The sequence below is a fragment of the Carboxylicivirga mesophila genome (assembly GCF_018271975.1).
GTDB lineage: Bacteria > Bacteroidota > Bacteroidia > Bacteroidales > Marinilabiliaceae > Carboxylicivirga > Carboxylicivirga mesophila.
Genome location: NZ_JAGUCN010000007.1, coordinates 115,344 through 173,014, shown reverse-complemented (window position 1 = coordinate 173,014; position 57,671 = coordinate 115,344). Strand labels below are relative to the sequence as shown.

Sequence of the window (57,671 nt, the reverse complement as noted above, 5' to 3'; positions counted from 1 at the left end):
ATATCGGTCCAGTTTGGATAATTAGCGGCATCTTTACCATATTGCGTTAAATCACTGCGGTAATTATCCACTACAAATTTGACTTCGGCAAATGACCAGTACTCAGTGGCACATTCCAATTGCGAATATGCTGCTGCAACAGCACCTTCAGCATCTTCCTGATTACGGTAAAAGTCATCTGTTGTTAAATCATCCGGTGACTCCTGCAACAGCTTGTCTGCATCACAAGCAACCAGCGTGTTAACAAGCAGTAAAGCCAGCGCTATATATTTTATGTAATTTAATTTTTTCATTGTGAAAATTTTAAATGTTAGAAGCTTAATTGAACACCTGTTGTTATCATTCGGGTTTGCGGATAAACAGAACGGTCGGTACCCGTATTAAATACATCGCGAGATATCTCAGGATCCAAGCCAGAGTAGTTGGTGATGGTGAATAAATTCTGACCACCAACAAAAACGCGAAGCTTGTCAATTGACACTTTATCCAAAAGCGATTTTGGCAGCGTATAACCAATCTGCAGGTTCTTTAGTTTAAGATACCCGCCATCTTCCAGATAACGATCTGAAGCCACTTTAGCATTACCATTAGGATCGCCTAATACGGCACGAGGCACTGATGTATTGGTATTTTCAGGTGTCCAGGCATCCAAGGTAGATGACAAGTAATTAGAACCACCCGACATGTTGGACAAATTGTAACCAATGCCGTTATAAATCTTATTACCAGCTACACCATAAAGTAGCATTGAGAAATCAAAGTTTTTATAGTAAGCACTGAATGATAATGAATATTCCACTTTTGGCAAACCTGTGCCCATATATACTTTATCATCTTCGCCAATGCTACCATCATTGTTAGTATCCACAAAACGAATATCCCCAGGAGCTGCGGCAGCCTGAAGCGGTTTGCCATCGGCATTCACATGTGCATCCACTTCACTTTGATCCTGGAAGATACCATCGGTCTTGTAAAGATAGAAGGCACCAACAGGTGAACCAATGCGTGTTTGGTTAGGGAAGTGTGAATCCCCCAGGAATAGCCCGTATCCATATATTGACTGATCCGGATTATCCAGGGCCGTCACTTCATTCTTCAGTGTGGACAGTGTTCCAGTGATATCATAGGTAAACGGACGCTTCTGACTATGATAAGACAACTCCAGCTCCAAACCCTGGTTACGCATAGCTGCAGTATTCATAATACGTGCTTCTGATCCAGCTGATGATGCTAGCTGGTAGTTCATCAACAGGTCTTTGGTATCATTAATGTAATAGTTGATGGTACCGGTAATGCGATTATTGATAAAACCATAGTCCAATCCCATGTTTAATGATTCAGCCACCTCCCATTTAAGGGCATTATCCGGGATTTGCTTAGCAGCACTACCCGGCCATGGACTTTGACCATTACCACGCACATAGCCTAAACTGTAATCATTAGCTGTAGTTATTAAAGCCTGCCACATGTATGGATTCAGGTTACCTTCGCTACCCAATTGTCCCCATGAGGCACGTAACTTCAGGTTACTGATAAAACCATTATCCTTCAGGAAGCCTTCTTCGGTTAAACGCCAGCCAATAGCTGCTGATGGGAATGTACCATATTGGTTTTGAGTACCAAATTTTGATGAGCCATCACGACGAACCGATAGCTGAACTAAATATTTACTTGCAAACGAATAGTTTATTCGACCAAATAATGATATACGTGTGTAATTCCAATTACTGCCTGAAGCACTGAATTCACCACCAATACCAGCATCGATTGTATTATAGCTATTGTCAACAAAACCAGCAGGATTGGTCACTGTTACCAGACTACCATCTTCCACACTGTGTTCATTGAGATAACCCAAAGCAGTGGCACCTGTCCAGGCATAGTTCTCCTCCTGATAGGCATACCCCAAAACGGCATCAAAACTGTGCTCATTAATTTGCTTGTTAAAAATCAATAAGTTTTCGAGCAATGATTCGGTGTATTTAGCTCTTGATTCGTCCACTGAAGTAAATAAAACCTCGTCTTGCACACGATCCTGGTGAGGTGTTACATGGAAGGTCTTATACTCTGAGGATGTTTTATACCCTGCATTAACTTTGTATTTCAACCATTTCAACAGGTTTAATGTACCCGAAACGTTGGCTGTTACATATTCTTCTTCGTAACCTCCCTGACGGTAATTTTGTCGGGCAATTGGGTTACGGTGATCTGGCATGCCGGCATATGACATTCCATAGCCCCATTCCGATTCCTCGTCGTAAACAGGAATGAGAGGTGAGATTTTATAGGTCTCGGTCATGCTGTAAAAAGGCGTATGCGTTTTCTTACCCGAGTAGGCAAGGTTAGCATCGACATCTAAAATACCTTTTGTCAAGCCAATGCGCGCCCGCCAGTTATTTCTTCTAAAGTCAGAACCTATCAGCGTACCTTTTTCATCTGAAATTCCACCTGAAAGACTGTATGTGATGTTTTCACCACCGCCACTTAAACGTACGTCATGGTTTTGAAGCAATCCTGTTCTAAACACCTGGTCTTGCCAATCTGTATCAGCCTTTGGTACAAAGCCATTTGATACATACTCAGGCAGCGCATCGCCGGCATTCTCATACATCATTTTGTGTACAGTGATGTATTCTTCTGCGTTTAGCAAATCGAAGTTATTGATGGAGTTAACCACACTTACATTGGATGTAATATCCACCTTTACTTCACCTTTTTTTCCTTTCTTGGTGGTTACTAAAATGACCCCGTTAGCCGCTCGTGAACCATAGATAGCAGCTGCTGCGCCATCTTTTAGCACTTCCATCGACTCAATATCATTGGGGTTAATATCATTCAGATTACCACCAATAAAGCCATCAACCACAATTAATGGTGTATTTCCGCCTAGCGTACCTACTCCTCTAATCTTGATGCTAACGCCCGAACCACCTGGGGAACCGTCGCCCTTGGTAATATTTACACCTGCTATACGTCCTTGCAAACCTTCGGCAGGGTTGGCAGCAGCCACTTTATTCAATTCCTCACTTTTTACTTTTGCTACAGCTCCGGTAAGGTCACTTTTCTTCTGCACACCATAACCAACTGCTACCACTTCATCTAAACCAATCGATTCTTCTACAAGCGTGATGTTGATTTGATTACGGCCACTTACTGCAATCGTTTGCGTTTGGAAACCAATAAATGAGAATACAATACTTTGATTATCCTCTTCAATTTCCAGCTCGTATTCACCATCAATATTGGTGATGGTTCCCTGTGTTGTACCTTCTATAAATACATTTACGCCGGGCAAGGGTTCGCCATCAACGCCAATAACACGTCCTTTTACAGTGCGTTGCACATCTTGCTCTATTGCCACCTCAGGGTGCTTTTCAAGAATGATGATAACCTGATCATTGATCTTATATGTCAGTCCTGTACCTTCGAGGGCTTTATCTAACACCTCAGAGAGTTGTCCGCCCTGCAGGCTATTGGTTATCTGCTTATCAAGGTTGACCTGCTCATCCTGGTAAAAAATTGTGAATGATGATTGTTTTTCGATTTGGTCAAATACATGCTTTAGGGTGTTTTGACCACGTTTCAGGTTAAGCTTTACATTCTGCGAATAGCTTGTTGCAGAGAGCTGAACCATTCCGAAAATCATAAAAACTATTGTTAGTTTCATAATCTTCCAAAGTTTTGGATTTAGACATGACACGACAGGTATCATGTCATTCAATTTTTTTTTCATACTTTTGAGTGATTTACTTTTAAACTTGTTTTAAATTTATCAGACCGGGGTGATGTTGCCGCATCATACCGGTCGTTTTGGTTTATGCTCCTATCTCATAGGCTACTGATTTATGAGTGTTATGTAAATTTTTCCTTCTTTGGTTTTATAATCAATTGGTGTTGTCATTTTTATTACATCCAACACTTGCCATATGCTTTCTTTATTTCTGAACTTGCCAGTAAAGGTGATGTCTATAAAATCTTCATCATCTATAATGATGTCAACATCATACCATCGTTCTAATCGACTGACTAACTCTTCAAAGCTTGTACTCTGAAAATAAAAGCCTTTCTGTGTCCAGGTGGTTTCGAGTTCTATATCAGCCGGAGTAACAACAAGCTCATCGTTTTCAAAAACTGCTTTCTCGCCTGGCTTTAAAACAATATGGCCATTAGCCGTCCCTCTTTTATTAAGCGCCACACTTCCTTCCACTAATGTTGTTTCAATTCGTTCCAAATCCGGATAGGCCATTACATTAAATTCAGTACCTAGTACCTTAACATCTATCTCGCCAGCTGACACAATAAAAGGATGGGCCGTGTTGTGTTTCACTTTAAAATACCCTTCACCTGTCAATTCGACCTTTCTTACATCGCTATTAAATTGGGAGGGATACACTAACTCTGAACCAGAGTTGAGTCTGACAGTGGTACCATCGGCCAATACCACTGTGCTTTGCGAACCATTTGGCACAACCACTTTGGCCATTGCTGGTTCAACAGGGGGCTTTTGAGGGATTTTAAATACGGTGTAGGTGGCCACGGCAACAAGCACCGCAACGGCAGCTATTTTAATCGTTTCGATTATCCACCGTGGCATTTTTTTATTTGCATCAACCTGCTTATTCAGTTGTCTCCAGGCACTAGCGGTATCGGGAGTAATGATGCCTGCAGCATCCCAGGTATCTTTTATTTGATAGTATTGCGCCTTATTCTCTGTCGAAGCCTTCAACCAATCATACAAAACTGCCAACTCTTGTTCTGTAGCTGTTTTATCAAGGCTTCGAATTATTATGGTCTCTATATCGTTTAATTGTTTCATCCGTCTGTCTTCTGTATCAATGACAGATGAATTTCAGAAACTACGTCAACTATTTCAAAAAAAATTGCGAAAAATTACACTGCCCTTTTTACTAGCTCCTTCAATTTACTAATACAGCGATAGATACGCGTTTCTATTGTACGAACAGGCACATCGAGTTTTTGGGCTATTTCTTTGTTTTTTAAACCCTGAAACCGACTCAAATCAATAACCTCATAGCATCCTTTGGGCAGTTCATTCAACATGCTGCGCAAGGATTCAAGTCGCTCATCCTGTAACAAACTCTTTTCATCTTTGTAGTAGTCCATTTCCATCTCCATCAAGTCTGTATAAATAGAGTCATGGTGCCTGGCTCGCAGCTTAAGCTGCTCAATGTGATTTAAGGATAAATTATAGACCACCTTATATAAATACGCTTTTAAGGAAATGTTGGCTAAAATATGGCGTCTTCCCTCCCAAAGCTTTACAAACGCTTCCTGCACAATATCAGATGCCACATCGGTGCGCTGAACAAATTTATAGGCATAGCGCACCATATCGGCATGATGTGTATTAAAGAAATGCTCGAATTCCTTTTTAGTTTGTATCTGCTTTGTTTCCTGCATGAAATTAATTCTTTGGCACCCCCTCCTCTTCCGGGAATCGTTCCTGGTACTCTTTCCAAAACAGCTTTACATCTGTTTTCATCTCTTTATGCAAAACTAATAAACCAAACAGGTTTGGAATAGTCATCAAAGCAATTGTTATCCCCGAAAGTGTCCAGATAATGGTTGTATCGACAAAAGAAGCTATAAAAAATCCAATAACATAAATAAAATGATACCAGATAACATACTTTGAGCCCCACAGGTAAGTGACTGCTCTATCGCCATAATATGACCAGGAGATAGCCGTTGAAAATGCGAATAACAGTAATCCTATAGAGACAATGTATTTGCCAAAATCGCCAAACCAGCTTTTTGTAAAGGCCACTGCTGTTAGAGGCGCACTATGAATTAATGACTTACCCTCAATGACAATTTTATTATTGCCTGAGTGCGAAAACTGAGATTTAATCCTTTCAAACAGCGTCAGCTTCTGATCTTTCACAACAACATCACCATTATCAACCTGCAGCTTTCCGTTGTAAAGTTTTCCACCTTGCTTAACAAGCACATCTTCTGCAAGCGAACGCGCATGAATAAAAATAACAGGAGAACCAACCTTACCATCCTTGATGGTTAGCTCGCCATCAAATAGTGGCAGGGGTGCTTCGCCATTGATGTGCGCTGCCAACTGCTGACGTCCCTCTTCTGTTTGATCACTAACGGCAATGGTATTAACCACTTGCAAATCGGCCAACTGAAAACGATTATCCTGTTTATCTTTCCAAACACCTGAAGACAATAAGACAAAACCTGTCAGCGTACAAATAATAATGGTATCGATAAAAGGCTCTAACAATGCCACAAGGCCTTCAGAAACGGGCTCATGGGCTTTGGCAGCGGCGTGGGCAATTGGCGCTGAACCCTGACCTGCTTCATTGGAAAATAAGCCGCGGTTAACTCCCCGATTAAACGCAAATGCAATGGTGGCACCCAAGAAACCTCCGGTAGCCGATGAGCCTGTAAAGATATCTCCCACTATGGCCTGCAATGAAGGCCAGACATTTTGATAATTAAAAATAATAACTGCCAATGCGCCTATGAAATAGATGAGTGCCATGGCCGGCACCAACCTTGATGTTACCTTGGCAATGCGCTTTATGCCACCAATAATTACAAACCCAAGCAGTATAGCCAATACCAAGCCGGTAATCATATGCGGAATACCAAATGTTGAAAATAAAGAATTGGAGATACTATTTATTTGAGGTAAGCTACCGGTACCAAATGATGAGAGAATGGTAGCCAATGCAAAAATGGCTGCAATCCAATAGCCTGTTTTTATGGTTTTACCGGAAGACGTTTTAATATTTAATCGCTTCTGCATAAAATACATCGGTCCTCCAGCAATAGATCCGTCCGCAGCTTTTTCACGGTATTTATGAGATAGGGTTACTTCAACAAACTTGGTGGTCATACCAAACATTGCCGTCACCAGCATCCAGAAGAGAGCTGCCGGGCCACCCAAGTGCACGGCGAACGCTACACCGGCTATATTACCAGTACCAACAGTTCCTGATAGTGCGGTTGTTAATGCCTGAAAATGAGATGTATCACCTTCATCATCATCCTTGTCAAATTTACCCTGAACAATGCGAATAGCGTATTTGAAATATCTTATTTGAGGAAATTTAAGGTAGATAGTAAAAAAGATACCGGTGCCAAGAAGCAGCAATACAAACCAAAGGTGGCTACCGATATACGAATCAATCAATAGCAATAAATCATTTAATGCCTGCATAGATTTTGTAATAAGAATTAATGTTTTTGTAGATTTTCATAGCAAATATTGGGTTTGAGTATGATAAAACCAAATTTTTTTGAAGAGTAGCAAGCAAAAACCTTTTCATATTAGTGACGTAAAAACCTTTAGCTCATTTGGTACTTGGGTAATCTAAAAAATCCGTTATTTTTGTTTATCTAACATAGAAATATGCAAAAACCTAACTCCGAACAATTTGTTAAGCTCTTTAGAGAAGATGCTGTATGGGGCGAACATGAAGTCATTAAGTTCAGGTGGATTCTCATTGGCGTCATCCTGGTCTTTATAGGCTATATTTACTATTCAGGTGATACAGACCGAGCTTTAACCTCATTACTTCTGGCCTCTATTTATATCTTATACAATGCCATACTAAATATACTATTACGCAAGTACGGAAGTGCTACATGGATACGTTTCTTATCTTCCACCATTGATGTGAGCATTTTATCCATTCATGTTTTTAATTATTCGTTTCTATTTAAACCCATTGCAGTTACAACAGCTGCTTCAACATTTTTGTACCCAGTTTTAATCCTCCTGTCCGTTTTAAGGTACGATAAACGCCTGGTTGTATTTACAACGGTTTATTCGGTGATTTGCTTCAATACCATATATCTGATACGATACCCATTTATCGAACCCGAATTGCTGGAAAAAGTGGCGTCAGCTAACTGGGCAGGGCAAATTTACAAGAGTGCTTATTTTTTGGTGATGGGATACTTCTTATACAGCATACCAAAGATGATCAACCGACTGAATGAAAAACATTTGATCACATTTAATCTACGAAAGAGTTCTGAACTAAACCTGGCACTTGAGAAACAAAAAAATGAGCTGGCTACTATTCAACTCCGAAAAGAGAAGCGCTTGAATAAGCAATTAGCCGACCAAAAAGCATTGATTGAGCAACAGAAGGAAGAATTACAGCAAGCTAACGCCACTAAAGACAAATTATTCAGTATAATTGGTCACGATTTAAAGTCGCCCTTTGCTGCTCAAACCTCTATTATTGAGCTGATACTTGCCGACTATAAGCATTATGAGAAGGAAGATATAAAGGAAATCTTAAAGACCATTCAGCACTCGGCTCATCAGGGTTTAGACTTACTGGGCAATTTACTGGATTGGTCCAAACAACAAAATAACCTGATTAAACAGCAGGTTGCTCCTGTTCGATTAGCTTCACTAGTGCAGGAAGCCCAGGCGCTGTTGGCCCATAATCTGGCACATAAACAGATTTCCTTAATAAACGACGTTGATCCAAAGACCACTGTCTGCGCTGATAGCAATATGATCAAAACAATACTGCGTAACATCATTTCCAATGCTATAAAGTACACCAATAATGAAGGTAGAATCAGCATATCTACTGATACTGATGAACGCAATGATTTCCTGAAGATAAGTGATACAGGAATTGGCATGACGGAAGAACAGATCAATCGCCTGTTCAACATTGAAAATAACATCTCAACACCTGGTACCAATAATGAACCTGGCACAGGGCTTGGTCTGCTGCTGTGCAAAGAATTGGCAGAAAGAAACAATGCACAAATATTGGTTGAAAGTCAGATAGGTAAAGGAAGTACTTTCACGATTGTTTTTCCAAAAGTAGACACGGTCAAACAACTTGAAAATAAGCAATAAAGAAAGGCTATCATCAAATGATAGCCTTTCTACTTTAATATTGTTTAGCTGATACTAAATATGTATCACTTCGTCATAAGCAGCAGCTGCCGCTTCCATCACTGCTTCCGACATGGTTGGGTGTGGATGCACCGCTTTAATGATTTCATGTCCGGTAGTTTCTAGTTTACGAGCTGTCACTAACTCGGCAATCATCTCAGTTACATTAGCACCAATCAGGTGTGCGCCCAGCAATTCACCATATTTAGCATCAAAAATAAGTTTTACAAAACCATCTTTGTGACCTGCAGCACTTGCCTTGCCCGATGCTGAGAATGGGAATTTACCCACTTTAAGCTCATACCCGGCTTCTTTGGCAGCTTTCTCTGTCATTCCTACCGATGCTACTTCAGGAGATGTATATGTACAACCAGGAATATTACCATAATCCAAAGGTTCTGGTGAATGACCTGCGATTTTCTCAACACAAATAATACCTTCAGCCGAGGCTACGTGAGCTAAAGCCTGCCCGGGAACAATATCACCAATGGCATATACACCTGCAACCGTAGTTTGGTAGAACTCATCTACTTTTACACGACCATTCTCTACTTGTACACCTACTTCTTCAAGTCCAAGATTTTCGAGGTTTGGTGAGATACCAACCGCAGACAATACGATATCTGCTTCATGGCTTTCTTCACCTTTCTTAGTTTTAATCACCACTTTCACCTTATCGGCCGAAGTATCCACCTGAGTAACTTCTGCACCAGTCATCACTTTAATGCCGGCCTTTTTGAACGAACGTCCTAACTGCTTAGACACTTCTTCGTCTTCAACAGGGACAATATTTGGCATGTATTCAACCAATGTTACTTTTGTACCAATTGCATTGTAGAAATAGGCAAACTCGCTACCAATAGCACCAGAACCAACTACAATCATTGAATCTGGCTGCTTATCCAGAGTAAGTGCTTTGCGGTATCCAATTACTTTTTCACCATCTTGCGGAAGATTTGGTAACTGACGGCTACGTGCGCCTGTAGCCAATAAAATATGCTCGGCTGTGTAAACTGACTTTTCGCCGGCATCGTTTGTTACTTCCACCTGCTTATTCCCCATTAATTTTCCGGTACCCTGAATCACTTCAATTTTATTCTTCTTGAATAAATACTGAATTCCTTTACTCATACCATCGGCCACACCACGACTACGCTTAACCATTGCTTCAAAATCAGCATTGGCCTCACCGCTGATGGTAACCCCATATTCTTCAGCATGCTTCAGGTACTCAAATACATTGGCACTTTTTAATAGGGATTTGGTAGGAATACATCCCCAGTTAAGACAAATTCCACCCAACTCTGAGCGCTCAACAACAGCTACTTTTAAACCTAATTGCGAAGCTCTGATGGCTGCAACGTATCCACCCGGACCACTACCTATAACTAATAAATCGTAATTCATTTTTATTTTGTTTTATTCTTATTTAGACAAATTTCAAATAGCAAATGTATAAAAAACCAATGTCTTCAAAATGACACATCAATTACTTAAACAAAATTAGAGTCAGAGAGTTTGAAATAAAACGACAAATATCAAGTATTATAACAAAAAAGGAGGCTTAGCAGCCTCCTTAGTTATTTATTCTTAATAAATTATATTAGTTCAATAGTTCGGCTACTTTAGCGCGTAATTCATCGCCTCTTAAGTTTTTAGCAATGATTTTACCTTCTTTATCCAGTAATACCGTGTGAGGAATACCTGATACGGCATATAATTTAGCAGCCTCATTACCCCAACCTTTCAGGTCAGAAACATGATTCCAGGTTAACTTATCATCTTCAATGGCTTTTAACCACGCATCTTCTTTCTGATCTAATGATACACCTAAGATGTCAAATCCTTTATCCTTAAATTCGGCATAAAGCTCCACCACATGAGGATTCTCACGACGACAAGGTCCACACCAGCTAGCCCAGAAGTCAACCAACAGATATTTGCCTTTGAACGATGATAAAGAAACAGGATTGCCTTCAGGATCGTTCATCGTAAAGTCTGGTGCCATTTTACCAACTGCAACGGCTTCCAGCTTATCAATTTTTTCACTCAATGAGATGTAATAAGTTGAGTTAGCCAAAGATGCATCCAGCATTGCCAAACCTTCTTTCATTTCTTCAATAGCACCATAACCATATACATTAGAAATAATAAATGCAGAAGCAGGTGACGCAGGATTAGCCTTAACCACATCAATCTGTGCAGTTTCAAATTTCTCCTGATTAGCCTGATACTCTTCATAAATTACACGTTGCTTAGCTGTATCACCAGCTTGTCCAGCTTCGCCATATGCTTTTTTCAGCTCATCACTTTTGGCATTAATTTCTTTTGACATGTCGCTAACTGACTTGTAGACATTAAATACAGCACCACCAGTTACTTCAGCATCTTTTATAGCATCTAGAGAGCCGTTAATGGTATAGTCTACATTTTCAGCAAAAAAGTTAACGGTATTACGTGTACCTGCTTCACCAACCATTACAAAAACGGGCTCGGCCAGCTCTGTTGAGTAGTTTACAAGACCGTCAGTAATAGTCAATGTATCTTTTACATTTACACCATCCTTGTCATACACACTGATGGTTACCACCTTATCGGCAGCGCCATCAATTTTACCCGTTAACTTAAAAGCAGGAGCTTGCGGCTGACACGATGCTAAAACAGCAATTACAGTAACCGCAACAAATAATAGATTTTTCATTTGATGAATGTTTATGCCCTTCAAATATTAAAAACAAAGGGCAGGGTTGTTTTTATAAGTTGAACAAATATAATTGTGAGATAGTACATATCAAAATATGCCAAATAAAAAGCCACCTCATATGAGGTGGCTAAGGCATACTTTTCTAGAGTATTTTAGTTCATTAATTCCGCCAATTTAGCTTCTAAAGCTTCACCTCTTAGGTTTTTGGCTATAATTTTTCCTTCCTTATCAAGCAGGAATGTGCTTGGAATGCTCTGAATACCATAAATCTCAGCAACACCCGATGCCTCATCGGCATGAACTTGTGTCCAGGTTAAACCATCTTCTTCGATGGCTTTTTTCCAGGCTTCCTGATCTCTATCTACAGATACACTTACTACATCAAATCCTTTGCTATTAAAGGCATTGTAAGCTTTTACCACGTTAGGGTTCTCCATGCGACAAGGCTTGCACCAGCTGGCCCAGAAATCTACTAAAACGTATTTACCTCTAAAATCGCTTAGAGATACCTCTTCACCCTTATCACTTTTTAATGTAAAATCAGGAGCAACAGCACCATCGGCAGTGGCTGCCTGAGCTTTTTCAAACTCCTCTAATGGTTCCAGCAGTTCTTTCACTTCTGCCAAATAAACATGACCAGCCATAGCTGGTTCAAATTTAGCAATTAACTCACGTAACTCTTCCAAGTCTAATGAAGGAGCCATCTGTGCAGCAATAAACAAGCCGCATGCATTATTGGTGTTTTGATCAACAAAGTTCTTAAAGTAAGCACGTTGATCTTCCAAAATTGACTCCATTTCTTCCTGTAAAATCTTTAGCTTATCCTGATCCTGATTCATGTAAGCCATCTGGTATTCTTGCTGCAGCTGCTGTGTGCGTTCATGTCCTGGTACGTCATCATTAAACTGCATAAACAAATCCGTCATTTCAGATCCTTTCACCTCAATGTCCGCTAATTTATCAACGTTACCAGTGATTGAAATTTTACTATTAGAAACAAAGAAAACTGCTGGCTGCTGCTTTCCATCGATAACAGCAAAATACAATTCAGGTGCTTCCACACTACCGGTGAAAGTAAACACCCCATTTACCATCTCAACTGTGTCCACGTCAACAGGTTGACCTTTTCTTAGTTTTTTAAGAATAACTCTTTCTGATGTAGCACCTTCGAGTGTTCCGGTTACTTCATACGATTTTGGCTGGCAACCAACCAGCAACGCAACACCAAAGATTGCTAACAAAACATTTTTCATATATATTCAATTTAATTTCGTGTCTTAAATCATCGCAATGTATAGCATTGCAAAGAAAGCATTTATTCATCAACCATTGAAATACACAGCCGATTCATGTTTATTTATTCGCTTATCAAACTCAACTAACGGGCTTATTTACGCTCAAAGTAGGTATCTAATAAATCTTTAGCAGCCATAAAGGAGCTTTTCTCATCATTAAGCACCTGTTCTTCATTGGTTAGTAATGCTTGTTTAATTAACGGATGATGGTAAAAATTATTTCTCAATTGCTCGTTTATACTTTCATACATCCAATATTTGGCCTGCGAGCGACGGTTAGAATTAAAATAGCCATTCTGCTTGGTAAGAGTAACATACTCCAAAACCATATCCCAGATCTTATCCACGTCTTTGTGGTATAACGACGAGCAGGTTTTAACTTCTGGCGTCCATCCTGACTTAGTTGGTGGAAACAAATGCAGAGCACTCCGGTATTCGGCTTGCGCTAATTTGGCTCGCTCAACATTTTGCCCATCAGCTTTATTAATGGTTATCGCATCGGCCATCTCCATAATCCCTCGCTTAATGCCTTGTAGCTCATCACCGGCACCTGCCAGCATAAGTAACAAGAAGAAATCCACCATTGAATGAACCGCTGTTTCCGACTGCCCTACTCCAACCGTTTCAATAAAAATAGTATCAAAACCGGCAGCTTCACATAAAATGATTGTTTCACGCGTCTTGCGAGCAACACCTCCCAGCGAACCTGCTGAAGGCGATGGGCGGATATAGGCATTTTCTTCACCCGACAATTTTTCCATGCGCGTTTTATCGCCCAGTATACTGCCCTTTGAACGCTCGCTGGACGGATCAATAGCCAAAACAGCTAACTTCCCGCCATTACGTATAATGTGCATTCCCATCGATTCGATAAACGTACTTTTCCCGGCACCTGGTACTCCGGTAATGCCCAGTCGAATGCTTTTACCGGCATACGGCAAACAACGCTCAATAATCTGCTGCGCTACCTGTTGATGTTCTGGCAATGAGCTCTCAACCATTGTTACAGCCCTGCTTAATATGGTAATATTACCTTCCAGAATACCTTTAACATACTCATCCACCGACAACTGCCGCTTACGCTTAATAATTCGTTTGCTGGCATTGGGATTAATTGATGGAGCATTTTCCACACCTTTATTCACTTTCAAACCTTTATAAGAGGGGTCGTTTTCTATATGATGATGGTCGTCCTTAGTTGTCATTCAAATAATTATATAATAAAGAAAAGGAGAGTTAAACACCGTTAACTCTCCATTCTTTGAGTTCAAATATTGTTTATTCCATTGTTACATTACCTGTAATCAATAAGGTAATTGAGGTATTTTTAGGATCATTTGATACAATGCGAACAGTTTTTGTTTGTCGTCCGTTTTTACCCCTTGAATTAAATTCAGCGGCAATCATAGTCGTTTCGCCAGGAGCAAGAATTGTTTTGACCGGTTTAATAGCCGTACAACCACATGAAGCTTTTACCTTTCTGATGATTAACTCACTTTTGCCTGTATTCTTGACTTCAAACTCATGTTTCACCACATCGCCTTGTTTAATTTCACCGAAATTCCAGTTTTTCTCAGCAAATGTAGCAACAGGTGCATTTTGCATCTTTTCAGCATCCCAGGCCGAAAAGTCTTCTTCAATAGAAGCACTAACCGTCAGTCGATTGCTATAATTACGCACATCATTAAAAATTATAAAAATATTATCAGTAACAAAGCCCCAATCATTTTTGGCTTTGGCATCATATGACGCTGTAATGACTGCTGCTTTACCCGGTTCCACTACCTCGGGGATACACTTGATTTTTATGTGCGGCGGCACATTCAGAAACCCTAATTTAACCGGTTTATCCGAGGTACTGATGATTTTGATGTTTTCCTCTTTTACCTGTTCAGGAGTCATCTTGGTGAAGGCCAGGTGCGATGTTTCCAAGCGGATTTCCTGCATGTTACGCGGGTATATATCCTCAACAGTCATTTCGCGAGGCAACACCTTACCATTGATACGCAATACTATTGTTGCATTCTGGGCATTAGATGTTACTGTTATAGTCTTATTAAAATTACCCGGACGATTACGCGGATCAAAAATAGCTTTTACAAATCCCTCACCTCCTGGTGGTATTGGTTGCCTGGTCCATTGCGGCGTTGTGCATCCACAAGAGGCTTTTACATTATGAATTACTAATGGCTGCCCGCCAGTGTTTTTAAATTTGAATTCATACGTTTTGGTACCGCCATCTTCTTTTACTTCTCCAAAGTCATGTATCACTTTATCAAAGGCGAGATTAGGTTTTGAGTGTTGTGCATTACCTGAGAACAAGCATGTGCTTATTAGCACTGTTAGTACGATTAACTTCTTCATCTTTAGTTTGAGTTTTTATTAGATTACAAAGTTGTATTTGATATACCTTCATTTGATACGCAAAAGCAAGAGCGGTGTTACAATCCGCTGCTTCACTCCCGCGAAAGTCACACAAATCTATAAATAATTATATTGTTTTGGTGAGAAATAGTACATTTTAACAAGCCTTTAATACTCTGCATTTTTTCTTTCGTTAACTATCAAACTTTTATCATCGCCCACTTTATACTCTACCTGAAAAGTACAGTGCTCTATACCAAAACTGGATTGAACATACTCCCTAACCTTATTTAACAGCAAATTTGACTGACTAACCGTTACATCTTCTGACAAATCCAGATGAGCTTCCAAATGTAATTCAGAATCATTCAGTTGCCACAGATGTACATGGTGCATATTCTCAATACCTTCCAGCCTACTAACCCCATCCGACATTTTTTCAATATTGATTGTTGGGGGCGTAAACTGCATTAAAACGCGCATGGTTTTTACCAGCAATTTCCAACTTGCAAGAATCAAATAAATCGCAATCACAATAGATAAAAGCGCATCTATCCAGGCTAATTGAAAGAAATACATCAGTATACCGCCAACAAGAACAGCTATAGACGAAAGCATATCAGAAAACAGATGCAAATAGGCTGACCGCATGTTCATGTTATTTTCTGAGTGCTTTTTAACTAAAAGTACGCTTAATCCATTAGCCACAATGCTAAATCCGGCCAACCATGCGACCAATACACCATTTACCGGTGTTTCTATCGGTGTAACAAGGCGCTCAATCGCTTCATATATTAAATAGCCAGAGATGATTAGAAGAGTAGCTGCATTGATAAAAGCCGCCATTATTTCAGCACGTTTATATCCATATGACTTTTCTGGCGAATAGTCACGTAGACTTAATTTGTTGGCGATGTAACTTATCACTAATGCCATTACATCTGAAAAGTTGTGCAATGCGTCTGTTAGTAATGATAAACTATGACTTATCAGTGCACCAATGAGCTGCACTACTGTAATGGCTACATTTAAAACAATTGTAATTACAAGGCTTTTACCCTTTGGATCATGATGATGATGCTCTCCCATTATTTATGGTTTTTAAATGGTTAGTTACAAAGTTAACAGATTCATTGGCATATTAGACTTCTTTACAATTGCTTATCAGACCTGCAAGCTATTTTAATACGTTTCAATACGCTTTTTTTAGCTTATGAAATAAATTCAATTATTTTTGTTTGGTTCAATTTCGAAACCATCAGTCAACACACAAAATCCTGAGTTCAACATGCGAATTGCTATACTTATCCTGTTTACCTTAATACTGACTGCATTACCAGGTTGCCGCATAGCCTCTGAAGACGTCATTCAGCCTTTCAACATAATTCCTCAACCAAACAGCATTACTTATGAAGAGGGTGAGTTTCAGATTAACGCTCAAACCCGATTAGTTTATAAAGGGCTTGATAAGAATATTACAAGTTCAATCAATAGGTTTAAAAAACAATTCGCATTAAGTTCAGGAATAGAACTCGAACTAAGCGACCAGACTCCAACTGACAATTATATTATATTTCAACTAAGTAAACAATCAAATGATAATGCCGAAGGTTATGAAATAAAAATTGAGCCAAATCATATTCATATTAATGCTTCATCCGGCAAAGGTTTATTTTATGCTATTCAGACAGTTAAACAGTTATTACCACCTTCGATAGAAAGCCAGTTGATTACTGATGGTGTGAACTGGACCATTCCTTGCCTGCAAATCATTGACTATCCCCAATTCGCCTATCGTGGATTAAATATAGATGTTGCGCGCCATTATTTCCCGGTAGAATTTATTAAAAAGCAACTGGATATTTTGGCATCGTATAAAATTAATACCTTTCACTGGCACCTGACTGATGATCAAGGGTGGCGTTTAGAAATTAAGAAATACCCAAGACTAACAGCTGTTGGCAGCCGAAGAGCTATGACGCTTATCGGCCATGGTGCCAACCCTCCTTTCCAATACGATAACAAACCGTATGGTGGTTATTATACACAAGATGATGTAAAGTCAATTGTTGAATATGCAAAAGAGCGACACATCACCGTTATACCAGAAATTGAATTACCAGGGCATTCTTTGGCGGCCTTAGCAGCCTATCCGCAATTAGGTTGTACTGGTGGGCCTTATGAGGTTGCCACCAGGTGGGGTGTTTTTGAGGATGTCATATGCCCGGGAAAAGAATCAAGCTATGCAATAATAGAAGATATTTTAACAGAAGTAGCAGACTTATTCCCCGGCCAATATATACATATAGGTGGTGATGAATGCAGCAAAATGAGATGGCGCAACTGCAAGCACTGCCAGACCCGAATGAAAGCTAACGAACTTAAAGATGAAAATGCTTTAGAAAACTATTTTATAAAACGTGTTCAAAGCATTGTAAAAACACTCGGTAAACAAATGGTTGGGTGGAATGAAATAATGACCGACCCAACACTGACTGACGCTACTATTGTGATGTGGCAAGATGATATTGATATTAAACAAGCCATTAAAAACAATAACTATTTTATAAGGTCATCGGCCAATTACTTGTACTTTGATCACTACCAGGCTTCTCCGCAGGACCATCCATTGGCAATAGGTGGTTATACGCCGTTATCTGATGTCTATCACTATCAGCCTTTACCTGCAGACATTGATACCAATGAACAGCAGAATTTCATTGGCATTCAAGCTAATTGCTGGACCGAATATATGCCAGATGAAGAAAAGTTTGAGTTTATGTTGTATCCCCGCCTGTGCGCATTTGCAGAAGTTGCCTGGAGTAAGCAGCAACAAAAGAACTGGCCTGAATTTCGCCGCAAACTAGAAACACATCTGGAACGTCTGTCACATCGCAATGTTAACTTCTTCTACGAAGTACCAAAGCCTATATCAAGTAACGAACAGCTTCATTTTACACATCCAACATCATTAAGGCTACAGGAAATATCTGATAATTACGCAATCCGCTACACCACCGATGGCTCAGAACCAAATACTAATTCGAAGGAATACACCGAGGCAATTCCAGTAAACACTTCAGGCACCATTAAAGCCATAACCATTGACAAACGCACTGGACAACAGAGCAAAACGGAAATTTTCAACCTTAACCAGCTTCAATATCAAAAACCCGCCAAGCTAAAAGTAAGCAATAAGGGTTTAAGTTGCGCCGTCTATAAAGGTCGGTTTAAAACAGTCAAAGAAATAAGAAATACCAATATTGATAAGCAGTTAATAGTTACTGATTCATTTATACCTGACTCGGTATACCGCGAAAGCTTCGGCCTGATATTAAAAGGCTATTTTGAATCGAGTGAGAAAGGTATTTATGAGTTTGAGCTTAATTCCGATGACGGTAGCGCCTTATATATTGGTAATGAACTGGTGGTCAACAACGACGGCATCCATGGCAGTAAAGCTGAGAAGGGAGCCATTGCCCTAAAAAAAGGACTCTACCCAATAACAATACTTTATTTTCAAACGACCGGATATAGCCAATGCCGTTTGAACGTAAAGTGGCCAGATAATACCACACAGTCACTTAAGCCTAAAGATTTTTATTACTAAAAAAAGAGAACAGGCCGAAATATCTATTACCATCAAGGCATTGTGCCTACTTGTGTTATCTTTGTAACGAAAGTTTAAAATATTAACACGTAATCTTTCATTACATAAAAACCAAGGTCAATGCAAGCTCGAATAAAAGCACTCACACAACAATTCCTCAATGAAATAATTGCCATTAGAAGGCATCTTCATGAGCACCCGGAGCTATCCTTTGAAGAACATCAAACCTCAGCTTATATACAGAACAAGCTAACAGAACTTGGAATCCCCTTTAAAGCCGGTTTCGTAAAAACGGGTATTATTGGATACCTAAAAGGCAAACATCCTGAAAAAAGAACCATTGCCTTAAGAGCCGACATGGATGCTTTACCAATCGCAGAAGCCAGTCAGCTAGAGTTTACATCAAGAAACGAGGGTATAATGCATGCCTGCGGACACGATGCGCATACAGCGGCCTTGTTGGGTGCAGCCATGGTCTTAAATGAACTTAAGGATGAATGGGAAGGTACCATATTACTCCTGTTTCAGCCAGCCGAAGAGGTATTTCCAGGTGGGGCCAAGTTGATGATGGAAGAAGGCTGTTTTGATGGATATGAGCCAGAAATTATATTGGGCCAACATGTGCTGCCTAACATGAAAACTGGTCATGCAGGCTTTAAAAGCGGCATGTACATGGCGTCGGGTGATGAAGTTTACATCACTATCAAAGGTAAAGGCGGACATTCAGCTATGCCACATGCCTTAACTGATAATGTGCTGATTGCTTCTCATATCATCGTATCTCTGCAGCAGGTAGTAAGCCGTATAGTGCCTGCACAAATACCCACGGTTCTTTCGTTTGGTAAAGTCATAGCCAATGGTGCTACCAATATTATCCCTGAAAAAGTAGAAATAGCAGGTACCCTGCGAACAATGAATGAGGAATGGAGAACCATTATTAAAGGGAAAATACGCGAAATAGCAACTGGCATTGCCCAATCTATGGGCGCAGAATGTGACATAGATATAAAGGATGGCTACCCGGTGGTACATAACAATGAGTTTATTACCGAACAGGCCATCTGCTTTTCTAAAGAATACCTTGGACAAGAGGCTACCGAAATAATGGACATACGAATGACTGCTGAAGATTTTGGCTATTATTCACAAAAGTACCCATGCTCTTTTTATCGCTTTGGCGTAGCTCAGAACAATGGTGAAACAGGCAGTTTGCACACACCACAGTTCAATTTAAACGAAGATTCATTAGAAACAGCAGCCGGCCTGATGGCCTACATGGCTTATCGTTTTATGAGTGATGATTAATTAGAAAAGGTCTAAACACGTAGAAAGAACTTAGCTAGCAATGCTTTGAATAATAAAAGACCTTAAAGCCTTATTTATATCGTTTAAAAATAAAGCACTTTGGATAGGAATTCTTTTTTTTAATTAAAAAAGCCAATAATTTTGTTTCTGTAATAATAACCAATAAAGAAAAAAAAATGGCTTACGTAATTAATGAAGACTGCATTGCTTGTGGTACTTGTGTTGACGAATGTCCAGTAGAAGCTATCTCGGAAGGAGATATCTATAAAATTGACGCTGAAGCTTGTACTGACTGTGGTACTTGTGCAGATGTTTGCCCAACTGAGGCTATTCACCCTGCATAAGCTATGCAGAAGCGAAAAAATAACTAAGCCCCATTTTAATGGGGCTTTTTTGTATCTGATATAATCGTTTTTAGCTCTATCCTAATCGCGAAATCCGGTGAAGGGTATCTGAATCCAATATTTTAATTACGCGGCCATTTACTGCCAATACCTTCTCATTAACAAATGAACTTAAAGTACGAATCGCATTGGAGGTAGTCATATTTGAGAAGTTAGCCAAATCCTCCCGCGAAAGGTAAACTGCCAGGGTTTGCTGATCTTCTTCAAAGCCATAAATATCTTTCAATACACAAAGGCTCTCAGCCAAACGCCCGCGAATATGCTTTTGTGTTAAAGTAACTGTTCTGTAACGGGCAAATCCTAACTCACTGGCAAAGGATTTAATAAACGCCATTGAAAGTGCCGGATTGGTCTTCATGAGATTATAAATAACCTTTTTAGGCACATGAAATATAGTGCTGGGCTCTATCACCTCAGAACTGGCAATATGCATTTCTTCTGCAAATAAGGCTCTGTAACCAATAAAATCAGGTGCTGTAGCCATCCTGATGATCTGATCACGACGGCTAACCCCCTCTTTAAATATCTTTACCTTCCCTTCGCCAAGACATAATAAACCGGTAGGCTTCTCGCCCTCCTGATATATAATGTCATTCTTTTTATAGTGAATGGTCGTATGATTATCGAGCAGGTATTCTTTCTCCTCGTCAGTTAGAATATTGTAAAGCTTCGGAATATCTTTAATAGTGGGCTCTACAGGGGTATTATTTTTTTTAGCAGGCATTACAAGGGTGTTATAAAACTATGTTATATAACATACAAATTTATAAAAAAAGCTGATTTAACTAGCTACAGGCTCAATTAAATCAGCACTTACAATATCTAATGTTTAGCTACTAGCGGTATTCGTCTGCCAATACCAAATGCTTTACTTGAAATGCGCAAGGTAGGCGGCGTTTGAAAACGCTTATACTCGTTCATATTCACCAGCCTAACTGCTTTCTTCACCGTAGCTTCCTCAAAACCATCATTTACAATTTCAGCCGGTGACTGATTTTTTTCAATGTAGCGGAAAAGAATGGCATCTAAGACATCGTAGTCCGGCAGCGAATCTGAATCTTTCTGATCAGGACGTAACTCTGCTGACGGTGGCTTAACAATTGTATTTTCCGGGATGATTTCTGTGTCTCTGTTAATGTACCTGGCCAGTTTAAAAACATCGGTTTTATATACATCACCAAGTACTGATAATCCACCATTCATATCGCCATACAGGGTGCCATACCCCACCGCCGCTTCACTTTTATTGGAAGTATTTAAAAGAATGTGTCCAAACTTATTGGAAAGAGCCATTAACAATGTGCCTCTGATACGCGCCTGAATATTCTCTTCTGTTACATCCGCCTCTTTACCCGCAAAAATCGGACTCATCAAGAAATTGTAGCTATTGAAAATCTCCTTAATAGGCACAATATCATATTGTATATCTAAGTTATTAGCTAAATCAACCGCATCTTTTATAGAATGGTCGGATGAATATTGAGAAGGCAACAACAACACACGTACATTTTCTTTACCAAGAGCCTCAGCTGCTATAGCTACTGTGACTGCAGAATCAATACCACCTGACAGACCTAAGGTCGCGCTTTTAAAGCCCATCTTTGCAAAATAATCGCGTACGCCTGCTACCAAAGCATCATAAATCAGCTGTATTGGCTTAGTCACTTTTGGGGATATTGCTGGCTTGTCTGACAAAGCATTCATGTCGATCTGAACAGTATCTTCTTCAAATGCTTTTGCCTGGTGCGTAATGTCACCACGGCCATTAACAACCATGCTGTTACCATCAAAAATCAGTTCGGTATTGGCTCCCACCTGGTTAACGTAAATAAACGGAATTTTATACTGACGTGCCTTATTACGCACAATATCACGGCGAATATCTACTTGTGTATATGAAAAAGGAGAGGCTGCAATATTAATGGCAAAATCAGGCTTCTGCTGAATGAGCTTATCCATTGGAGACAATGTATACAGCTTATCTCTGGCAAAGGCATTAGCCACCGGTTGATCATCCCAGATATCCTCACAAATAGTTAATGCGATTTTCTTCCCTTTAAACTTTATCAGGTCAAATACAATATTGGGCTGGAAATAACGATATTCATCAAATACATCATAGTTGGGCAACAGTGTTTTTCGAACAACTTGCTTCACCTGGCCATCTTCGAGGAAATACGCTGCATTAAACAGGTTCTTCCCCTGTGGCTCCGGATTAATTTCGGGCCCGCCAACTATGGCAGCAATACCCTTACACCCTTTAGCAATCTGCTCAATTGTATCGGTACAATTCTGGATAAACTCTTTTCGCTCGAGAAAATCATAAGGCGGATAACCACATACAGCTAATTCAGAGAAGACCACTAAATCGGCAACATCCTCTTTCGCCTGTTCAATACTTTTAATCATTTTATCCGCATTGAGCTCAAAATTGCCAATGTGATAATTTAACTGCGCTAATACAATCTTCATCGCTAATATCGTCCTCTAATAGTTTTGTCTTTAAAAACTTACGGAATTAAAAAATGATTCCAAACTGGAATGTAAAACGGTTTAAAGTAGCCTTGTCTTCAATTACATGATCTGTTACATCCATAAAACCTCCACTGTAAATGAGACCAAGCATTAAATAGGTGCTACCCCCCAATGAATATTCCATACCACCGCCAATCTGGTAGCCCATATCAAAAAAGTTAACTTCTTTACTGATTGAATTGCCATTGCCATCATTGGTTTTAATATTGTATTGCGTGTATAAACCAAACTGTCCATAGTAACGCGAACGATGAAACTCATTGGTTATCAACTTAAGCGATAATGGCACTTCGATATATTTCAAGCGGTATGTCGATGTATAATCCTCCACAAAAGGTTCAACCTCCGGTAATCCGGGATACTTTAGTTTACCACCTGTTGTGTTAATGGTTAAACCTGTTGAAAATGCATAATTAGTATCAAAGAAGCGATCCATCACTACTCCAAAATTATAACCGAATAGATTACCATTCCCGTCTACCGAGGCTTCGTCAGAATTTAACCACGAGATTTGTGGGCTTAGTACAAAAGCCAGTCGGGTGCGTTTGCTGTCTTGAGCTTTTAATCCGGCTGTTAAGAATAATGCCAATAAGATTAGTAAGGATGTATGCTTCATCATGTACACATTTAGGTTGAAAAATCAGTACAAACATAGTTAAAACATGGTTTTCATCCACTTTTTTTTAACGCTAACTGCATATTTTAGAAGCTTTCGTATTTTTACATGATAAATGATATTTAATGATGAAGAAATTCTTGTGTTATCTAAGCGTAATTACACTTTTAACTACCGGATGTAATTTGACTTCGAAAGGACCTGATGTGAGCCATATTGATGTTAACGTGGAACCTCAGCTCTTTTTTATTGACCTGTTTGAAATGAACGAGGATGAGTTACCTGAGGCCATTGATGCTATCTCAAAAAAGTACGGCAGTTACCTGGATGCTTATAGCCAGCAGATTATTAAAATTGGTAGCCCATCAAATCCTGAATATCCCGATTTTATTAAAAGCTTTCTTGACTACGAAGATAACAGGGATGTATATGAAGCCTGCAAAAAGCAATTTGGTAAAACCAACAAATTAAGCAGCGATCTTACCAAGGCTTTCAAGCATTACAAATATTACTTTCCGGATGCAACCATACCCCAGGTATATTTCCACACTTCCTATTTTAATCAATCCATTGCCATGGACTCCACCTGGATATCTGTGAGCGTTGAAAAGTACCTGGGGGCTGATTGTCAATTCTATGAATGGCTATCCATCCCGTTCTATTTAAGGCGAAAAATGGTGCCTGAGAAAATAGTACCAGATATTATGAAAGCAATGGCGCTTGGTAACTTCTCTTTACAAATGAAAAATGAGGATGTATTAAGCCGAATGATCGCGCAGGGAAAATTAAACTATTTTGTGAAGCAAATGATGCCTTCTATCCAGGATACTTTACTCTTTGATTATTCGAAGAAACAAATAAAATGGTGCTACAGGCATGAGGGTGATATATGGGCCAGTATGGTGGAACAAAAACACTTGTATAACACTGAGCGCATGGTAATACAAAAGTATGTGGGTGACAGTCCTTTTACCTACTATTTCGGTCAGGATTCGCCGGGTAAAGCCGCCGTATTCATTGCTTACCGGATTATTGATGCATACATGAAGAATCATCCGGAAACAAACCTGAATGATTTATTAAATAACACGGATGCACATCAGATATTGAGAGAATCCAGGTATCGTCCTTAAATAATTATCATGAAAGTAAGCATCATCCAGATGGCGCCACAATTAGGCCATTTAAGAGCTAATATTGAGACTATATCATCCCTTATCGAACAATCAGATAGCGATTTGTTTATATTGCCTGAATTAGCCAATTCGGGTTACAATTTTCAAAACCAGCAGGCAGCCTTTGACGCTTCTGAAAAACTTGAGAAAAGTGTTTTCATTGAGGCTGTGCACGGACTGGCGAAGATCAAAAATACCCATATCGTTACAGGTTTTTGCGAGCGCGACAGGCATAAGCTCTATAATTCATCGGTTTTAATAGCCCCCAAAGGTGTAATTGGTATCTATCGCAAGTTGCACTTGTTCCTGAATGAGAAAAATATTTTTAATGCCGGCAACCTGGGCTTACCTGTATTTGATACGGAGCTTGGTAAAATAGCCATGCTCGTGTGCTTCGACTGGATGTTTCCGGAAGTGTGGCGAAAACTGGCGTTGAAGGGTGCCCAGCTCATTGCTCATCCATCCAACCTGGTATTACCCTATTGTCAAGGTGTAGTACCGTCTTATGCTCTTGTTAACCGCTGTTATATAGCTACAGCCAATCGAATTGGAACAGAGGGGAACCTGACATTTTCGGGTCAATCAATACTGGCTACTCCCAATGGCGAAACGATTTTAAGAGGAACATCGGATAAAAGTCAAGTTTTAAGTGCAGAAATTGACTTAAGTTTGGCCAATAACAAGTATATCACCGAACTGAATGACGTATTTAAAGACAGACGTCCGGATGTTTATGGCAATTTGGAGGCAAATGATTGAAAAAAAGGAGCTTAGGCGAATCGTCAAACAACGAAAGGCAGAATTATCAGATAGCCAGCGAACGGCGCAAGGCAATATTATCCAACGAAAGCTGGAGGAAAGCAGTATCTTTCAGGCTGCCAGCTCCATCTTGTTATATTGGGCCATGAGCGATGAAGTACCTACTCAGCAAGTAGTTAATAAATGGTACACTCAGAAGAAAATCTACTTACCGGTTATCAATGGTGATGATTTAAAAATCGTCCGCTATGAAGGTGAGAAATCATTAGTAGCCGGCGACAAATATGGCATCCCTGAGCCCAGTGGTGAAGCCATTAGTGACGAGAAAGAAATTGAGTTAGTGATTGTGCCTGGTGTAGCTTTTGATGCTTCAAACAATCGTATGGGACGCGGAGCTGGTTACTATGACCGAATTCTTAAACGCATCCCCGGCGCCCGTAAAATTGGCCTTGCATTTGACTTTCAAATGGTAGAGAGTGTTCCGATAGAAACACACGATATTAAAATGGATGAAATAATAAACCCGCTGTAAAAAGCGGGTTTATTTAGTGTTATTTTGCAATACCAAATAGGTCGTAATCTTCTGAGTCGGTAATTTCTACATTATAAAACTCACCTTTCTGCAACTCTCTGTTTTCTTCTTTATGAAGCAATACTTCCTGGTCAACCTCAGGCGAATCGTATTCAGTTCTACCTATAAAATAATCACCTTCTTCCCGGTCTATAATCACCTTTAAGGTTTTACCAATCTTGGCCTGGTTTATTTCCTTAGCAATGCCATTTTGTATTTCCATAATACGATCAGCCCGCTCCTGCTTCACTTCATCCGGTACATCGTCTTTATATTTTTTGTGCGCATAGGTATCATCCTCATGCGAATAAGGAAATACTCCCAATCGCTCAAAACGGATATCTTTTACAAACTGTTCCATCTCGGCAAAATCTTTTTCTGTTTCACCCGGATGCCCTGTTATAAATGTTGTTCTGAGATGAATATCCGGCACCTGCTTACGCATCTCTTCTATCAGGCGATAGGTTTGATTTTTACGAACACCACGGCGCATAAGCTCCAGCATATTATCACTGATGTGCTGCAAAGCAATATCCAGGTAGTTACATACCTTAGGGTTATCATGCATCACCTTCAGCACATCAAGCGGGAAACCGGCCGGATAGGCATAATGTAAGCGAATCCATTCGATGCCATCAATTTTAGCCAGTTCATCAACCAGATTTGGTAATTTATAAGACTTGTAAAGGTCATAGCCATAGAAAGACAAATCCTGCGCAATCACCTGTAACTCTTTAACCCCTGAATCACGCAGACGCCTGGCTTCCTCCAACAAATCATCCATAGGACGGCTCACATGCTTGCCAGTAATGATAGGAATGGCACAATAGCTGCAGGTTCGGTTACAACCTTCTGATATTTTCAAATAGGCATAATGATCGGGGGTTGTTAACGATCGCTCATTCATCAAATCACGACGATACGTAGCACCAATCTCACTCACAATGTCTTTCCAATCAAATTTACCATAGAATTTATCCACTTCCGGCAACTCCTTTTTAAGCTGTCCGGGATAGCGTTCTGACAAACATCCCATGACATAAAGCTGCTTGATATCGCCCCGTTTCTTAGCTTCGGCAAATTCAAGTATAGTATCAATCGATTCTTCTTTGGCATCCGCAATAAAACCACAAGTATTAATGATGGCCACTTCTCCATCTGGTGTTTCTGCATCGTGCGCTACCTCAATTCCATTGGCTTTAAACTGGCGAATTAAAAACTCACTATCCACCAGGTTTTTTGAACAACCAAGAGTTACAACATCTACTTTCTTTCCTTTAGGCACTGTCATATCATCTTTTTAAGTACTTCAATATTTAATTATTGCTCAAAAAAAGCTGTCTCTTACAAACAGCTTTTAAGTGTATTCTACTATTATTTGAATAAAGAATCAACAAATTCATCGCGGTCAAACACCTGCAAATCCTCAATTCCTTCACCAATACCTATGTATTTAACCGGAATACTGAACTGATCAGATACGCCAATCACCACACCACCTTTAGCCGTTCCATCCAACTTAGTTATCGCCAATGCTGATACTTCGGTAGCTTTAGTAAATTGCTTAGCCTGTTCAAAGGCATTTTGTCCGGTAGAGCCGTCAAGCACCAATAACACTTCATTTGGCGCATCAGGCACTATTTTTTGCATCACACGCTTCACCTTGGTCAACTCACTCATCAGGTTCACTTTATTATGAAGGCGTCCGGCCGTATCAATAATCACCACATCTGCCCCTTGACGTTTAGCTGACTCAAGTGTATCAAATGCCACAGAAGCGGGATCTGAACCCATACTTTGCTTCACAATCGGCACATCTACTCTATCGGCCCAGACCACCAGCTGATCAATAGCAGCCGCACGGAATGTATCAGCAGCACCCAGCACCACTTTCTTACCTGCCTGCTTGAACTTATTAGCCAGTTTACCAATGGTTGTGGTTTTTCCCACGCCATTAACCCCAACCACCATAATCACATATGGATGCTCGCTTTTAGGTAATTCAAACTGACTAACATCACCACTTCGGTTCTCTGCCAAAAGTTGTGCAATTTCTTCTCGAAGTATATCATTCAGTTCTGAGGTACTCAGAAATTTATCTTTCGCTACGCGCCCTTCAATTCGTTCTATAATTTTTAAGGTCGTGTCAACGCCCACATCTGATGTAATCAATACTTCTTCCAGTTCATCAAGTACATCATCATCTACCCTGGTTTTACCAACTACGGCGCGTGTCAGCTTTTTAAGTACACTTTCTTTTGTTTTGGCCAGTCCTTTATCCAGACTTTCTTTCTTCGCTTTTGTAAAGCTCCCGAATAAACCCATGAATCTTAATTTTTAAGGGCTTAAAGATATAAAAAAGATGTAAGACGCAAGATAAAAGAATTAGGTATCAAGCTTGATTTTAAGCAGAATTTCATCATGCCTATCGCTTTCAACCTTCATCTCACATCTGAAAAATTGATTAATAAAAAAGCTCCCCTGAAAACAAGGAAGCTTTTTCTTATAGGTTGATCCTCAAAAATTACTTTTTGAAGTATTCTTTAGCCATTTCGTTAGGTACAATCTCTTCGCGGAAAGTATAAGCTCCCGTTTTTGGAGATTTCACCATTTTAATCACTTTGGTGTGACCTTTACCTTCACCTTTTTGCAATGATGCTACTGCTTTCTTTGCCATGGTTAATCAGTTTTATTTGATTTCGCGGTGTAAAGTAACACGCTTCAAAATCGGATTATACTTTTTCAACTCCATGCGGTCAGGAGTATTTTTTCTGTTCTTAACGGTAATATATCGGCTTGTTCCTGGTTGTCCGCTTTCTTTGTGCTCAGTGCACTCCAAAATCACCTGAACGCGATTACCTTTTGCTTTCTTTGCCATTTCTACTCCTTATTAATAGTTAGCAATAAATCCTTTTTCTTTCGCCTGCTTAAGGGCTGCTAACAAACCAACTTTGTTGATCATACGCAAACCAGCGGCAGATACTCTGATATTTACCCAACGATCTTCTTCAGGTAAATAGAATTTCTTCTTGAAAAGATTGATATCGAATCTTCTCTTGGTTCTTCTCTTCGAGTGAGAAACATTATTTCCCACCATAAATGATTTACCAGTTATTTGACATACTCTTGACATCGCTCAACAGTTTTTTCGGATACATTTTTCAAACAGAGCGCAAAATACGGCATTTTTATCGGATTTTACAAATACTTGCAATAATAATTCGAATGTTTTTTCATTTTTTCTCATATCTCAGCAAATATTCCCTTTCTTACAACAATTTTCACCGCATTTACACATCCGGAGACCTTCTTTTCAGTTGCTGCAAAAGCATAATCATGCCCGTTTCTGAAGCTCGCTGAATATTTCGCTCCCGAATTCGACCAAATTGATAACAGGCACTCACTACACCAAAATCACCCGCAATCGCTATCCAAACAGTTCCAACCGGCTTCTCATCAGTTCCTCCATCGGGCCCAGCAATACCTGATGTTGCAATAGCATAATCACTTTGCAATAACTCCTTCACACCTATGGCCATCTGTTCAACTACTTGCTGGCTTACTGCTCCATAATTTAACAGCGCCTGCTCCTCAACACCTAACACCTTTTGCTTGACCATATTTTCGTATGCCACTACACCTCCTTTGAAGTAGGCCGAACTGCCAGGTATTCTAGTTACCAGGTGAGCTATATTACCACCAGTGCAGCTCTCCGCAACAGCTAAGGTTCTTGAAGACTCTTTTAAACTAGCTCCTAGCAACACCTCAATGGGACTGTCTTCTTCTGCGTAAATATTTTCCCCAACAAGTTGATACAATTCACTGGTCAATCGCTCAAAATCCGTATTCGCCTGCTCATCATTGGCAGTTTTAGCGGTTAAACGCAGGCGTATCTTCCCAGGACTTGGCAAATAGGCCAAACTCATATAATTAGGAATAGTCGCCTCCCAAGCCTCCAATTGCTCAGCTAAAACAGCCTCCGGGATATTACAAACCTGAATGGTTTTGTGCATAATGTGTCCTGTTTTGAATCGCTGTTGAAGCCGTGGTATTATTTCCTTGGTCATGGCCAACTTCATCTCCGATGGAACACCTGGCATTGACACCACTATTTTATCATTCTCATCAAACCACATAACCGGAGCTGTACCAACCGGATTATTGATTACTTCGCAGCATTCGGGCACATACGCCTGACTTTCATTTAGTTTATTGATTCCCTTAACTCTTCCTTTCAGATAAGAGGCCATATTATCGTAGGCATGCTGATTAAATACCAGTTTTGAGTTAAAAAAAGCCGCTAGAGTATCCTTGGTAATATCGTCTTTAGTTGGTCCCAAACCGCCGGTAAGCATTACCACATCAACACGCTTAACTGCTTCACTCAACACTGTTGTTATTTCTTCGGCCGTGTCTTGTATCGAAGTAATCCGGACCACATCAAACCCCTCCTCGTTCAATTGCTGCCCCATCCAGGCCGAATTGGTGTCCACCACCTGCCCTATCAGCAGCTCATTACCAATGGTTATTATTTCTACTTGCATTTCTTTGTAGTTGATAAGTTTAAAAGTTGAGGAGTTCAAAGGTTGACCAATTATTTTTCATTTATTGCTCTTATACGCTGCAGTAAAGGCGGATGCGAATAGTGAAAAAACACGTACAAGCGGTGTGGCGTTAAATTACTTAAAGCATTCGACGAGATCGTTTTCAAACCATTAATCAAGGCCTTACCCAAGCCAAAGCTATTGGCAAATGCATCAGCAGCATATTCATTCTTGCGCGATAGCACACTCATAATTATGCCAGTTAAAAACGAAACAGGCGTATACAATATACCAAACACCAGTAAGCCCATGTGAAAGTTAGGCTCTGTAACGCCTAAGGCCTGCGAAAGCAATGGATTGCCAACCACCAAACCAAAAACAAAGAGTATAATACCCATTTGTAAAACACCAATGATAGTTCCCCATAATGTGTGTTTCAATTTATAATGCCCAACTTCATGTGCCAATACTGCCACTATCTCTTCTGTGCTCAAATCATTAATCAGTGTATCATATAATACGATGCGTTTACGACTACCCAGGCCACTAAAGAAGGCATTGGCTTTAGTGCTCCGTTTTGAACCATCCATCACAAAAATATTATCCAGTTTAAAACCTGCTTTATTGGAAAACGCCTCTATTGCTTCACGCAGTTCGCCAGCTTCCAGTGGAGTTTGTTTATTAAAAAGTGGTAGTATCACAGAAGTATAAAACATGGTCATAAACACCGTAAACCCGCTGATAACCATCCACGCATATAGCCAAAAAGAATCACCTGCAATGGTATACAACCATATAACAAGCGCCATTAATGGACCACCAATTGCCACCGACAATAACATTGACTTAATTAAATCAAGCACAAAGGTTATAGGTGTTGTTTTATTAAAACCAAAGCGCTCTTCAATAACAAAAGTGCCATAAATACTGAATGGCAAGCTGATGATTGACGAACCCAGGCCAATGATGGCAAAGAACAACAATGATTGCATGATAACACTATCACTAAGAGCCTCTACCCAACGATGAATAAGTGCAAAACCACCTAAAAATAGCATCGCCAACATAACAATAAAACTAAGCACATCACTTATCAGACCAAAGCTGTAATTAGCTTTTTTATAATTTTGCTGCTTAGCATACTGCTCCTCATTGTATATACCCTCCAACTCTTTAGGAATAACTGCACTCACGTGTTTATGATTCAAATAATCGAGCCATTGCTCAAAAATAAACTGGGCACTAACAATACCTATAATGATATAAAAGATCTGTTCTGAATTCATTAATAAAGATTTTGATGCACAAAAATAGAAAAAGCTCACGCAGATAGCGCAGAAAAAGACTGAAATAACTTGAACCAAATTACCTGCCTTAAGCGGCATAAAACGATGGTAAATACAAAAGCATCATGAATTTCTCCAAATAGCTACAGCACAATAAAAAGCCTCTGCAATAAGCATTTTCATTTTTGTATCACCGGCATATTTCTGATTCATTTCAAACTCAATGCCCAAATATTTTTCCTCCGCCCGATCTCTGAAGTAACGCACATGACCATCGGGCTTACCCCGAAACGGATAATTAAACCTCACACGGTAATCAGGCAGCAGGCGATTTAACTCAGTTTTCCAAAGCTGGGCAAATTGCTTTTCTTGTTTTCGCTCCGGGTTATATAAGATGCCAAAGTCGGTTTGACGCACTTCGCCATTTAAAACAGGTGTAAACGAGTGAACAGAGAGGTGTAAAACTGTCTTATTTTGTTGCCATAACATAGCTATCTGCTGCTCAAATGGCTTTCTAAAAGCATAATAATAGTTGTCGAGAATCGTTTCCCTTTCCCCTTTTGACAAGCCTTTGGTATATTCCGAAAAAAGTGTTCGCCGATGCAGCGAACGGTTTAGATCAACAAGCAAACGACTAACCGTAGCACACTGCTTATAAACCACATAATCGTTTTTAATCAAATGAAACAGCTCAAGTGCTCCAATATCATATCCACGATGCGAACTTAGGGACTTGCCGGCATTAACAAACAGCTTTTCATAGGCTGCAGGAATTGTGTTACCTCCATGTTCGCAACTTAGCACCACTACTTCGTCAATCCCATTCATTATTTTTTCAGCTGTTTTATTAATGCTTCTCTATTGGCAATTTTAATGCTTTTACCTTTTGCTTCAATAATACCCTCATTGTGTAATTCTCGCAAAGCTCTTCCTAATGACGGGCGAGTCACGCCAAACATATTGGCCAATTCCTCCTGACTTTTCGAAAGTATAATTTCGCCATCAACGGGGCCGGCTAACTGCAATAAATAATGTGCAATCTTCCCTCTAATCGTTTGAAATGACAGAAACCTAATTTTATCAGAAAGGAATTGGGTTTTGCTGGATATGATATTCATAAAATTATTCAGCACAGTTGAGTTAAGTTGCATCATCGAAACAACCGACTTTTTAGGTATATGAAGTATCTCAACTGACTGATTGGCCACAATATTCACCGGACAGGTGTTATTTGCACCAAATAGAAAAGCGATTGCAAGCGGCCGGGGCGGTTCTATATCCTCAATTTTAATGGCTTTGCCCGAATAGTCAATCATTTCACCTTTTACGCTACCTTTTAATACAATCATTAACGATCGACACTCCTCCCCACTTTGGGCAATCATATGGTCCTTCTCATATTTTTTCACCTGATAAGGTATTTGATTTAGCAATTGACTTATAACCTCATAATCAATACCTTTAAATAAAGGGCATTTAGTTAGTAGCTCCATAGTTTAAGTAATTTTGTACCAAATTATAAATTATTTTCGATTTTGTAACATTTGTTACAGCCTTGGTGGTGCGCACATACTACTTTTGCTGATGTAAAATGATAAAAGCACATACAATGATACGAGACGTAGTTAAAATAGATGAAGATAAATGCAATGGTTGCGGTGTATGTATTCCTTCATGTCACGAAGGCGCCTTACAGATTATTGACGGTAAAGCCCGATTAATCAGCGATCTGATGTGTGATGGATTAGGTGCTTGTTTGAATCATTGTCCACAAGATGCCATGACCATAGAAAAACGTGAAGCTGAGCCTTATGATGAAATTAAGGTAATGGAGATAATGGTTGACAAAGGCATTAATACTGTAGTAGCTCATTTAAAGCACTTAAAAGATCATAACGAAGTAACATTTTTAAAACAGGCTGTTAACTGGCTCAAAGAGAACGAAGCACAACTAAGCTTCAAAGTTGATGAAGTTATCCGCCAGGTTCATAAACCCAAAACATCAGTTATGCAACAAGGACATGCAAGTGGCGGTTGCCCGGGATCGGCAGCACGCGCTATTGAACGACCAACTGCAGCACCAAATGCTTCAGAAAATACAGGTGATGCACCTTCTGAACTTCGACAGTGGCCGGTGCAGATGCATTTAGTCAACCCAATGGCACCTTACTTCAGAGATTCTGATATGGTACTGGCAGCTGACTGCGTAGCTTTTGCGATGGGTAATTTCCACAGTAAGTTTTTAAAAGGTCGAAGTGTTGGCATTGCTTGTCCAAAACTTGACAGCAACCAGGATATTTATGTAGATAAGCTGGTACAAATGATTGACCAGGCCAAAATAAACACATTAACAGTTGCGATTATGCAGGTACCATGCTGTGGTGGTCTGCTGCAACAAGCCAAAATGGCAATCGAACAGGCTTCCAGAAAGATCCCGCTTAAACTGGCAGTGGTTTCAATAGAAGGTGAAATATTAAAAGAAGAGTGGGTGTAAATTGGGCAAAGGGAAACAAGCAGCGGGCTGCAAAAGCCCCTGCTTTCGAAAACAATATTTACTTCTATTAAAATATGGGTTAGGTGAGAAGTGAGAAGTGCCTCAACCGTCTAATAAGAGCTGAAAACTCAATAAGGCATTTCTCACTTTCTGTCAACAATTAAAATTAATAACACAATCAATAACTAAAATCAGATAATCATGAGTATGTTTTGTTACCAATGTCAGGAAGCAGCTAAAGGTACAGGCTGCGAAATCAAAGGAGTTTGTGGTAAAACTTCTGATGTTGCGAACCTTCAGGATCTATTATTATACACTACTAAGGGCATTGCCCTTTTGAGCCAGTTGGCCGACGAAAAAGGAATCGACAGTGCGAAAGCCAATAAATTCATCATCGATTCACTATTCATTACTATTACCAATGCGAATTTTGATCGCAATAAGATTGTATCTAAAATCAAAGAAGGATACACCATTCAGGATGAAATTAAAGCACAGATTGACACACCAGACACACTGCATGATTGTGCTACTTATAGATCCGATGACGAAAATGCCATGGAATCAAAAGCTTTATTAATTGGTATTTTATCCATCGAGAATGAGGATATCCGCTCATTAAAAGAATTACTAACCTATGGTTTAAAGGGAATGGCTGCCTATGGTGAACACGCCTGGAACCTGGGATATGAGAATGAGGAAATCTACACCTTTGCCAAAAAAGCTTTAGTGGCCACACTATCTGAAGATATCTCAGCTGATGGATTAGTTGGATTGGTATTGGAATGCGGAAAGTTTGGTGTGGATGTAATGGCTTTATTGGATAAGGCCAATACCGAATCATTTGGTAATCCTGAAATAACATCAGTAAACATTGGCGTTGGCGATAAGCCTGGTATCCTTATCAGCGGTCATGACTTAAAGGATTTAGAGGAATTGCTTGAACAAACGCAAGGCACAGGTGTAGATGTATATACGCATAGCGAAATGCTACCAGCTCACTACTATCCAAAATTCAAGAAATATGAGAATTTTGTTGGTAACTATGGTAGTGCCTGGTGGAAACAAACCGAAGAATTTGAAACATTCAACGGCCCTATCCTATTCACCACCAACTGCATTGCACCGCCTAAAGCTTCATACAAAGACCGTGTATATACGACTGGTGCTTCTGGCTTTGATGGTTGTACACACATTGCCGACAGAGTTAATGGTCAGGCAAAAGATTTCTCTGCCGTTATTGAACATGCCAAAAAATGTGCTGCACCAACCGAAATTGAGACCGGAGAAATAATTGGAGGATTTGCTCACAATCAGGTATTACAATTGGCCGATAAGGTAGTTGAAGCTGTAAAAGGAGGCGCTATTAAAAAGTTTGTGGTCATGGCAGGTTGTGATGGCCGCATGAAAGATCGCAACTATTATACTGATTTTGCCAGCGAATTGCCTCAAGACACTGTAATATTAACTGCCGGATGTGCTAAATACAGATATAACAAATTGCCTTTAGGTGATATTGGTGGTATTCCTCGCGTATTGGATGCCGGTCAGTGTAACGACTCATACAGCTTAGCTGTGACAGCCCTTAAACTTAAGGAGGTATTTGGCCTTGAGGACATCAATGATTTACCAATCGTTTACAACATTGCCTGGTACGAGCAGAAAGCCGTAATAGTCTTATTGGCACTCCTTCACCTGGGGGTTAAAAACATCAACCTTGGGCCAACTTTACCAGCCTTCTTATCTCCAAATGTGGCAAAAATATTAGTTGACACTTTCGGCATAGGAACAATCAGTACGCCTCAGGAGGATATTGAAAAATGGATTAATTAAAGCAACAATTGGACTTATCAAATAATAATTTACAAGAACCTGCATCTTTCACAAGCATGCAGGCTTTTGTATATTCTATCATCTTAACATAGAATTATTTAGAATAATTATTAATAGGCGTTTAGATACCCGTATGATTGATTACCATTTTTAAATACATTAATTTTTATTCACTAATCTAAATCTAAAAGTGTATGCCAAAAAAATTCTACGATTTTCTTAAACCTCCGGAACACTGGAAAGTGCCTGTAATACTGGCAGCAGGTGTTTTTGTTGGTTTGGGCTTCTATGTTTTTTATGTCTCACGGGCACACTCGTACCTTTCAGACGATCCCAAAACCTGTGTCAATTGCCATATTATGGCACCTCAGTTTGCCACATGGAGCCATAGCGCGCACAGAGAAGTCGCCACTTGTAATGATTGTCATGTACCACACGACAATGTGTTGAACACCTATTTTTTTAAAGCTAAAGATGGTATGCGTCATGCTTCTGTCTTCACTATGCGTGCCGAACCGCAAGTTATCTTTATTAAAGAAGAGGGGCAGCACGTCGTTCAGCAAAACTGTGTCAGATGCCATGAGCAACTCATTACCGATGACAAACTATTGGCCTATAAGCCAGATGTTCATCAAAACATTAGCGACCGCTTTTGTTGGGAATGTCATCGCGAAACACCTCACGGTAGGGTCAATAGCTTATCAAGCGTACCTCATGCCCGTGTACCGGTTCCGGAGAGTCCTCTCCCCGATTGGCTTAAAGAATTAAATGAGAAATAACCTAAATCAAAAACGAATATGAAACCTATACGTGAACAAATAAAAGACAAACCCTGGCTAGGCTGGGCAATATTCTTAGTAACCATAGTTGCAGTTTTCTTACTTGGATTACTGGCTTCTTCAGTTATGGAACGCAGAGCTGAAGCTGTTTTTGCATACACTCCTAAAGTTCAGCACGAGCCTACAGAACCTCGCAATGAGGTATGGGGCCAGAACTTCCCTAAGGAATACCAATCCTACATGAAAACGAAAGACACTACCTTTGCCAGCAAATACAATGGTGCTGCCATGATTGATATGCTGGAAGTAGATCCTCGACTGGTAGTTCTGTGGGCTGGTTACGGTTTCGCGAAAGATTATAATCAAGGCCGTGGCCACATGTATGCTGTTGAGGATATTCACAACACACTGCGTACAGGTGCTCCTTCTGACGAAAAGAAAAGCCCGATGCCAAACACATGCTGGACTTGTAAAAGTCCGGACGTACCTCGTTTAATGGCAGAAATGGGACCTGCCGAATTTTACAAAGGCACATGGGAGCAAAAAGGACCTGAGGTAATGAATGCTATTGGCTGTGCCGATTGTCATGACTCAAAAACCATGAATCTGAAAATAACCCGTCCGGCACTTGTTGAAGCCTTCGAAAGAATGGGTAAAGATATTAACGAAGCAAGCCATCAGGAAATGCGCTCATTGGTATGTGCCCAATGTCACGTTGAGTACTATTTTGATAAAAAAAGTCATCCTGGCTCACCATATCTAACATTCCCGTGGGATAAAGGTATGAGCGTTGAAGCAATGGAAGAATACTATGATGAAATAGAATTTTCTGACTGGACACATAAACTAAGCCGTGCACCAATGCTTAAAGCTCAGCACCCTGGCTATGAAGTATATTTAACTGGTGTTCATGCTAAACGCGGTGTATCATGTGCCGATTGCCATATGCCATATAAGAGTGAAGGTGGTGTGAAATTCACCGATCACCATATCCAAAGCCCTCTTAACAATGTAGCTAATTCATGTCAGGTTTGTCACCGTGAAGAAACAGCCAGCCTGGTGCAGGATGTTTATGAGCGTCAGGATCGTATTATCGAAAACCGTGATAAATTAGAAGAGCTGATTGTTCGCATGCACGTTGAAGCTAAAACAGCCTGGGACTTGGGAGCAACCGAAGAGCAGATGAAAGGTATCTTAACCGACATCCGCCATGCTCAGTGGCGCTGGGATTACGCTGCAGCAAGTCATGGTGGCTCATTCCACTCACCTGTTGAAACCGGAAGAGTTATCTCTACAGGTATTACTGTTGCTCAGGAAGGTCGCATTAAACTGGCGCGCCTGCTGGCCGACTTAGGACATAATGAAGAGGTGCCATATCCTGATATCGCAACAAAAGCCAAAGCACAGGAGTTTATTGGCCTACCAGTTGAAAAGCTTCAATCTGAAAAGAATGAATTCCTGAAAAATGTGTTGCCTCAATGGAAAGAAGAAGGCAAAAAACGTGAAGCAGGTTATACTGTTTCTATGAAATAAATGCTCAAGCTCTTTTCGAAGCAATAAAATGTTTCGAAAAGAGCTTTGTACATTCACCTAAATCAAATTTTATGAAACTGAAATACATATTTGCTCTTGCTGGCTTATTGCTGGCAGGAAGCACGCTATATGCGCAGGTTAAAATATCTGCAGAAGTAAGACCGCGAACAGAATATAACCATGGGGTTAAAACTCCAGCATTTGAAGGACAAGATGCTTCAGTAATTACTACACAAAGAACCCGTCTTAATTTAGATTTTAAAAATGATGATTTCGCAATAGGGGTTGTCATGCAAGATGTTCGTCAATGGGGAGCTGAAAGGCAACTCACTACAAATGGCAACAATGTTGTTTATCTGCATCAAGCATGGGCTGAATGGTTTATGAATAAGAAGCTATCTTTGAAAGCTGGTCGTCAACAACTGGTTTATGATGACCACCGCATTCTTGGTAGTGTAGGATGGGCTCAACAAGCTCGTTCGCATGATTTGGCTTTATTAAAATACCAAGGAAACATTAATATCCACCTGGGATTTGCATATCACAACCAAAACCTGAATAACAACATTTACACAGGTCCTGATGCTTATAAACGCATGCAATTTTTATGGTTAAATCGAAAAGGTGACTCTTATTCTGCCAGTATATTATTCCTTAATAACGGAAAAGCTCAAAATCTTGAATTTGCTAATAACGCAGTTACAAAACAAGATATTATTTGCAGTCGCACTTTAGGAACTCATATTAAAACTGAAATAAGCGGTATCAAGTTAGCTGGTAATCTGTACTATCAATTCGGAGAAGAAGTTCTTAAAAATAATTTCGGAACACCAGATGACAAAGTAGACCTTTCGGCATTTAACTTTTCGATTGACGCCATCATGGGATTAAATGAGAAAGCAAACATCGGTGCTGGTTACGAACTTCTTTCTGGAACTGATCAATCCGGTGCTGATAAATTAAACTCTTTCGCTCCATTATACGGCACAAACCATAAGTTCAATGGTTTTATGGATTATTTCTACGTAGGAAATCATGGAAACAATGTTGGACTGAACGATATTTACATCAAAGGTGATTTTAAACCGAGTAAAGTTAAATTCAATGGAGCCATTCACTTCTTTAGCGCTGATGGCAAACTTGATAACTTTGACCAAGGCTTAGGTACAGAAATTGATTTATGGTGCGGATATTCTCATAAAGGTCAGGTACAGTTAGATTTTGGTTACTCGCATATGTTTGCTAAAGATGCTCTATATGCCATCAAAGGTGTTGAAGAAAATAGCACAGGCAATAGTTGGGCATGGGTTCAATTAACCTTTAAGCCTACATTATTTGAAACAAAAAAAGACTAAATCACTAGTTTGATATAACAAGAGGCTCAATCATTATGACTGAGCCTCTTGTTATATCTAAGCGTGTTCTTTTATATCAGACAGAATTACGACTGGCATTAATATTTCCGAACAGCGAACGCATAACCATCCGCTCATAGAGCGCCAGATGCTCATCTTCTGGTTTATCCTGTAATTTCTGAATCTCTATAAGCGCATACTGCTGAATGGCCAGTAATGGCAGCACAACACTTTCACGCAATCGAATACTATTGCGGCTACGGGCATTGTCCTGCAGTAACTCAGCATCGCCAGACACCTTCAATACCATCTCTTTTGTTAACAAGTATTCATTGTAGATAATCTTCCAGAATTCACCGAATTTCTTATCCTGCTCCATGTACTTCGTCAATGCAAAGTTGGTCTTACTCATACTCTGCATACTATTTGATATTAAAGCTCTGAAGAAGATAGATGAATTATACAGCTCCTGACAAGCTTCGAGGTTTCCCGCATCTTCCTGCTCTTTCAGAGCAGTTCCCAACCCATAAAAGCCTGGCACATTCTGCTTCAACTGACTCCAGGCGCCCACAAAAGGAATAGCCCTTAAATCATCAAACTCCAGTTTATCACTACCTCCCCGTTTTGAGGGGCGACTACCAATATTCGCTAAACCATAATACTTTAAAGTACTTCTTTCTTCCAAAAACGGAATAAATAAGGGATGAGCCTTAAGCGCAGCATACTTTTCATAACCAACCACTGACATTTGTTCAATCAACTCGCGCTGACCAGCACTTAAATCAGAATCAGCACGGTTAAACAGGTTGTTTTCAAATCCTGCTGTTAACAAATGCCCAAGGTTGTGCGCAGCTGCCTCTTTAATGCCATAATGTGAGCTAATCGTTTGCCCTTGTATCGTGAGTTGTATTTGATGACTATCGATGGTTTTACCCAGTGCAGAATAAAACAGATGTGTATTACCACCACCTCGCGCCGGCGGTCCGCCGCGCCCGTCAAAAAACACTACTTCAACATCACTCTCTCGCGAAATCAAGGTAATATCTTCTTTAGCACGATAAATACCCCAGTTAGCCATCAGGTAGCCACCATCCTTTGTACCATCAGAAAAACCAAGCATCACCGTTTGTCTATTCTTGCGGTTGGCCAGATGTGTTTTATATTTTGGATGATTATAAAGCGTCTTCATTGACTGTCCAGCTCCTTTCAGATCGTCAACTGTTTCAAACAGAGGAACAATGTCAATTGATAAAGGCTCATCACCCCAGCTGCACAAGCGCGCCAATGCAAAAACTTTTGCAATATCGACCACTCCACGACAGTTACTTATAATGTATCGATGGGCAGCTCTCTCACCATTTTCTTTTTGAATACTTTTAATCGCCTTCATTGATTCGAGCGTGTCACGCACCAGTTCATCTTCAAAAACACTTGTATCAATGCGGCCTTTTGCCTTTAACAATAAATCTAATTGTTCAGCCTCCGTTCGCTCCCACAAATCTTCAGGGAACAGACCGGGATTCACACGCATTACTTCATTAAATGCTTTTCCTATCACCCGGCTATCCTGACGTACATCAATACTCGCAAAGAAAAAGCCAAACTGCTTAATTTTACGTCTAAAGGATTTTATCTTGTCAACAAACAGTCCCTGGTGCTCTTCTTCCAGCAACTTCTCAACTTTATCTAGTTGATTCAGCAGATGGTTTAAGTCTACATTTCTTTCACCTGATGCATTGGTGAGCTCTTCAACAAATAGTTCATCCAGCTCATGAATAATATCGTAAACACCAGGAAAACTCATACGCCGTTTGATCGCCTTCAATTCAGTGTGGTAACACGTAGATAAGGTAAAGCGCAGCTTTCGAGCTACTTTTAAAGTGGTATCAACTTTTACAAACGGATTACCGTCTCTATCGCCACCGGGCCAGAACCCCATGGTAATTAATTCTTTATTATGATCGATTTTACCAGGAAAAAACTCATCAATGCGATCGAGCAACTGACCCACGGCCGGATAGAAAATATTACCCAGATACCACGTTAATGCAATGGCTTCATCGTAGGCCGAAGGTTTTTGCTTACGATAAAACGGTGTTTTTCCAAGTTGTTGAAGCAGATCTCGCGCGTAACCAACTTCATCGTTGGTGATAGCCTCAGTTAAATCAGTTGATATTGCCAGCACTCGTCCCGGATAGAATTGAGTTGGGTGAGCAGTTAGTACAACCCTGATACCAAAGCTATCCAACAATTCATCCATCTGCTGCTCTAGCTTGCGATTCTCTACCTTTTGCTTAATGCGTCCCCATGAATCTGAATCATTCATACGGTGAATTTTGGTATAAGCAGCTTCCTCCAGTGCATCTATCAATACTATTTGACGCTCAACATATTGTATAATCTTAAATAAGAACGAGATACGTTCACGCTCCGTTAACTCAGGCTTATGTTCTTTGAAAAAATTATTGACAATAGTTGTTGGCGATTCGCCATTCTCCAACCCTTTTACGCACGCTTCGTTCAACAATGGTAATAAAAGCCCTGTTTGCTGAACAGCATGAAGTGGCAGAGTGAGAAACAAGCTGTTATACAACTGGTATTTCAATTCCACCAGTTCGCGATACGACTTCTCAATTTGGTTCATTCTTTTACTTATTTTGTGTATTGATATTATTTATAGGGCAATGATACTTCAACTGTAAGTAAACTTACCTTATAAATAACAAATGCAAAGATAAGATGTTTGTAAGAGTAATACTATTATATTTTACGACTTTTTTATAAGTTCATCGTAATACTTTGAATTACATCACTAAATCAGTCCATTTGCTATTTTAAATAAGATGTGAGGCGCCTATTAAGCTACGTAGAAATTGACTAAACGAATTAAACAAAGCAGCATTATTTAAAAGGAAGTTAACGGTTATTTTAGGTATTTTTCTACCTTTGTAGCTTGTAATTTTCGCTCGTAAGAGTCATTAGGAAAACTTATAAAACTATAATTGTGCCGGAAACAAGATACGTATTTGTAACCGGAGGAGTTGCCTCCTCGTTGGGAAAAGGAATTATATCAGCCTCATTAGCAAAATTATTACAATCCAGAGGTTATAAAGTAACCATTCAAAAGCTTGATCCATACTTAAATGTTGATCCTGGGACACTCAACCCATATGAGCATGGTGAATGTTATGTGACAGAGGATGGTGCTGAAACAGATTTGGATTTGGGACACTACGAGCGTTTCCTAAATGTACCAACATCGCAGGCCAATAATGTAACCACCGGTCGTATTTATCAGAATGTGATTAATAAAGAGCGTAAAGGTGATTACTTAGGAAAAACCGTTCAGATTATTCCTCATATTACAGATGAAATTAAGCGCAACATCAAACTGCTTGGCACTAAGCACAAGTATGATTTTGTGATTACCGAAATTGGTGGTACTGTTGGTGATATTGAATCACTACCGTATGTTGAAGCGGTGCGTCAGTTAAAATGGGAATTAGGAAATCATGCTGCAGTGGTTCATCTGACGCTGGTTCCTTATTTGAATGCATCAGGTGAGTTAAAAACAAAGCCAACTCAACACTCCGTTAAGCAGTTGCTTGAAAACGGTATACAACCAGATGTATTGGTATTGAGAACAGAACATGAGCTTTCTCAGGATATCCGCAGAAAAGTAGCCCTGTTCTGTAATGTCGACAGCAAAGCTGTTATTCAGTCAATTGATGTGAGCACCATCTACGAAGTACCTGTTAAAATGCAGGAAGAAGGCTTAGATGAAATTGTTCTGAAAAAACTGGACTTACCTATTGAAGAGAAACCTGCATTAAAAGAATGGAAAGGTTTCTTAAGTAAACTGCATGGAGCCAAAAAGACAGTAAAAATTGGTTTGGTTGGCAAATATGTGGAGTTGGCTGATGCATACAAATCAATCATTGAAGCACTAATACATGCGGCTACCTACAATGATCGAAAAGTTAAAATTGAGCTGATTCACTCGGAAGAGCTTAACAACGAAAATGCTGCCGACATGCTTAAAGGGCTTGATGGCGTATTAGTTGCGCCTGGTTTCGGACACAGAGGTATTGAAGGAAAATTATCAGCCATAAAATATGTACGTGAGAACAACATTCCATTCCTGGGAATTTGTTTGGGTATGCAATGTGCAGTTATTGAGTTCGCCCGCAACGTACTCAATCTTAAAGAAGCGAATTCCAGAGAGATGAATAACCGCACTCCTGATGCCGTTATCGACCTGATGGAAGATCAAAAGAATGTGACAGATATGGGTGGAACCATGCGTTTGGGAGCCTACGACTGTAATCTTAAAAAAGGCACCAATGCATTTGAAGCATATGGAAAAGAAGCTGTTCAGGAGCGTCACCGCCACCGCTATGAGTTCAACAATGAGTACCTGGAAGCATTTGAGCAAGCTGGTATGAAAGCTGCTGGCTGCAACCCGGACACCGGTCTTGTTGAGATTATGGAATTACCTAAGCACAAATGGTTTGTAGGCGTACAGTTTCACCCTGAGTATAGCAGTACCGTTTTAAAACCACATCCTATATTTATGGCATTTATCAAGGCCGCAATAAAAGAGTAAACTTAACACACAAAGTAATAAAATGGATAGAAATTCGATAACCGGAATTATACTAATCACGATTATTCTGGGTTTCTTCTGGTGGATTAACAAGCCATCTGAGGAGCAGCTGGCACAACAGCAACGCCGCAGAGACTCAATTGCCATGGTTGAGCAATTAAGATCCGAAGCCGAAGCTCAGGCTGCTGCAGTTAAAGCTCAACAAACCCAGGAAGCTGAAGCTCAAAAGGATTCTTCAATAATTGCACAGGAAAAATCAGATCGCTACGGCTTATTTGCCAGTGCCGCAGAAGGGGAGCAATCATTTGTGACCTTAGAAAACAACCTGGTAAAGATGAAGATTTCAACCAAAGGTGCCCGCATCTACTCGGTTGAACTTAAAGACTATAAAACGCATGATGGCCAGCCTTTAGTACTAATGAATGGCGACCAGAATAAATTTGGCTTCTACTTTACACATAGCAATCGTAACTTCCACACCAATGACCTGTTTTTTGATGTGGCTTCAACATCTGGCAACAAAGCCGATTTTGTAATTAACGCGGCAGAAGGAAAACTGGTGTTTTCATATGCATTGCCTGATGACAGCTACATGGCTGATTTTAATATCACCACCAACAATATGGGTAGCATCATGTCTACGAACACAGGCTCACTAGGTATTGAATGGAATATGCGAATGGACGCTCAGGAAAAAGCACCGGACTTTGAGCGCCAGCGAGCAGGTGTTTATTTCAAGTTTGCCCAGGAAGATGTTGATCACATTGTAGCCACAAGTTCTAAGTCAGAAAAATTAAGTACAAAAGTACAGTGGGTAGCGTTTAAAGATCAGTTCTTTTCATCGGTATTTATTGCCAAGGATGATTTTGTAAGTGGAGAAGTAGCTACAGAAGCACCAGAAGATAAAAATGAGCGTTTAATTATGAACGCCAGTGCATTGGTAAATGTACCTTATACAGGTAATGATAACCTGGATTTTCATTTCTACTTCGGACCAAATGATTTTAAAGCTCTGAAACCCTACGATGAGGCTTACGACTTGCGTGAGTTGGTTTATTTAGGATGGGGATTTCTTCGTTATATCAACCTGGGTGTAATTGAGGTATTCCACTTCTTCGAGGGCTTTATCAGCAATTATGGTATCATTATCCTGTTGCTAACTATCCTTATTAAACTGATTCTTTTCCCGCTGACCTATAAATCTTATGTATCAACGGCTAAAATGAAGGTGTTAAAGCCACAAATTGAAGAGATCAACAACAAGATTCCAAAGGAGAAAGCAATGGAACGCCAGCAGGCTACCATGGCATTGTACCGCAAGGCCGGTGTAAACCCAATGGGTGGCTGTTTGCCAATGCTGTTACAAATGCCAATCCTGTTTGCCATGTTCCAGTTTTTCCCCGCCTCTATTGAGCTGCGTGGAGAAGCTTTCCTATGGGCGCAGGATTTATCATCATACGACTCAATCTTTGAATTACCATTTACTATTCCGTTCTATGGTGATCATGTGAGTCTTTTCTGTTTGTTAATGGCCATTACCAATATTGTGTATACCAAGATTAATCAGGAGATGACACAAAGCAGTCAGCAAATGCCTGGTATGAAAGGAATGATGTACATGATGCCGGTGATGTTCCTGTTCTTCTTTAACAACTACGCATCAGGTTTGAGTTACTATTACTTCATCTCTACCCTGATAACCATTGGTCAAACGCTATTAATTCGTCGTTTTGTTGATGAAGAGGCTTTATTAGCGAAGCTGAATGCCAACAAAAAGAAGCCAGTTAAGAAGTCGAAATTTCAGCAACGCCTGGAGGACATGCAACGTCAGCAGACGCAAGCAGCCAAAAAAGGTAAAAAGAAATAATTAGTTACCATATGTAATTGAAAAGCCGCTCCAGAAACTGAGCGGCTTTTTTAGTATCCTAACATGACTTTAAAATGAACACTTACTTCTTACCATGTCTAAAGCCTTTGGGTAAGTTTGTTAGTTGAGGAATTGGCGGTAAAAACTCTTTTAATTCCATAAGTGGATCCAGCAGGTTTTTCCTGAAATCTTTAGGAGGAATAATTACCCGGAGTGATAAAGGGTGAATTCTAATTTCGGCCCTGTGCCCCAACTCTACCGGCTCTCCATCCAAATGTCCTACTAACTTTTCATCACTTTCAATGGTAATATGCTTAGCCCTGGTTACAACATCATACCTTCGCTGGTCAACACTCTGATCCAAGATACTAATTAACAAGGATGGCCCATCGTAGATTGGAAACTCCTTAATAATACATACATCAATAAGTCCATCGTCAATTTTTGCCTGGGGCGCAATATGAATGTTGTTTCCCCACTGCGATGAGTTGGCAAAAGTAAGCATGAAGGCGGGCAGTTCATAGGTCTTATTATCTATAGAAATACGATACACCGATGATTTATACTTGGCATATTCCTTTGTAATGAGCTTTACATAACCTGCGGGTCCCCTATTCTTCTCTTTGGCAAACTGGTGACTGATATGTCCGTCAAAGCCAATACCTGCCACATTTAATGATACCTGCTCATTCACGCGAAGCGTATCGATATCCTTTTTTACCAAATGGTTGATAACCTGCAAAGCCCTGTTAACGCGTAAAGGAATATCCAGATAACGAGCCAGTCCGTTGCCCGAACCTGTTGGGATGATGGCCAAAGCTGTGGTGGTATTAATCAATGACGATCCTACTTCATTGACTGTTCCATCTCCGCCTACAGCCACCACCACATCGTATTTACCCACCGCATTCCTGGCTAATTCACGTGCATGACCGGCATATTCGGTGTAAGCAATATCAAACTCAATCTTTTCATGGTCAATCTCATCTCCAACAGCTTTCTCAACTGTTCGCTGTTTACCAATACCCGATATGGGATTAATAAGAAATAGGACACGATGTTTTTTCATTGCAAAAGAAATAGCTGAGTTAAGATAGTAATTACTTTCGTTTCTGTCCTCTTGTTTTAGGTTTCTTATATTTGGCGGCTAGCTTCCGTCGATACGATCCTCCTTGGTTAGTCTTTTTATTCTTATCTTTCTTTTCATGAAAAGCAGCACCCCTTTGGCTAATTGGTTTAGGTGCTTTGTTCACCATCATGCCAGGTAATACCTCCTTCTCTGATTCCAATAGCTTTTCACTGACTTTCACATCAGCCGGTACAGGCTCCAGCTGCACTTGCTTTTTCATCAGTTTTTGGATAGATGCCCAAATATCTTCATCTTTTTCTTCCACGAAAGCAATGGCAATACCGTCGGTATCGGCACGACCAGTACGACCAATGCGGTGAATGTAGGATTCTGCTGTTTCTGGTAAATCATAGTTAATAACGTGGCTCACCTGGTTAATATCCATCCCCCTGGCAATAAGGTCGGTGGCCAACAATATCCGCCTCTTTCCTTCCAGGAATTCTTCCACCATCCTGAAACGGAAATTCTGCGATTTATTGGAATGAATCACCCCAATCTGTTCTGGGAAATCCTTTTCTAACTCATTAAAAAGCAGGTCAGCCAGACTTTTACTTTGCACAAACACCAGTACCTTATCCATCGACTCGTTGGTGGATAAAAGATGCTTAAGCAAATTCAGTTTGGTATAGAAATTTGGAACAATAAAGCCCGATTGGAATATCTTCTCTAACGGTGTACCAGTAGCTGCTACTTCTACCCGCACCGGGTCGTAGAACCATTGCTTAATCAGCTGTTCCACATCTTCAGTTACGGTAGCCGAAAACATCAGGTTCTGACGCTTATCCGGCAAAAGCTCTTGTATCTGCTCCAGCTGTGACCTGAACCCCAGATTAAGCATTTCATCCACTTCATCAACCACCAGTTTCTGGATATTCTTCAAACGCAACACGCCAGTCAGGCTTAAATCGATTAACCTGCCCGGCGTAGCCACCAACACATCCAGGCCATCGTAAACCAGTTCTTTTTGGGTATTGATATTGGTGCCGCCATATACACCACCAATACGAACGCTCATGTATTCTGTCAGTTTACGAAACTCACCCGCTACCTGCTCAACCAGTTCACGCGTTGGCACCAGTACCAGGATTCGCGGATGGCGTTGCTGAGAAAACTTCAACTGACGTAATATCGGTAAGATATAAGCAAAGGTTTTCCCTGTACCTGTTTGGGCAATTCCAACCACATCTCTGCCTGACATGATTACAGGAAATGATTGCTCCTGTATCGGCGTCGCTTCTTCTAACCCAATATCCTCCAGTGCATTAATCAGCACTTTATTAATATTTAATTCCGTAAACTTCAAAACATCAAAAATTTAATTTCTGCAAAAGTAATGTGTTTATTGGGAAAACTAATATTTACTTTGCAAAAGCTAAGGCTTTATCGCAAAAACGGCATTAAAACTCGCTGCAGTTGATGAGCAATGAAGCCTGATTATGCCTCCTGCTCGTAATCGTAGCTCACCATCCAGTTAATACCAAACTTATCGGTAAACATGCCAAAGTAGGAGCCCCAAAAGGTTTTGCCAAGCGGCATAATTATTTGCCCATCTGCTGATAAGCTATTAAATATGTTTTCAGCTTCCTTTTCTGAATCTGTATTAACTGAGATGGATATATTAGTGCCAGGTACGCATGGTTGGCCAAAGGCTTCATGAGTATCACTGCCCATCAATACAGTTTCCTTACTAATTCGCAATGAGATATGCATTATTTTATTGGCATCCGCTTCGGATATGGGTTTTTCTGAGGGCATATCTTTGTATCGTCCCACATATTCGAAATCGCCACCAAATACGTTTCGATAAAAATTGAAAGCGTCTTCACAGCTTCCGTTGAAATTGACGTAAGGATTAATTGTTGCCATAGCAAAATATTTTTATTTAGAATGCTTTAAAATAATACTTTTTATACACTAGTGCCAATGATGCCTATTTAATACTTACTACTTGCCTGCTCCATTTATTCTTAATTCAGATTCGTCTACTTAAAACTCATTTCTGAATGGTTACAGATGTAATTAGCGTCAAGCAAATTTTAATTTTCCATTATTTTTTTTAATTTTAAGACAGACTTATATTTACTATTAAACCTTTTCAATATGAGTACAACAACAATCACATTTAATCAACTCAGGAAGATTAAAGATAGTCTGCCTGATGGAAGCATCCGCACAATAGCAGAAGAGTTGAACCTCGACGTAGAAACAGTAAGAAATTACTTTGGCGGTGCCAACTACGATCGAGGGAAAAGTGTAGGGATACATCTTGAGCAAGGCCCCGATGGAGGTATTGTGGAACTAGATGATACGACAATCCTGGAAATGGCCCGCGAAATTCTAAAAGGCAAGAAGCCGCAAGTTCAGAGTTAGTGCAATCATATTCTCCATAGAAAAAAGCGCCATTTGGCGCTTTTTTTTATGTGTATCTATTTGATGAATTTTTCTCTTCGCTGGAGGTTGAGGAGTCCCCATAAGGCAGATACAAGAGCCACTATAAGCCATGTCCTAACATGTTTCTCCACCACACTCTCCCATACGGTCTCACTCATACCCGATGGCAACTCAAAAGGGTTTAAAAATACATTCCATGGGCTTGACTCCAGAAATGCACTCAAAAACCAAACGAGCAGGCCCAAAATAACTACAATTACAGCCGTACCGTTACCATTTTTCACCACTGTGCTGAAAAAGAAACCTAGCATACCAAACAAACCAACCGGTACCATTAATCGCATAGTCATTTCCCATACCGGTACATTAATGAGCAACACACTACTCAGGTTAGCCATTAAGAAGATAAACCAAAATACCATAAAGATGGCCATACACAGCCTCACGAGCCATATCTTATAGCGATAATTAGGAATACCAAATAGTATTTCAAGGATGCGGGCATCTTCATCATTTTGAATGCCATACGTAGTGGGAAAGAAAATCAGCAAAAATGCCGGAAACATTAATTGGAAATAGACACCATGCACACTGACTGAATCGGCCGCAAATAAACTAATGGACGTTATCAGGAGATAAAAAATCAGGGCAGCACCCAGAAAGTAGACAAACTTATTGCCGAATACAATTTTAAGGTTATACCTGACAAACTTTAGCAGCAAACTGATGCCTGATGGATGGAATAGATTTGTTTTACTCATTGTTTTCGCTCTTGTTTTTTAATAACCAGATATAGGCATCCTCAAGCACGGCTCCCACGCTTATGGCATCCTCAACCGGCTGTTCATTGGCGATGCACCGTACTCTTATGTTCGCTCCATCACGCATGTGGTGCACAATCAGGAACTGTTGGTTCATTTCATCAAATGCTTCTGCTTTGATATCAAATTGCCAGACCCTGTTATCTGCAATCTTGACCATCTCACCGGGTTCGCCCCAATAACGCAACTCGCCTTTACTCATCACAGCTACCTGATTACATGAACTGGAAATATCTTCAATAATATGTGTGGAGAACAGCACAATTCGTTCACGGCTCAATTCAACCAGCAAATTTCGGAAACGAATACGTTCACGTGGATCTAAACCAGCAGTTGGCTCATCCACAACCAGTATTTTGGGCAAATGTAGTAGGATCATGGCGATACCAATACGCTGTTTCATACCGCCTGAAAAAGCACCGATTTTATCATCCTTACGCTCCCACATATGTACTGATTGCAACACATACTGCAAACGCTCTATACGAACATCTTCTTCGGTTATACCCCTTACAATTGCCTGGTAATCGAGAAACTCATAGGCAGTCATATTTTCATAGGTTCCGAACTCCTGTGGTAAATATCCGATTATTCCTTGCAACTCTTCGCGGTGTTCGGCGGTATCAAAACCATTGATATAAACTTTACCATAGCTTTGTTCCAACACACCACAGATAATACGCATCAGAGTTGTTTTACCTGCTCCATTGGGCCCCAGCAAGCCTATCATGCCGGTTTTAAACTCCAGAGAAATCCCTTTAAGTGCCTTAAATGGCACTTTTTCCTTACCGATCAGCGGAATACTTCTTATCATGCGATAGTAGGTACGGCGCCAAGCTGCAAACCTTCCCGTTACCCGCTCTATATTTATCCGATCTGCTTTCAGCTTATTCCCAGAGGCTATCAGCATTAGAAGTATATACCAAAGTGCACCTAGTATAATCGCCAAAGCCGTAGCATCCCATCGGTATACCAACAGTGCCACTCCAACAATAGGGTAAATGTATTTGAGAAGTTTTAAAACACGCTTATCCCATTTGTGAGCCGCTATCACTTCAGTCTTATTTCTCCAATACAATGCTATACTGTTGTATATAGAAAGGAAGACAAAATAGTTAATAACAGTAAACAATGTACCCCAAAGTGCAGAATCGAGATACCACCAGGTAAAATACACCATAAATCCGACCACAGGCAACTGCCAGATGAGTTGCTTCCATAATAACGAAGCTGTCATTTTCTTTAATAACAATTGCTCGCTTAGCTTGCTGTTTCTGGCTTTAAACTCGCGTACAAATCGTGTATCCCGGTCGTAAACTTTAACCAGGTTACGAATGGTTATATTCACATCGGCATGCTCAGCCACTAAATTGGCATTAGCCATGCGCAGCGATGATTTAACAAAGTACACAATGCTTGGCACCCCACTGATAATCAACACACCGTATAGTAACTGCCACGCAAATGATGCATCGGAGAAGAAATACACTAAAGTCAATGCTGCTGTCCAGCTTGCATAGATAAGCCCCTTCAGCCACCAGTTCAAACTTCGTAACCAGTTTAATGCACTATCCAGACCAAATGCAAAAGTGGGCATAAACACCAGTGTCAGCAAGGTACTAAAACTTAAGCCTCCAACCACGGTAATGGCAAAAGGAGCGCCCAGTATGCCCACGTATTCAGATTTGCCCATTGCCAAAGGCATCATAGCAATAATAGTAGTAATTGCCGTAATGGCTATGGGGCGAATACGCGAAATTCCTGCCTGCATAAGCGCTCGCGCATGGTTATACCCCTGTCTTCTAAGTTGCCTTGAATAATCGATTAACAGTATACCATTGTTAACAACTACACCCAGAAGAATTAAAAACCCAATAAAAGTGTGCGTATTTAATAATGAATTACCAGTTAAGACCAGCGCTAAAAGTGAACCGATTGCTGCCAATGGTACAGAAAACAGCATAACCACAGGCGCCGTTAATGATTCAAAAACAGAAGCCAGAATCATAAACACCAGTAACAAACCTATCAAGCCTAAAAACTTAAACTCGGCAAAAGTATCCTCTTCATGTATGACTTTTAACGACACCTTTGAAGAAACAGGAATAGAAGCCACCAGCTCATCTACCTGCGCACGTGCATCTTCCAGCAATGCTTTTGATGCATTAACTTCATCTGAAAACTGATAGCTTACCTCGATCTGTTTCTCCTGATTAACCCGCAATATCTCAGTACGACCTGATGCATAATTTATTTCAGAGAAGTCGCTTAGCGGTACAATGGCCCCTGCATTATTAGTCACATTCAGCTTTTGCAGATCATCCATCGTTTTTGGCGGAGCTTCATCAGGCAGATCATTATCAACCGTTTTCATAATAATGTCATAGACCTCATCATTCACCTTTAATTGTCCGCCTGAACTAACCTCTGAGCGAAAGGTAAACAACTCTGAAACCACGTTTGAAGGAGCAATATTTAACAGCCCCATGAGATAGGCATCCATGCCCAAATGGATTTCCGGTCGTTTATTGGCAGAAGATACCCGGGCGCGCTGAAGGTTGTCTATTTCATTCTCCAGCCAATATTTAACATCATTGGCAACCATCAGCATCTGATCATAATCTTCGCCTTTGATAACGACTTTCTCTTCCTGTTCACCCAGCCCCAAAAACCCCATCATGTCCAGGCCTGGGTTGGAGCCAAATCCGCCACCGCCTCCCATTGCAGCTGTAGCACTTTGCGAGAGGCTTATCTCCCCTCCTTCAATCTCACTGATGCGATTTTGAATGTCAGCCTTTATTTCGGGTATCGAACGCCGGGCGATACGCTTATAATCATCTTGCAGGATGACAGACACGGCGGCTTCATCTTCATAAACCTGACAGACCACATCCTTTTTCTCTTCCAGTGATTCCAATCGACTCTCTATCTCCCTCACCACCTGATCGGTATTGGAAAGCATTGAGCCCGACGGCATCTCCACACCAATGTTAAATTCAGTGGTTTCAGCTTCTTGCCGGGTAGTGATACTTAATCCAATACTGACAATAAGCACAACGAAGAACACCAGCAACACTCCCATAATAGTGGCAGCTGGTTTTCGAAGCGTGGCTTTCAGCAGAAGGATATAATATTGAACCAGCTTATTGTGTAAATCCAGTTTCTCAAGGGCTTCAATACGGTATTTGACAATGCCGGATAGAAACAGGTGAGTCAGCATAGGTATTAAGATGAGAGCCACCAGCAAGGACACCATGAGTGTTGAAATAATAGACACACTGATGTGCTTGGCAATTTCGCGAAAAAGCATTTGCTCCGAAAACACGAAGGGCAGAAATACTGATACTGTGGTGAGCGTAGCTGCTGTCACGGATCGCCACACCTCTTTGGTTCCTGTTACTACACTACTGGTGCTGTCACCGCCTCCTCCAGAAGCTACCCGGTAAATGTTTTCCATGACCACCACACTGTTGTCGAGCAACATACCAATGGCCAGCGCCAACCCAACTAATGTGAGCATATTAATGGATATATCGGCAGCAAAAAAGAAATTAAAAGCGCCATAAACCGATAATGGCACCGAAAGCATCACCATGCCAACAAGGGGGATGTTATTCAAGAAAATCCATAAAATAAAAATGGCTAATATACCGCCAACAAAAGCCAACTCAATGATCGAATCTAGGTTGCTTTCCATTGTTTCGGCCTGGTTGGTTACAACTACCAGTTCAATGCCCTTCTCCTGATATTCCCTGTTGATTTGAGCTATCTGCTTCAAGGTGTTATCCGATAGTTCTATCATATTCACCTGGGCATCTTTAGCGATGGCCAGCGAAACTGATTCGAGACCATTAACACGGCTATAAGAATCTTCCTCCTTAACGCTGAAATTGATTTGTGCCACATCTTTAAGCAACACAGGCCCTTCCGATTTGACGACTATATTTTCGATATCACTGATATGATTATAGTCGGCCTCTGCTGTTACATAATACTTCATCTGGCCCTTAACCACCTTACCGGCAAATACCTTCTCGTTCTGTCCTGAAGTGATTAGCTGCCGGATGCGCCCCGTGGTTAAACCATAGCTATCGAGCACATCCTGCTGGAAAATGATTTCAACCGACTTCTGCCGACCACCTGACACTTGTATGGATGAAATACCATCAATACTTTCCAGCTTTGGCAGTATATCTTGCTCAACAACATTGCGAACGCGATCCACACCGCCTTCACCCCTCACCTGAACGGTCATAAACTGACTGTTCATCTGCTCAACATCAGCTTTAAACACTTGCGCCATCATGTTTTCGGGCAACACATTGGCAGCTCCCTCTATTTTTTCTACCAGTTTAAGGTAACTGTATTTTACATCGGCATTGCGCGTGAGGTAAACAAATATCATAGCTCGCTGCGGTCCCACTCGCGTCTCAATTTTTTCAATACCCTCCAATGTACCAATGATGCCTTCAATAGGAATCACGCCCTCCTGCTCCATATGCTTGGGGTCCAACTCTGTTGTTGCTCCCACTTGCACAAACAACATAGGGTATTCGGTATTAGGTATTAGTTCGAAGGATAACTGCCGATAGGATATCACCCCTAACATGGTTAGGGCAACAAACAGCATACTGACAAGTACTTTTCTGTTAATTAATTCTCTCATACCTGTCAAATCTATTTTGAACGACTAAACCAATTATCGAATACATAATAAACACACGGAATAACCACCAGCGTTAACAAGGTTGATGTCATCAAGCCACCAATAACAGCGATGGCCATGGGTGCCCGTAATGCCGCACTATCACCAAAGCCAAAAGTAAGAGGCAAGAGTGCCAAAATAGTGGTTAAACTGGTCATTAAAATAGGCCTGACACGCTGCTGTCCTGCCGCCACAATCGCGCTCTTAAGCGCCATTCCGTTTCGCTTGTATTGATTAATGGCATCCACCAGAATAATAGAATCATTAACCGCTATACCCGCCAACATCACAATACCTATGTAGGCCATGATGTTAAACGTATGTCCAAGCAGGAAAAATGCCCAAACAGCCCCAACGCCTGCCAATGGCACAGTCAACAGAATAGTAAATGGGTGCAAAAGCGACTCAAACTGTGAGGCCATTACCATGTAAACCAAAATAATGGATAGTATTAAAGCAAACTGAAGATTTCCAAAGGCATCCTTTCGCTTTTCTTCCTCACCCAGTACTTTAACTGTGGATGTAGCCTCCAATGGTAATTGCTCAATGGCTTGTTCCAACTCCGTAACAAAATGATCAAATGGCCGGTCATCTGTCACATTAGCACTCAGTCGAATCACACGCTTTTGGTTATTTCGCAATACCTCGCGTGGCGCTTTACCTATCGTAATGCTGGCCACCTCGGATAATAATACTTCTTTAGCACCTTCTGATATTTTAATACTGGCCAATTCATCGAGGCGTACATCGGGTGTTTGTAGCGATATATTCGTTAATTCACCTCTCACTTCCATTCGACCGGCATCTTTTTTAGATAGGTAATCGGATAAGTTATTCATGATGCTGGAAACATTGAGGTCAAAAATACCTGCCCTGACCCGATCGATGACCACATTAACTTCAGGGGCACCATCTTCCAGTGAACTCTTCACATTGTATATTTCATGCTGCTGACGAATAAAATCAGTTAGCTGACGTGCTGAAGCCTCCAGGTTATCCTTATTATCATCCTCAATTTCTATTACCAGAGGTGCTTCATCAGTACCTAAAAGGGTTTGCAAAGCCGACTGATCCTGAACAAAACGCATCTCCAATCCTTCGATATCAGCAAATAGATTATTCAATGCACCAATTATTTCACTAAACGACGCATGTACATCCTCATTGAGCACCAGTTTAATAAATCCGGTATTCTCGCCTTGCTCACCTGTTGAAGCAATCTCACTAGCTGTTTCAGGGCCGGCATGTGTATATATCCACTTCAACTGATCGCCAAAAGCTGACATGACCATCTCTTCCATCTGGTTCAAGGTAGCATCAGTCCTGTTAAGTGATGTACCAGCAGGAAAAATGGCCTCAACAGTTACCTCGTTCGATTGTGTTTCGGGCATAAACTCGCTGCCTACCATGGGCATGATTAACACTGTGACAGTCACTAATGCAATGGCACCAAACAATACCGCTGCTCTGCGCTCCAATACTTTTTCTAAAAAGCGTTGATAGGCTTTAAACCCTTTTTCTTTAGGAGCCATTGCAGGCCTTGCTGTCTGTTTTGTTTTAAATACCAATACACTCAACACAGGAATTACCAATAAGGCCACCACCAATGATGACAGCAAGGAAAAGGCCACGGTCCAGGCCTGATCTTTAAATAACTCACCCGATGCACCATGCAGGTAAACAATGGGTAAAAACACAACAATGGTAGTGAGTGTAGAAGCTGTTAAGGCTCCTCCAACTTCTGAAGTCCCAAGCACAGCTGCCTCCTTAACGGATAGGCCTTCTTCCAGTTTACGGACTATATTTTCCACCACCACAATGGCATTATCAACCAACATACCGGCACCAAGCGCCAGACCGCCCAAGGTCATTATATTCAATGTCAAACCATTAAAATACATGAGATTAAACGTGGCTATGATGGATATAGGAATGGCCAGACTGACAATGAGGGTGACACCAAAGCGACGCAGAAAAACAAACAAGATAAATACGGCCAATACAATACCTATCAACGCACTTTCCTGCACCTCACCAATGGCACTTTGAATAAAAGCCCCCTGATTATTAATGACCTGT

The 57,671-nt window shown here is 40.5% G+C and carries 45 protein-coding genes (2 of these 45 cut by a window edge); 15 read left to right on the top strand and 30 right to left on the bottom strand.

Going from position 1 to position 57,671, the window contains the following annotated elements; translation table 11 throughout:
* From KEM09_RS08155 to KEM09_RS08135, 5 genes are all read right to left on the bottom strand, one after another.
* Positions 1–293, bottom strand: partial view of a RagB/SusD family nutrient uptake outer membrane protein gene (locus tag KEM09_RS08155; protein ID WP_212227482.1) — the start only. The gene continues 1,294 nt to the left of window position 1, outside the view; 293 of the gene's 1,587 nt are visible here — the first part of the coding sequence; the start codon lies at positions 291–293; its stop codon lies off the left edge, out of view.
* A 17-nt stretch (positions 294–310) separates the two neighbouring features.
* A complete protein-coding gene (locus KEM09_RS08150; protein ID WP_212227481.1) occupies positions 311–3,667 on the bottom strand; it encodes a TonB-dependent receptor in 3,357 nt (1,118 codons plus the stop codon).
* A 168-nt stretch (positions 3,668–3,835) separates the two neighbouring features.
* A complete protein-coding gene (locus KEM09_RS08145; RefSeq protein ID WP_212227480.1) occupies positions 3,836–4,816 on the bottom strand; it encodes a FecR family protein in 981 nt (326 codons plus the stop codon).
* A gap of 74 nt (positions 4,817–4,890) precedes the next feature.
* Positions 4,891–5,421: an RNA polymerase sigma factor gene (locus KEM09_RS08140; protein WP_212227479.1), complete on the bottom strand. Its 531-nt coding sequence runs from the start codon at positions 5,419–5,421 to the stop codon at positions 4,891–4,893.
* Positions 5,422–5,425: 4 nt separating this feature from the next.
* Positions 5,426–7,201 carry an alanine/glycine:cation symporter family protein gene (locus KEM09_RS08135; protein WP_212227478.1) on the bottom strand — a complete coding sequence of 592 codons (1,776 nt, stop codon included), beginning with the start codon at positions 7,199–7,201 and terminating at the stop codon, positions 5,426–5,428.
* Positions 7,202–7,393: 192 nt separating this feature from the next.
* Here KEM09_RS08135 and KEM09_RS08130 point away from each other — a divergent pair, with 192 nt between their 5' ends.
* On the top strand, positions 7,394–8,872 hold the full coding sequence (locus tag KEM09_RS08130) for a sensor histidine kinase (protein ID WP_212227477.1): 1,479 nt from the start codon (positions 7,394–7,396) through the stop codon (positions 8,870–8,872).
* Positions 8,873–8,926: 54 nt separating this feature from the next.
* Here KEM09_RS08130 and lpdA read toward each other — a convergent pair whose 3' ends face one another.
* The 6 genes from lpdA to KEM09_RS08100 all read right to left on the bottom strand — a co-directional run bounded on the left by lpdA (position 8,927) and on the right by KEM09_RS08100 (position 16,363).
* On the bottom strand, positions 8,927–10,318 hold the full coding sequence (gene lpdA / locus KEM09_RS08125; protein ID WP_212227475.1) for a dihydrolipoyl dehydrogenase: 1,392 nt from the start codon (positions 10,316–10,318) through the stop codon (positions 8,927–8,929).
* A gap of 196 nt (positions 10,319–10,514) precedes the next feature.
* Positions 10,515–11,612, bottom strand: a complete 1,098-nt coding sequence (locus KEM09_RS08120) for a TlpA disulfide reductase family protein (protein ID WP_212227473.1) — start codon at positions 11,610–11,612, stop codon at positions 10,515–10,517.
* 155 nt (positions 11,613–11,767) lie between these two features.
* Complete coding sequence (locus KEM09_RS08115; RefSeq protein WP_212227471.1) at positions 11,768–12,868, bottom strand: TlpA disulfide reductase family protein; 1,101 nt, start codon at positions 12,866–12,868, stop codon at positions 11,768–11,770.
* A gap of 134 nt (positions 12,869–13,002) precedes the next feature.
* Positions 13,003–14,115: a methylmalonyl Co-A mutase-associated GTPase MeaB gene (gene meaB, locus KEM09_RS08110; RefSeq protein WP_212227469.1), complete on the bottom strand. Its 1,113-nt coding sequence runs from the start codon at positions 14,113–14,115 to the stop codon at positions 13,003–13,005.
* A 73-nt stretch (positions 14,116–14,188) separates the two neighbouring features.
* The gene (locus tag KEM09_RS08105; protein ID WP_212227467.1) at positions 14,189–15,274 is read right to left on the bottom strand and encodes a DUF1573 domain-containing protein; all 1,086 of its coding nucleotides are present in this window, start codon (positions 15,272–15,274) and stop codon (positions 14,189–14,191) included.
* 168 nt (positions 15,275–15,442) lie between these two features.
* Positions 15,443–16,363, bottom strand: a complete 921-nt coding sequence (locus KEM09_RS08100; protein ID WP_212227465.1) for a cation diffusion facilitator family transporter — start codon at positions 16,361–16,363, stop codon at positions 15,443–15,445.
* Between the two features lie 199 nt (positions 16,364–16,562).
* Here KEM09_RS08100 and KEM09_RS08095 point away from each other — a divergent pair, with 199 nt between their 5' ends.
* The 3 genes from KEM09_RS08095 (at position 16,563) to KEM09_RS08085 (ending at position 20,533) form a co-directional block, all read left to right on the top strand.
* Positions 16,563–18,884: a family 20 glycosylhydrolase gene (locus KEM09_RS08095; RefSeq protein WP_212227463.1), complete on the top strand. Its 2,322-nt coding sequence runs from the start codon at positions 16,563–16,565 to the stop codon at positions 18,882–18,884.
* A 120-nt stretch (positions 18,885–19,004) separates the two neighbouring features.
* Positions 19,005–20,189: a M20 metallopeptidase family protein gene (locus KEM09_RS08090; protein WP_212227461.1), complete on the top strand. Its 1,185-nt coding sequence runs from the start codon at positions 19,005–19,007 to the stop codon at positions 20,187–20,189.
* A 176-nt stretch (positions 20,190–20,365) separates the two neighbouring features.
* On the top strand, positions 20,366–20,533 hold the full coding sequence (locus KEM09_RS08085; protein ID WP_212191099.1) for a DUF362 domain-containing protein: 168 nt from the start codon (positions 20,366–20,368) through the stop codon (positions 20,531–20,533).
* 76 nt (positions 20,534–20,609) lie between these two features.
* On the opposite strand, the gene KEM09_RS08080 is transcribed toward KEM09_RS08085, so the two are convergent.
* From KEM09_RS08080 to KEM09_RS08070, 3 genes are all read right to left on the bottom strand, one after another.
* Positions 20,610–21,317 (bottom strand): Crp/Fnr family transcriptional regulator, encoded by a 708-nt coding sequence (locus tag KEM09_RS08080; protein WP_212227459.1) that lies wholly within the window; start codon positions 21,315–21,317, stop codon positions 20,610–20,612.
* A gap of 98 nt (positions 21,318–21,415) precedes the next feature.
* Positions 21,416–23,065: an NAD+ synthase gene (locus KEM09_RS08075; RefSeq protein ID WP_212227458.1), complete on the bottom strand. Its 1,650-nt coding sequence runs from the start codon at positions 23,063–23,065 to the stop codon at positions 21,416–21,418.
* Between the two features lie 46 nt (positions 23,066–23,111).
* Positions 23,112–23,747: a porin family protein gene (locus KEM09_RS08070; protein ID WP_244824911.1), complete on the bottom strand. Its 636-nt coding sequence runs from the start codon at positions 23,745–23,747 to the stop codon at positions 23,112–23,114.
* Positions 23,748–23,869: 122 nt separating this feature from the next.
* On the opposite strand from KEM09_RS08070, the gene gldB reads away from it, so the two are divergent.
* From gldB to KEM09_RS08055, 3 genes are read left to right on the top strand one after another with little or no spacing between them, the layout of a single operon-like run.
* The gene (gene gldB / locus KEM09_RS08065) at positions 23,870–24,877 is read left to right on the top strand and encodes a gliding motility lipoprotein GldB (RefSeq protein WP_212227457.1); all 1,008 of its coding nucleotides are present in this window, start codon (positions 23,870–23,872) and stop codon (positions 24,875–24,877) included.
* 9 nt (positions 24,878–24,886) lie between these two features.
* Positions 24,887–25,678 (top strand): nitrilase-related carbon-nitrogen hydrolase, encoded by a 792-nt coding sequence (locus tag KEM09_RS08060; RefSeq protein ID WP_212227456.1) that lies wholly within the window; start codon positions 24,887–24,889, stop codon positions 25,676–25,678.
* The gene (locus KEM09_RS08055) at positions 25,671–26,210 is read left to right on the top strand and encodes a 5-formyltetrahydrofolate cyclo-ligase (RefSeq protein ID WP_212227455.1); all 540 of its coding nucleotides are present in this window, start codon (positions 25,671–25,673) and stop codon (positions 26,208–26,210) included. Before KEM09_RS08060 ends, KEM09_RS08055 begins: the two co-directional genes overlap by 8 nt.
* Before the next feature lie 19 nt (positions 26,211–26,229).
* On the opposite strand, the gene rimO is transcribed toward KEM09_RS08055, so the two are convergent.
* The 9 genes from rimO to KEM09_RS08010 form a co-directional block, all read right to left on the bottom strand.
* Entirely contained in the window at positions 26,230–27,540 is a 1,311-nt protein-coding gene (gene rimO / locus KEM09_RS08050; protein ID WP_212227454.1) for a 30S ribosomal protein S12 methylthiotransferase RimO, read from the bottom strand.
* An 83-nt stretch (positions 27,541–27,623) separates the two neighbouring features.
* On the bottom strand, positions 27,624–28,574 hold the full coding sequence (ftsY, locus tag KEM09_RS08045) for a signal recognition particle-docking protein FtsY (protein WP_212227453.1): 951 nt from the start codon (positions 28,572–28,574) through the stop codon (positions 27,624–27,626).
* Between the two features lie 199 nt (positions 28,575–28,773).
* Positions 28,774–28,926, bottom strand: a complete 153-nt coding sequence (locus KEM09_RS08040; protein ID WP_212227450.1) for a DUF4295 domain-containing protein — start codon at positions 28,924–28,926, stop codon at positions 28,774–28,776.
* A 12-nt stretch (positions 28,927–28,938) separates the two neighbouring features.
* Positions 28,939–29,127, bottom strand: a complete 189-nt coding sequence (rpmG, locus tag KEM09_RS08035; RefSeq protein WP_200465062.1) for a 50S ribosomal protein L33 — start codon at positions 29,125–29,127, stop codon at positions 28,939–28,941.
* Between the two features lie 12 nt (positions 29,128–29,139).
* Positions 29,140–29,382, bottom strand: a complete 243-nt coding sequence (gene rpmB / locus KEM09_RS08030; protein ID WP_212191071.1) for a 50S ribosomal protein L28 — start codon at positions 29,380–29,382, stop codon at positions 29,140–29,142.
* Between the two features lie 157 nt (positions 29,383–29,539).
* Entirely contained in the window at positions 29,540–30,793 is a 1,254-nt protein-coding gene (locus KEM09_RS08025) for a competence/damage-inducible protein A (RefSeq protein WP_212227449.1), read from the bottom strand.
* A gap of 50 nt (positions 30,794–30,843) precedes the next feature.
* Entirely contained in the window at positions 30,844–32,079 is a 1,236-nt protein-coding gene (locus tag KEM09_RS08020) for a M48 family metallopeptidase (RefSeq protein WP_212227446.1), read from the bottom strand.
* 123 nt (positions 32,080–32,202) lie between these two features.
* Positions 32,203–32,907 (bottom strand): N-formylglutamate amidohydrolase, encoded by a 705-nt coding sequence (locus tag KEM09_RS08015; RefSeq protein ID WP_212227444.1) that lies wholly within the window; start codon positions 32,905–32,907, stop codon positions 32,203–32,205.
* Positions 32,907–33,572 (bottom strand): Crp/Fnr family transcriptional regulator, encoded by a 666-nt coding sequence (locus KEM09_RS08010; RefSeq protein ID WP_212227442.1) that lies wholly within the window; start codon positions 33,570–33,572, stop codon positions 32,907–32,909. Before KEM09_RS08010 ends, KEM09_RS08015 begins: the two co-directional genes overlap by 1 nt.
* 116 nt (positions 33,573–33,688) lie before the next feature.
* On the opposite strand from KEM09_RS08010, the gene KEM09_RS08005 reads away from it, so the two are divergent.
* The 5 genes from KEM09_RS08005 to KEM09_RS07985 all read left to right on the top strand — a co-directional run bounded on the left by KEM09_RS08005 (position 33,689) and on the right by KEM09_RS07985 (position 40,073).
* The gene (locus tag KEM09_RS08005) at positions 33,689–34,573 is read left to right on the top strand and encodes an ATP-binding protein (RefSeq protein ID WP_212227440.1); all 885 of its coding nucleotides are present in this window, start codon (positions 33,689–33,691) and stop codon (positions 34,571–34,573) included.
* A gap of 201 nt (positions 34,574–34,774) precedes the next feature.
* Positions 34,775–36,406, top strand: a complete 1,632-nt coding sequence (gene hcp / locus KEM09_RS08000) for a hydroxylamine reductase (protein ID WP_212227438.1) — start codon at positions 34,775–34,777, stop codon at positions 36,404–36,406.
* Between the two features lie 194 nt (positions 36,407–36,600).
* A complete protein-coding gene (gene nrfH, locus KEM09_RS07995; RefSeq protein ID WP_212191051.1) occupies positions 36,601–37,185 on the top strand; it encodes a cytochrome c nitrite reductase small subunit in 585 nt (194 codons plus the stop codon).
* 18 nt (positions 37,186–37,203) lie between these two features.
* Positions 37,204–38,718: an ammonia-forming cytochrome c nitrite reductase gene (gene nrfA / locus KEM09_RS07990; RefSeq protein ID WP_212227436.1), complete on the top strand. Its 1,515-nt coding sequence runs from the start codon at positions 37,204–37,206 to the stop codon at positions 38,716–38,718.
* 71 nt (positions 38,719–38,789) lie between these two features.
* Complete coding sequence (locus tag KEM09_RS07985; protein WP_212227434.1) at positions 38,790–40,073, top strand: alginate export family protein; 1,284 nt, start codon at positions 38,790–38,792, stop codon at positions 40,071–40,073.
* Between the two features lie 76 nt (positions 40,074–40,149).
* On the opposite strand, the gene KEM09_RS07980 is transcribed toward KEM09_RS07985, so the two are convergent.
* Positions 40,150–42,717, bottom strand: coding sequence for a phosphoenolpyruvate carboxylase (locus tag KEM09_RS07980; protein ID WP_212227431.1), 2,568 nt, complete (start codon positions 42,715–42,717; stop codon positions 40,150–40,152).
* 360 nt (positions 42,718–43,077) lie between these two features.
* Here KEM09_RS07980 and KEM09_RS07975 point away from each other — a divergent pair, with 360 nt between their 5' ends.
* Together KEM09_RS07975 and yidC are read left to right on the top strand one after the other, a co-directional pair.
* Complete coding sequence (locus KEM09_RS07975; RefSeq protein ID WP_212227429.1) at positions 43,078–44,679, top strand: CTP synthase; 1,602 nt, start codon at positions 43,078–43,080, stop codon at positions 44,677–44,679.
* 22 nt (positions 44,680–44,701) lie between these two features.
* Positions 44,702–46,546 carry a membrane protein insertase YidC gene (yidC, locus tag KEM09_RS07970; protein WP_212227427.1) on the top strand — a complete coding sequence of 615 codons (1,845 nt, stop codon included), beginning with the start codon at positions 44,702–44,704 and terminating at the stop codon, positions 46,544–46,546.
* 82 nt (positions 46,547–46,628) lie between these two features.
* On the opposite strand, the gene KEM09_RS07965 is transcribed toward yidC, so the two are convergent.
* The 3 genes from KEM09_RS07965 to KEM09_RS07955 all read right to left on the bottom strand — a co-directional run bounded on the left by KEM09_RS07965 (position 46,629) and on the right by KEM09_RS07955 (position 49,541).
* Positions 46,629–47,615 carry a diacylglycerol/lipid kinase family protein gene (locus KEM09_RS07965; RefSeq protein ID WP_212227425.1) on the bottom strand — a complete coding sequence of 329 codons (987 nt, stop codon included), beginning with the start codon at positions 47,613–47,615 and terminating at the stop codon, positions 46,629–46,631.
* Positions 47,616–47,646: 31 nt separating this feature from the next.
* On the bottom strand, positions 47,647–48,978 hold the full coding sequence (locus KEM09_RS07960) for a DEAD/DEAH box helicase (protein ID WP_212227423.1): 1,332 nt from the start codon (positions 48,976–48,978) through the stop codon (positions 47,647–47,649).
* A gap of 131 nt (positions 48,979–49,109) precedes the next feature.
* Positions 49,110–49,541 (bottom strand): VOC family protein, encoded by a 432-nt coding sequence (locus KEM09_RS07955; RefSeq protein ID WP_212227421.1) that lies wholly within the window; start codon positions 49,539–49,541, stop codon positions 49,110–49,112.
* A 234-nt stretch (positions 49,542–49,775) separates the two neighbouring features.
* Between KEM09_RS07955 and KEM09_RS07950 the strand changes: the two genes are divergently transcribed.
* Complete coding sequence (locus KEM09_RS07950; RefSeq protein WP_212227419.1) at positions 49,776–50,045, top strand: DNA-binding protein; 270 nt, start codon at positions 49,776–49,778, stop codon at positions 50,043–50,045.
* 56 nt (positions 50,046–50,101) lie between these two features.
* Here KEM09_RS07950 and KEM09_RS07945 read toward each other — a convergent pair whose 3' ends face one another.
* The 3 genes in view from KEM09_RS07945 to KEM09_RS07935 are tightly spaced (at most 11 nt apart) and all read right to left on the bottom strand, a layout consistent with a single transcriptional unit that may run on beyond the window.
* The gene (locus tag KEM09_RS07945) at positions 50,102–50,827 is read right to left on the bottom strand and encodes a hypothetical protein (protein ID WP_212227417.1); all 726 of its coding nucleotides are present in this window, start codon (positions 50,825–50,827) and stop codon (positions 50,102–50,104) included.
* Entirely contained in the window at positions 50,820–55,553 is a 4,734-nt protein-coding gene (locus tag KEM09_RS07940) for an efflux RND transporter permease subunit (RefSeq protein ID WP_212227416.1), read from the bottom strand. Before KEM09_RS07940 ends, KEM09_RS07945 begins: the two co-directional genes overlap by 8 nt.
* 11 nt (positions 55,554–55,564) lie before the next feature.
* On the bottom strand, positions 55,565–57,671 hold the 3' portion of the coding sequence (locus tag KEM09_RS07935) for an efflux RND transporter permease subunit (RefSeq protein WP_212227415.1). Its footprint extends 992 nt past the window's final position; only the last 2,107 of its 3,099 coding nucleotides appear in the window; its start codon lies off the right edge, out of view — the gene reads right to left on this strand; its stop codon occupies positions 55,565–55,567.

Bases quoted from the DNA above. Each gene is read 5' to 3' on its own strand.
- rpmG (WP_200465062.1), bottom strand. From the start codon at position 29,127: ATGGCAAAGAAAGCAAAAGGTAATCGCGTTCAGGTGATTTTGGAGTGC.
- KEM09_RS08075 (WP_212227458.1), bottom strand. From the start codon at position 23,065: ATGAAGATTGTATTAGCGCAGTTAAATTATCACATTGGCAATTTTGAG.
- KEM09_RS08130 (WP_212227477.1), top strand. From the start codon at position 7,394: ATGCAAAAACCTAACTCCGAACAATTTGTTAAGCTCTTTAGAGAAGAT.
- KEM09_RS08115 (WP_212227471.1), bottom strand. From the start codon at position 12,868: ATGAAAAATGTTTTGTTAGCAATCTTTGGTGTTGCGTTGCTGGTTGGT.
- KEM09_RS07965 (WP_212227425.1), bottom strand. From the start codon at position 47,615: ATGAAAAAACATCGTGTCCTATTTCTTATTAATCCCATATCGGGTATT.
- KEM09_RS08015 (WP_212227444.1), bottom strand. From the start codon at position 32,907: ATGAATGGGATTGACGAAGTAGTGGTGCTAAGTTGCGAACATGGAGGT.
- KEM09_RS08140 (WP_212227479.1), bottom strand. From the start codon at position 5,421: ATGCAGGAAACAAAGCAGATACAAACTAAAAAGGAATTCGAGCATTTC.
- KEM09_RS08005 (WP_212227440.1), top strand. From the start codon at position 33,689: ATGATACGAGACGTAGTTAAAATAGATGAAGATAAATGCAATGGTTGC.
- KEM09_RS08020 (WP_212227446.1), bottom strand. From the start codon at position 32,079: ATGAATTCAGAACAGATCTTTTATATCATTATAGGTATTGTTAGTGCC.
- KEM09_RS08070 (WP_244824911.1), bottom strand. From the start codon at position 23,747: ATGATGAAGCATACATCCTTACTAATCTTATTGGCATTATTCTTAACA.
- lpdA (WP_212227475.1), bottom strand. From the start codon at position 10,318: ATGAATTACGATTTATTAGTTATAGGTAGTGGTCCGGGTGGATACGTT.
- KEM09_RS08120 (WP_212227473.1), bottom strand. From the start codon at position 11,612: ATGAAAAATCTATTATTTGTTGCGGTTACTGTAATTGCTGTTTTAGCA.
- KEM09_RS08135 (WP_212227478.1), bottom strand. From the start codon at position 7,201: ATGCAGGCATTAAATGATTTATTGCTATTGATTGATTCGTATATCGGT.
- KEM09_RS07955 (WP_212227421.1), bottom strand. From the start codon at position 49,541: ATGGCAACAATTAATCCTTACGTCAATTTCAACGGAAGCTGTGAAGAC.
- KEM09_RS08060 (WP_212227456.1), top strand. From the start codon at position 24,887: ATGAAAGTAAGCATCATCCAGATGGCGCCACAATTAGGCCATTTAAGA.
- hcp (WP_212227438.1), top strand. From the start codon at position 34,775: ATGAGTATGTTTTGTTACCAATGTCAGGAAGCAGCTAAAGGTACAGGC.
- KEM09_RS08090 (WP_212227461.1), top strand. From the start codon at position 19,005: ATGCAAGCTCGAATAAAAGCACTCACACAACAATTCCTCAATGAAATA.
- KEM09_RS08145 (WP_212227480.1), bottom strand. From the start codon at position 4,816: ATGAAACAATTAAACGATATAGAGACCATAATAATTCGAAGCCTTGAT.
- KEM09_RS08040 (WP_212227450.1), bottom strand. From the start codon at position 28,926: ATGGCAAAGAAAGCAGTAGCATCATTGCAAAAAGGTGAAGGTAAAGGT.
- gldB (WP_212227457.1), top strand. From the start codon at position 23,870: ATGATGAAGAAATTCTTGTGTTATCTAAGCGTAATTACACTTTTAACT.
- KEM09_RS08105 (WP_212227467.1), bottom strand. From the start codon at position 15,274: ATGAAGAAGTTAATCGTACTAACAGTGCTAATAAGCACATGCTTGTTC.
- rpmB (WP_212191071.1), bottom strand. From the start codon at position 29,382: ATGTCAAGAGTATGTCAAATAACTGGTAAATCATTTATGGTGGGAAAT.
- KEM09_RS08150 (WP_212227481.1), bottom strand. From the start codon at position 3,667: ATGAAACTAACAATAGTTTTTATGATTTTCGGAATGGTTCAGCTCTCT.
- KEM09_RS08080 (WP_212227459.1), bottom strand. From the start codon at position 21,317: ATGCCTGCTAAAAAAAATAATACCCCTGTAGAGCCCACTATTAAAGAT.
- nrfH (WP_212191051.1), top strand. From the start codon at position 36,601: ATGCCAAAAAAATTCTACGATTTTCTTAAACCTCCGGAACACTGGAAA.
- rimO (WP_212227454.1), bottom strand. From the start codon at position 27,540: ATGACAGTGCCTAAAGGAAAGAAAGTAGATGTTGTAACTCTTGGTTGT.
- KEM09_RS07940 (WP_212227416.1), bottom strand. From the start codon at position 55,553: ATGAGAGAATTAATTAACAGAAAAGTACTTGTCAGTATGCTGTTTGTT.
- ftsY (WP_212227453.1), bottom strand. From the start codon at position 28,574: ATGGGTTTATTCGGGAGCTTTACAAAAGCGAAGAAAGAAAGTCTGGAT.
- KEM09_RS08085 (WP_212191099.1), top strand. From the start codon at position 20,366: ATGGCTTACGTAATTAATGAAGACTGCATTGCTTGTGGTACTTGTGTT.
- nrfA (WP_212227436.1), top strand. From the start codon at position 37,204: ATGAAACCTATACGTGAACAAATAAAAGACAAACCCTGGCTAGGCTGG.
- KEM09_RS07950 (WP_212227419.1), top strand. From the start codon at position 49,776: ATGAGTACAACAACAATCACATTTAATCAACTCAGGAAGATTAAAGAT.
- meaB (WP_212227469.1), bottom strand. From the start codon at position 14,115: ATGACAACTAAGGACGACCATCATCATATAGAAAACGACCCCTCTTAT.
- KEM09_RS08095 (WP_212227463.1), top strand. From the start codon at position 16,563: ATGCGAATTGCTATACTTATCCTGTTTACCTTAATACTGACTGCATTA.
- KEM09_RS07980 (WP_212227431.1), bottom strand. From the start codon at position 42,717: ATGAACCAAATTGAGAAGTCGTATCGCGAACTGGTGGAATTGAAATAC.
- KEM09_RS07945 (WP_212227417.1), bottom strand. From the start codon at position 50,827: ATGAGTAAAACAAATCTATTCCATCCATCAGGCATCAGTTTGCTGCTA.
- KEM09_RS08055 (WP_212227455.1), top strand. From the start codon at position 25,671: ATGATTGAAAAAAAGGAGCTTAGGCGAATCGTCAAACAACGAAAGGCA.
- yidC (WP_212227427.1), top strand. From the start codon at position 44,702: ATGGATAGAAATTCGATAACCGGAATTATACTAATCACGATTATTCTG.
- KEM09_RS08100 (WP_212227465.1), bottom strand. From the start codon at position 16,363: ATGGGAGAGCATCATCATCATGATCCAAAGGGTAAAAGCCTTGTAATT.
- KEM09_RS08025 (WP_212227449.1), bottom strand. From the start codon at position 30,793: ATGCAAGTAGAAATAATAACCATTGGTAATGAGCTGCTGATAGGGCAG.
- KEM09_RS07985 (WP_212227434.1), top strand. From the start codon at position 38,790: ATGAAACTGAAATACATATTTGCTCTTGCTGGCTTATTGCTGGCAGGA.
- KEM09_RS08010 (WP_212227442.1), bottom strand. From the start codon at position 33,572: ATGGAGCTACTAACTAAATGCCCTTTATTTAAAGGTATTGATTATGAG.